Origin of the sequence: Sphingomonas plantiphila (assembly GCF_046000505.1) — a bacterium.
Taxonomy (GTDB): domain Bacteria; phylum Pseudomonadota; class Alphaproteobacteria; order Sphingomonadales; family Sphingomonadaceae; genus Sphingomonas; species Sphingomonas plantiphila.
In genome coordinates, this window is the sequence record NZ_JBELQC010000001.1 from 1120468 (window position 1) to 1178138 (window position 57671).

A 57671-nucleotide genomic window follows, 5' to 3' on the forward strand; every position below is an offset into this window, starting at 1 on the left:
TCGTCGTGTTCGGCGATCTGCGTCCGATCCACCGCGAGGCGCGCATCCTGGCGAACCGGCTGGGCCTCCAGTTCTTCGCGTTCGAGGAAGGGTATCTGCGTCCCAATCACGTGACGCTGGAGCGGGGCGGGGTGAACGGTCACTCCTCGTTTCCGCGCTCGCTGCGCGCGGCGCACATGCTTGCCGCATCGACGCTCGGGCGGGAGGAAGAAATCCCGGTCGAAAACTCCTTCCCCCGGCGGGCGAGGCAGTCGGCGCTCTATTATGCGGCTACCCAGTGTGCCGCGGCCTTTTTTCCGGAATATCGCACTCATCGGCACGCGTCGCCGGTTCGCGAAGGCAAAGCATGGCTGCGACGTCTCTGGCGGCGCCGGCGGGAGCGGCGGGACAGCCTGGACGCGATGCTGTCGCTGGCGGGGCGCCCCTTCTTCCTGTTTCCGCTGCAGCTGGAGGGGGACGCACAGATCCGCTTCCATTCACCCTTCGAATCGATGCGCGATGCGCTCGAACGCGTTCTCACCTCGTTCCGTACCGCACCCGAGGGGGTGTCGTTGCTGGTCAAGCAGCATCCGCTCGATCCCGATGTCGACAACTGGCGCCGGATCGTTTCCGACGCCGTCGCAGAACTCGGCCTGACGGGTCGGGTCGTCTTCGTCGAACGCTATGACCTTGCCCCGTTGCTTGAGGTTGCACGCGGCATCGTCACGGTGAACAGCAGCGTGGGGCCGCTCGCGCTGGCGGCTGGGGTGCCGGTCAACACGATGGGGACCGCGATCTACGACATGCCCGGCGTGACCGCGGACATGCCGCTGGACGATTTCTGGCATGCGCCACCACCCGTCGATCCCGACAATTTCGCGCTGTTTTGCCGCGCGTTGCGCGCCAAATGCCTGGTCAATGGTGGCTTTCATGGCGGCGCGGCGCTCGACCTGCTGGTCAGGTCGTCGGTCGCGCGGCTGATGGGCGGATGAACGTGCCCGTCGCCCTGGCCCGGCCACGCGAGGATGCGGTAGCCGACCGGTGGATCACGCTGGACGTGAGCCGATTGCTGTCGCGCGCCCGGCATCGCACGCCGACGGGTATCGATCGCGTCGAGCTGGCCTATGCCCGGGCGCTGCTGGACGCGAAGGACCGCCGCGTGCGATTCGCGGCATGGGTACCGGGGCTGGGGCTGCTCGCCTATCGGCGCAGCGCGCTGAGGCGCTACATCGCTGCGCTCGAGCGGCGGTGGGGTACGGGCGGGACGGCGGGGTATCCTGCCGCCATGCGTGCCTGGTCGGGAGTCATGCCGATCCCCGCGCGCGCCGATGGGCTGCATCTGATCGTGTCGCATCAGCACCTCGACCGGCTGCATCGCAGGGGGCGTCGCGCCGAGCGGCTGTGCGTCTATCTGCACGACGCGATCCCCAGCGAGTATCCCGAATATGCGCGGCCAGGCGGCGCGGAGCGGCATCGGCGCCGCTTGCGCAACAGCGTCGCGATCGCCGACGCGATCCTCGTCAATTCACATAGCACCGCCCGCTCGGTCGAAACCTATATGGCCGAGATCGGTCGCCGCCCGGAGATGCTGGTCGCGCCGCTCGGGATCGAATCCGCATTCGTGGCGGACCGCGGCGCGGACGCAGGCGACGCTGAGCCGCCCTATTTCGTGTGTGTGGGCACGATCGAGCCGCGCAAGAATCACCTGCTCCTGCTTCAGCTGTGGCGGGCGCTGGCCGAGCGTTTGGGTGATGCGACGCCGCGGCTGATTCTCGCCGGGCGCCGTGGGTGGGAGAATGAGAATATCGTCGATCTGCTCGAACGCTGCCCCGCACTGCAGGGCAAGGTGACAGAGGCGGGACGGATCGGCGATCGCGCACTGGCGCGGCTGCTGGCAGATGCGCGCGCGGTGCTGATGCCGAGCTTTGCCGAGGGGTTCGGTCTGCCGGTCGCCGAAGCGCTCGCGGCGGGCGTTCCCGTGATCGCCAGCGACATTCCCGTGTTGCGCGAGACGGGGGGCGAGGTTCCCGACTATATCGACCCGCTCGACGGCCCGGGCTGGAGCCGCGCCGTGCTCGACTACGCAGAGCCGCAATCGCCGATGCGCGCCGCGCAGATCGCGCGCATGCGGGGCTGGCGCGCGCCGACATGGGACGCGCATTTCCGCAACGTCCTGTCATTTCTGGACGCACTGTGAGCGCCGCGCCGCGCCACCCATCGCTGCGCAGCGCGCTGCGCGTGCAGGGCAATGTCATCGGCGCGCTGATCCTGCGCGAACTGCACACGCGCTTCGGGCGCGAGAATATCGGGTATCTGTGGCTGTTCGCCGAGCCGATGCTGCTCGCCGTGGCGGTGGCGCTGCTCCACAGCAATCACGAGCTGCCGATCGCCGGGGGGATCCGGCCGATCCCATTCGCCATTGCCGGCTATGGGCTGTTCATCATGTTCCGGTCGGTGGTCTCGCGCGCGGAGACGGTTCTGGAGGCGAACAGGCCGCTGCTGCATCACCGACCGGTGACGATCACCGACATGCTGATCGCACGCATGGCGCTGGAGGCGGTCAGCACCATCGTGATGCTAGCGCTGTTGCTCGGGGCGGCCTGGCTGCTCGGCTATGCCGATCCGATTGCCCGCCCGGAAGCGTTCGCCGGAGCGGTCGCATTGATGTGCTGGTTCTCGTTCGGCCTGTCGATGATCGTCACCACCGCCTCGCACCAGTCGCCGATGGTGGGTCGGCTCGTTCACCCGCTGCTCTATCTCTCGATGCCCTTGTCGGGCGCGTTCTTCGCCTTGTCGTGGTTTCCAGAAAGCGTCCGCGACCTGCTCGTGTGGGTGCCGACGGTGCATATCTTCGAGCTGCTCAAGGAGGGGCAGTTCGTTCCGTTCGAATCGCGCTGGATCGACCTGCCCTATGTCGTCGGCTGGTGTGGCGTTCTTACGCTGGTCGGCCTGTTCGGGCTTGCGCATTTGCGCGCGCGAATCGAACTCTCCTGATATCGGATGACCATGTCGCTTACTCCAGACGCACCTGAACGGACGATCGAGGATCGCGGCGCGGACCGCTCGGTCTCGCTGCTCGACCGCGCGCGCCGGCATCCCTTCATCCTCACCGTCCTGGTGCCGACGGTGATCGTCGCGCTGTATTTGTTTCTGATCGCGAGCCCGCAATATCGCTCCGAAGCGCAATTCGTCGTCCGCGGCCTCGACACCCAATCTGCGCCGACCGGCGGCGTGGGCCAGTTGCTCGGCATCTCCGCATCGCTTTCGCCGGGGCAACAGGAAGCGCAGAGCATTCGCGAGTATCTGCGCTCGCACGACGCGATCCGCGCCCTGCGCGGCGACGGCATCGATCTCGTCGCGCTCTATCGCAAGCCCGGTACCGATATGTTGTCGCGGCTGTGGTCAACGGCACCGCGCGCCGAGACGTTGCTCGATTTCTATCGCGATCACGTCGATGTCATCTACGACCCGGACGACAACATTACGCGGCTGTCGGTACGCGCGTTCGCTCCGATCGACGCGCAGCGCATCACGCGCGCGCTGCTTCGGCTGGGGGAAGAGCGGGTCAACGCCTATAATGCGCGGCTGTTCGATGCCTCGCTCCGGCTGGCCTCGGCCGAGGCGGGTCGCGCCGAGGAAGGGCTGGCGTCGATCCAGCGCGAGCTGGGGGGCTTTCGCGAGCGCGAGCGCGACATCGATCCCGCCGCCACCGGCGCGGGCGGCACCCGCCAGATCGAGGAACAGCAGGCGCGGCTGGACCGCCTTGCCGCCATGCTCGCGGACATGCGCAGCAAGTTGCGTGGCGACAGCCCCCAGGTGCGCGCGATGGAAACCCAGGTAGCGACCGCGGCGGCCTCACTGACCGCGGCACGGGCGCGGCAGACGGGCCAGCCGCAGGCGGTATCCGGCCGCCTTGGCGAATATGAGGAACTGCGCCTGCAACAGGATTTCGCGGCCAAGCGCTACGAGGCGGCGCGCGCGCGGCTGGAAGAGGCGCGCACCCGCGCTGCCGACGAGCGCCTGTACATCGTCGCGGTCGTCGAGCCCAACCTGCCCGAGAAGCCCGCGCTGCCCAAGCCGTTTCGCACCACCCTGCTCGTCTTTGTCGGCCTCTGCGTCGCCTATGGGATCGGCTGGATGCTGATCGCCGGTGTGCGCGAACATCAAAGCTGAGCGTGGCGCCGGGTGGCTCAGAAATGCTGTTCCATCGCCGCGTCGATCGTGTCGTAGAAGGTCAGGCGACCATCGACGAGCGTCGCGCCGGTGTCGCAATAGGCGCGCAGCACATGCGGATCGTGGGAGACCATGATCAGCGTCCCCCGTTCGCGCCGCTCCATCAGCGCGGCGTGGCAACGCGCACGAAACCGCTCGTCCCCCGCGGCGGTGATCTCGTCGACCAGGTAGCAGTCGAAATCGACCGCCAGCGATGCGGCGAAGGCCAGCCGCGCGTTCATGCCGGCCGAATAGGTGCGGATCGGCATGTCGAGATAGGCGCCGAGCTCGGCGAACTCCTCGACAAAGGCGAGTACGCGATCGACCGGACGACCATAGACCCGCGCGATGAAGCGGACATTGTCGGCGCCGGTCAGGCTGCTCTGAAAGCTGCTGGCATAGCCGAGCGGCCAGGACACCGACATCGCGCGATCGACGGTTCCCGAACTCGGCCGCTCGACCCCGGCGATCAGCCGCAACAGCGTCGACTTGCCCGCACCGTTATGCCCGCAAATGCCCAGCGCCTGGCCCGGCCCGATCTCGAAACTGGTCTCGTCGAGCACGCGCCGATACCCGCCACCACGCGTTCGATACTGTTTGCTGACGCGGTCGAAGCGAATCATCGGCGCAGATTAGGCGCTGCGCGCGGCGGTGCACAGTGCTGAACGACGGCCGCGTGCGGCGCATCGCGGTGGATGCCAGAAACATCGAATGGCGTGATGGAACCGGGATTGCCCGCTACCGTGCAGGCCTGGCGGCCGCGCTCTCCCGCCTGCCGGTGGAACTCCGTCTGCTGGGCGATGGCACGGACGCCGACGCCCGCCCGGCATGGCGCGACCTTTCCCGCAGTCTGCGCGCGCATCATCCTGCGATATCGGATCGGCGGGGATGGCACCTCCCCGACCTCTACCGGCTCGCCCAGCGGCGCTTCAGCCTGACCGGGTCGCTGCTCGAACTCACGCTGCCGGAGCCGCCGGCGATCGTGCACTGGTCGCACCCGCTGCCGATCCATGTGCGCGGCGCGGCCAACATCTACACGGTGCACGACCTGATCCCCATCACGGCTCCGCATCTCACCGGGATGTCGCGGAGGCGGCACGTGCGGCTGTTGCGCAACCTTGCTCGCGCCGCCGCCCATTTCGTGACCGTTTCCGAGACGGTGGGGCACGAATTGCGCGACCATTTCGGGATTGCGGATGCGCAGACGAGCTGTTGCTACCAGGCTGTCGATCCCGGCCAGCCCGGAGCACTTCCCGCCGGCTTAACCCAAGGCGGGTATCTTCTCGCGCTCGGCCGGGTGGAATCGCGCAAGAATATCGAACGGCTGCTCCGTGCGCATCGCCGCGCCGCGGTGGGACTCCCGCTCGTCATCGCAGGGCCGGACGGGCACTGGGCGAGCCCGTCGGAATGCGCGCGCGTGCATGCATTGCTGAAGGCGCCGGACGTCATGCGGCTGGCCTGGCAGCACGATGCGACGGTCGCGGCGCTCGTCGGCGGCGCGCGCGCAGTGCTGATGCCGTCGCTGGCCGAAGGCTTCGGACTCCCCGTGATCGAGGCGATGGCGATGTCGGTCCCGACACTGGCGGCATCAACCGGCGCGGGCGCCGAAATCGCCGGCGATGCCGCGCTGCAGGTCGACCCGAATGACGTCGATGCGATTGCCGACGCGATCCGGCGCCTCACGCGCGATGCGGACCTGCGGACCCGGCTGATCCGGCGCGGCACGGCGCGGGCGGAATTATTCAGCGCGAATTGCTTCACCGCGCGGCTGGCGGCGCTTTACGAACGCTTTTGGTGAGTTATGAAGAGGTTGGGGGCAAGTTCACCATGCGCGTAATGATCGACGGGTTCAACTTGGCGCTGCCCCGCGGGACCGGGGTCGCGACCTATGGTTACCAACTCGCGCGCGCGCTCCGTGCGATGGAGGTCCCGGTCGGCGGGCTTTATGGCCTGCGTGCACCCTTCAATCCGCGGTTGCGCGATGTGATGTTCTATGAGGCGTTGGGCGGGGAGCATGAGACGCGCACGCCTGGTCGCTGGTCGCTGAGCTGGTATCGCGAGACGACTCTGATGTTGCGCGGCCGTCGTGCGCGCGCGATCCCGACCGACGGGCGCGTCGTCGCGCGTCAGTTCGCGCATCGCCTTCCCGACTTCGACGGTCTCTATACCGCGCCGGACATTTTCGACCTGGCGGGGCGCAATTTCGCCCGGCTCGGGCTGTTCTCCAACGTGCATTCGCCGTCCCCGGTCGACATCATGCACTGGACCTATCCGCTGCCCGTCAATCTGGTGGGCGCCGCCAATATCCAGACCATGCACGACCTGGTCCCGCTCAAGCTGCCCTATGCGAGCGCCGACCGGAAGCGCTATTACTACAAGCTGATGCGCGCGGTCGCGCGACGGGCGGAGCGGATCGTCACCGTTTCCGAATCCAGCCGCCGCGACATCGTCGAGTTCTTTCCCTTCGCCGAATCCAAGGTCGTCAACACCTACCAGGCGGTGCAGGTGCCCGACGCGGTGCTGGAGGAAAGTGACGAGGACGTGGCCGCCGCGGTTCGCAGCATCTTCAACCTGCCGCACAAGGGCTATTTCCTGTTCTTCGGCGCGATCGAGCCGAAGAAGAACGTCAATCGCCTGATCGAGGCCTATCTCGCGCTCGGCACCAAGACGCCGCTGGTGATCGTCGGGCGCCGGACCTGGGGCGCGGATGAGGAACTGCGTCTGTTGCAGCGCGATGAGGTCCAGCCGCTCAAGGCGACGTTCAAGAATATTCGCAGAATCGATTATCTGCCGCGCAGCCTGCTGATGCGGCTGATCCGCGGGGCGAAGGCGGTGACCTTCCCGTCGATCTACGAGGGGTTCGGTCTTCCGGTGCTTGAAGCGATGATGCTGGGAACGCCCGTGCTCACTTCCGATGTCAGTTCGCTGCCCGAAGTCGGTGGCGATGCGGCGGTGTATGTCGATCCCTATGATCCGCGCTCGATCCGCGAAGGGCTCGCCAGGCTCGACACGGATGCCGCGTTGCGCGCGACGCTCAGCGCCGCCGGGCGTGAGCAGGCGAAGCGCTTTTCCCCGGCGCGCTATCAGGAGCGCCTGACGCGACTCTATGAAGGGTTGATGGAAGAGCGCGCGCGGCGTGGTGGTGCGACTGCGCGCGACCCGCAGGGCGCCGCCCACCGTGGAGCCGTCGATGCCGCGGCCTGATCTTCGCTGGCTGCTCCCGGCGCTGTTGCCGGTCTCCGCCTGTTCGACCTTGCCCGCCGGCGCGCCGACCGTCTCGCAGGTGGTGGGGCCGGCATCCGCGTCCGGCATCGCCGTGGTCGATATCGCGGATATGCCCCCCGACACACAGCCCGGCACGGTCGCACCCGACCGCTCCTGGCCGATCGCGGACGCGGCGCCGTGGAGCGGCGAGATCGGGGTTGGCGATACGCTGACGGTTACCGTGTTCGAAGTCGGCTATTCGCTGTTCGCGCCGTCAGGCGGATCAGAGGCGCGCGATGCGGCGGTACCCGCCGCCAATGCGCGGGTCCTCCCGAAGATGGAGGTGGGCGAATCGGGGGAAGTCGCGATACCCTATCTCGGTACGCTGCGCGTCGCGGGCCGGTCGGCGGCGGCGGTCAGCAGCGAGATCGGCAAACGGCTTCGCGGCATGTCGCAAAGCGCGCAGGTGGTCGTTTCGGTCGATCGCGGTCCGGCGCGCAGCGTCGTGACGAGCGGGGACGTGCGCAATCCGGGGCGCCATCCGCTGACGCTGGCGGGCGAACGGCTGCTGGACATGATCGCGCAGGCGGGCGGCCCGGCCAATCGTCCGGCGGACACGCGCGTTCGGCTGGTGCGCGCCGGGCAGGTGGCGGAAATCCGTCTCGACCGGCTGCGCGTCGACAGCGCCGCCAATGTCCGGCTCGCCCCGGGCGATCACGTCCAGTTGATCCGCAGCGTGCGCTCGCTGACGGTGCTCGGCTCGGCGCGCAATGTGTCTGAAGTGCCGTTCGAGAGCGACGATCTCAGCCTCGCCGAAGCGATCGCGCGCTCCGGCGGGCTGGTCGATGAGCGCGCCGACGCGACCGGCGTGTTCGTCTTCCGGTACGAAGAAGGCGTCGACGGGGCGGGGCCGCGGCCGGTGATCTATCGGCTGAACCTGCTCGATCCGCGCAGCTATTTCCTGTCGCAGAAATTCCGGATGCGGGAGAAGGACGTGCTGCTCGTCGCGAATGCCCGGTCGGTTCAGTTCGGAAAGCTGGTGCAGATGCTCAACACGCTGGTGACGCCTGCGATCACGATCGACTTGCTGACGCGATGACGCCGGTCGCGCATCCAGACAGCGCAGACCATGCCGCGCCGCCGACCGACGCAATCGCATGCCTTGTCGGCATCGCGCCATGGAAGCGGCGCCGGATGCGTACGATGCTGCGCAATTCCCATGGACCGGCCTTCGCCGCCGATCCTGCGCGTGCGGTGGCGCTGGCACGGGCACGAGGCGGCGCGATCGGATGCTGGGCAACGCGCACCCCGCCGGGGCTCGAACGCGCCGCGCGCGATGCCGGAATTCCGGTGTGGTGGATCGAGGACGGGTTCCTGCGCTCGGCGGGGTTGGGCGCCGCGCTCGTTCAGCCCTGTTCGGTGACGCTGGACCGCCAGCGCCCGCACTATGACCCGGGCGGCGCGAGCGATCTCGAGGACATGCTACAGAGCGCGGAGTTCGATCCGGAAACGCTGGAGCGGGCGGCTGAACTGATCGCGCTGCTGCGGTCGGCGAGGCTGACCAAATATAATCTCGCCGGCGCACCGGTAGACCTCCCGCACGGACGGCGGATCGTGCTGGTGCTCGGCCAAGTCGAACAGGACCACTCGGTGCTGCGTGGCGGTGCGGGCGTGAACGGGATGATCGATCTGCTGGCGCGCGCGCGCGCGGCCGAGCCGGACGCGTTTCTCGTCTACAAACCGCATCCCGACATCGCCTCGGGCCTGCGGTCGGGCGGGCAGGGTGAGCGCGAGGCACTGGCGTTCGCGGACCTGGTCGCGCCGGATGCCGACCTGATTGACCTGCTCGACCGGGCCGATGCGGTGCATGTCCTCACCTCGCTCGCCGGCTTCGAGGCGCTGGTGCGCGGGCGGCGCGTCGTCGTGCACGGCCAGCCATTTTATGCCGGATGGGGCCTGACCGAGGATCGCGCCCCGATCGCGCGCAGGACGCGGCGCCGGTCGCTGTGCGAATTGGTTGCGGCGGCGCTGATCGTCTATCCGATCTATGCGAGTGCGCGAAGCGGTGAGCGGTGTTCGGTCGAAACGCTCGCGAATGAACTTGCCGGCCATGAAAAGGCACGTGGCCCGGCGCCGCTGCGCGCGATGGCGGGACGACTTGCGGGATGGTTCGGGACGGCAGCAGCCGTCGCACGGAGGGGGGTGAGGACAGGATGAGCACGACACCGATCTACGACATCTGGCGGCTGCTCCAGTATCCGCGGACGTTCAACGAGGCCGAAATCCGGACCCTGTGCCGCACGGCCTATTGCGGCGACCACACGACGCTGTGCCGCGTCCTCGGGCGCTACAAGATGTTCGTCGATACCCAGGATATCGGGATCAGCAGCCACCTGATGCTGGATGGCTTCTGGGAAATGTGGGTGACCGAGGCGATGCTGCGCACCGTGCGCCGCGGCGCCACCGTCATCGATGTCGGCGCCAATCTCGGTTACTATTCGCTGCTGCTCGCGGATCTGACCGGAGCTGAGGGACGGGTGCTGTCGTTCGAGCCCAATCCGGCGCTGGCCGGGCGTACGCAGCGCAGCGTCGAGATGAACGGCTATGCCGGCTTTGCGACGGTCCATAATTGCGCGCTCGGCAGCGAGGAAGGCTATGTGACGATGGAAGTCACGACGCACCAGCCGGGCGGCGGGCGGGTGCGCGCCCATGCCGGGGAAAGCATCTCGAACGCGGTGCCGCTGCGTCGGCTCGACAGCTTCCCCGACGCGCTCAACGCCGAATTCATCAAGATCGACGTCGAGGGGTTCGAACAACAGGTGTGGCGCGGCATGACCGGCATCCTTGCCGGGGGCCAGCCGCTGACGATCTTCATGGAATTCACCGTGTCACGCTACCCCGATCCGAGAGGGTTTCTGGACGAAATCATCGCGGAAGGGTTCAGCCTGGAAATCATCGATTACACCGCCGGCATCCGGCCGATCTCGATCGACGAGATCTTCGCCCAGCCGCACAATATCGATCATATGCTGTGTTTCAGGCGGTGAGCGGCAGGACGATGATTGCGCGAGTAGCGCGCAATACAGTGGCGACTCCGGCGCGAAAATCCCGGCGTCGTCCGTGACCGTCGTAACTTGGTAAAGGCCCAGTCTCGACGACAATCATCGCCGCCTAGGGCGATCAATGTTGTGCGCTTTATTTAGGCGCCTTAAGCACTTCAGACCGTCGCACTCGGAGCGATGCCAGTACTGTGGGGAATATGCCGGATTTCACTGGAACGCCGAACGACGACACCTTCGTCGGAACCGAACTGGGCGAGGCGATCCGCGGCGCGGGGGGGAACGACCGGCTCGACGGTGCGGGGGGTGACGACACGATCGAGGGTGGCGCCGGGAACGACATTCTATCGGGCGGAGATGGCGACGACACCATTTACGGGGGCGATCAGTTCGCCACCATCTTTGCGCAGGACGATGACCAGATCGACGGGGGTGCCGGCGACGACCGACTGTATGGCGGTGGCGGGAACGATGTGATTCGCGGCGGCAGCGGCCAAGACTATATTATCGGGGGGAGCGGGAACGACACCATCTATGGCGGTGACGATGCCGACGAAATCTGGGTAGGCGGAAGCACCGGAGCGGGTCTCCCCACGGCTCATGTCTGGGGCGATGGCGGCAATGACACGATCAATTTCGAATCTGCCAATGGAAGTATAAGCGGCGGTGAAGGGAACGACACGATCCGCGTTTCGCTCGGCACCGTATCGGTGAGCGGTGGAGCCGGTGCCGACTCGATCTATGTCGGGGCAGTCAGCTGGGCGCAGAGTGACGGGATCCAGACGGTGAGCGGCGGTGCAGGTGCCGACCTCTTCTTCTTCCGGCCCTCAAGCCGGGGCGACTCCCGCGACATCGTGACCGATTTCAACGCTGCGGAGGGCGACCGCATCTCCCTTGGTGCCGAGGGCGGGCGTACGGGCATTTATTGGGAGAGAGGGAATTTGCCGTTCCTCTTTTCCGGCCAATTGTCCGTAACGAGCCTGAGCTATGGCATGGCATTGCCTTCCGCCGACGCGAACCTGGGTGACGCGAGTTTTGCGCAGATTTTCTATATCCATAGCGGCGGGAACACCTTCGTCCTGGTGGATTCGAATGCGAACCGGTCGTTCGATGACCGGGATGTCGTCATCCAGTTGTCGGGAACGATTTCGCTTTCCGTCGGCAGCTTCGAGAGCGGGACATTCGTCGCGCAGGTCGGCACCGCCGCCGATGACATCATCACCGGTACCAGTCAGGGCGACCTGCTGTACGGACTCGGCGGGAACGACGTGATCCATGGTCTGGGCGGCTTCAATTCGCTGTACGGCGGTGACGGAGACGACACGATCTATGGCGGTGAATGGTCCGACAACATCTTCGGCGGCGATGGAAACGACATCATCTACGGGGGCGGTAGCGGGGGTGGCATCGGGCGCGGCGATCAGGTCGATGCCGGTGCCGGCGACGATCAGGTCTATCTCGAAGATTACAGTTATGGCGGTCTTCAGGTGGTGGCCGGAGCAGGCAACGATATCGTGGTCGGCGGGGATTATATCGAAGGCAATGACGGGGACGATTATCTCGACGGCCGGGACGGGCAGAATGCCATATGGGGCGGCGCGGGCAACGACATTCTCATCGGCAGCGGGTACGAGAATCATCTCGAGGGAGGCAGCGGAGATGACCGGATCGTGTTCACCGCGGCCGGGTTCAATCGGGCAAATGGCGGCGAAGGAAATGACTGGCTCGACTATTCGCGTCTGACGTCGGCGGTCTCGGCCGATCTGGGTCAGGGAAGCGGAAACGCGACCGCCTATATTCTTCAGATCGAAAATCTGGTGGGCACAGCGTTTAATGACATCCTGATCGGGGATAGCGCGGCGAATATCATCGAGGGAGGAGATGGCGACGATACCATCAATGGTGGTGGGGGAATCGACACGGGAAGTTACGCCAGTGCTTCCGTCTCGGTTACCGTGGATCTTGCAACCACAGCGGCGCAGAATACGGGCGCCGGAAGCGACATATTGACGAGCATCGAAAACCTGACCGGCTCGGCGTTTGACGACTTACTGTTCGGCAATGACGGGGCAAACCTTCTCGATGGTGGCGCGGGCGCTGACCGTCTGAGTGGTCGCTTGGGCGACGACACCTATCGTGTCGATACACAGGACGATGTGGTTTTCGAATCCGCAGGCGAAGGCACCGACACGGTGATCGCGACGGGGAGCTATTATCTCTACGCCAATATCGAGAATCTGACCCTGACCGGCGACGGCAATCTGTTCGGTGTGGGCAACGAGCTGGCGAACACGATCACCGGCAACAGCGGCTCCAACCTGCTGATCGGCGGGGCGGGGAACGACGTGATCCGTGGCGGCGCGGGAGTGGATTCGCTATTTGGCGAGAGCGGCGCGGACCAGCTCTTCGGTGATGCGGGGATCGACTATCTGGTCGGCGGGATCGGCAACGATACGCTGGACGGCGGGGCTGATGCCGATGCACTGTATGGCGAAGATGGCGACGATGTGCTGATCGGCGGCAGCGGCTTTCACACGGACATCCTGGTCGGGGGTGCGGGCAACGACACGTTGCGCGGCGACAGCGGACTTGGCGACTATGACCTGATGGACGGGGGTGCGGGCAACGACAGCTATTATGTCGACAAGCCCGACGACCTGACGTTCGAGGCCGCCAATGGCGGCACCGACACCGTGTACGCCACGATCAGCGGCGCGGGCTACTATCTCTACGCCAATGTCGAGAACCTGGTGCTCGGTGGAGACACTCCGTTCGGGGTCGGCAACGACCTCGCGAACCGCATTACCGGCAGCGCGGCATCGAACTGGCTGCTGGGTGGCGCGGGGAATGACGTGCTCAATGGCGCAGGCGGCAATGACGTGCTGTTCGGCGAGGCGGGTGCGGACATCTTCGTGTTTCAGGCCGGTACCGGCGGCGATGTGATCGGCGACTTCGTGGCCGGGACGGACCGGATCGACCTCTCGGCGTTCGGGTTCACCAGCTTCGCGCAGGTGCAGGCGCTGATCGGCGAGAATGGCGGAACGAGCTTCATCGCGCTCGGCGGTGCTGACTTTGTCGTCCTGAACGGGGTCGCGCGGGCGGCGCTGTCGGCGGGAGATTTTATCCTGAATGCGTCGGCAGCGGCAATGGATCGCGACGATGGAATCGGCCCGAACGGCGACGACTGTCTCGCGATCGAGCCCCTTCGCTTCGATGCGATGGGCGAACACCGCGTGCGCGGCGATCTGCATCACGCGATAACGATGGCGGACTGGATGTGAGGCAGCGCCAGCCCATGACGCCGCGCGCGACATGGCGTGTTCATGCCGGGTGGATTAAACCCGCGGCCAGGATCGTCACATCGGGAGAATGGGCATGGCCGCGATCGCTTGGTTGGCAATGGCGCTGATGGGTAGCGGATCGCCCGCGGCGCTTTCGTGCACCGTCGAGGGGAGCCTGAAAGCGGGGCTCGAACCGCAGGCGATCTGTCGGCGTTTCGCCGAAGCCATGTCCGCAGCGGGGCGCGCATATGTCCTGAAGCCGGCAGGATCGATGCGCGACGGCGTGCGGGTCGCGATCCGGTTCGAGCGCGGCGATACCGTGTCCGCTACCGCGACGATTTTTAGGGGCGGACGCGCACACCCCCTCGAAACCAGACTGATTTCATCGTCAGACCGGCCGTTGGGGCTTGACTCCATCGGCTTGCTGGCGCGGGATGTGGCGCAGGCGGTGGCGAAGTCTGACTGATTCCGCAGCGCGAATTCTTGCACTATTTTCAATGCGATCGGACTTTGACGAGGGAGGGATCGAATGCCCGCAGTGTCTATGGCCTTGGACGGACTGTCGTCCGGCGACTTCCGGATGGTGGCGCCGACGCTGGATAACGGGATGGACTTCGCCCGTATCAGCGATCTGACCCAGCATGCGGAAATTTCGGTCTGCATGTGCGAGGGATGCACCAAGGCGCGATCCGACGAGGATGGCACCGATTCGCCGCAGGGGCCCGAACCCTTCGATGCCCCCGGGACGGTCGCAACCACCGTGTCCGTCGTGTTCGGCGGATCGGTCGCGGACAGTCTGACGCCGGGCGACCACGACTGGTTCCGGGTCAATTTGACGGCAGGGCAGAGCTATACCTTCTGGACGTCGGGGACCGGTGGGTCGGGTGAGCCGGACACCTTCCTCTCCCTGCGAAATTCGAACGGCACCGCGATCATCACCGACGACGATGGTGGCCAGGGGACGCTGTCGCTCATCAGCTTCACCGCCACCACGACGGGGACCTATTATCTCGATGTCGGCGGCTTTGGCGACGGCGAGACCGGCGACTACAGCCTGTTCGCGAGCAACGGACTGTGGAATCCGGCCGATGCGGTGCGCGACAATGCGTCGACCGGCGCCAGCGTGGCGGTTGGCGGCTCCACCACGGTCACGCTGAACGGGCTGGGCGACCATGACTGGTATGCCGTGACGCTGACCGCGGGTCAGCGCTATGTGTTCGAGACTTCGGGTGCGACGGCGGTCGATACGTTCCTGACGATCCGCGATGCGAGCGGCGCGGGGCTGGGCGAGAATGACGACGGCGCCTCGGGCACTTTCTCGCGGCTCGTCTTCACCCCGACGACGAGCGGCACCTATTATCTCGATGTGAGCGGCTGGCGCGAAAGCGCGCAAGGCAGCTTCACACTTTCCGTCGGAGAGGCGCCTCCGCTGACGGCGTGGACCAACGATCAGATCGCGGATCAGCTGACGACGGGGTACTGGACGACCCCGCATCACTTCAACGTTGCGCCGGGCGGGACGCTGACCGTGGATCTCAGCGCCCTGACCAGCGAAGGACAGTTCCTGGCGCGCTCGGCCCTGGCGATGTGGACCGATTTCACCGGTATCAACTTCACCGAACAGACGGGCAGCGCGCAGATCACCTTCGACGACAATCAGGACGGGGCATTCGCCAACGCATCCTATACGGCGGCCGGGGTTACGACGAGCGCCAACGTCAATGTCGGCACCGGCTGGCTCACCAACTACGGCACGACGCTGAACAGCTATTCCTTCCAGACCTATGTGCACGAGATCGGCCACGCGCTCGGGCTGGGGCATGGCGGCAACTATAACAGCACCGCCGACTATCCGACCGACGCCAGCTATCTCAACGATGCCTGGGTCACGACGGTCATGTCCTATTTCGACGTGAACGAGAACACCTACTTCGCCAATCTCGGATTCACGCGGCAATATACGGTCACGCCGATGGCGGCGGACGGAATCGCGGTCGCCGACCTGTACGGAGCGGTCACGACCACGCGGACCGGCAACACCACCTATGGGTTCAACAACAATTCGGGCCGTGATATCTACAATGCGCAGCTCTATGCGAACGTGTCCTATACGATCATCGACAATGGCGGCATCGACACCCTCAACTATTCCGGCTTCTCCGCGGACCAGCTGATCAACCTCAATCAGGAGGCGTTCTCGAACATCGGCGGGCGGGTCGGCAACGTCGTCATCGCGCGCGGCACCGTGATCGAGAATGCGACCGGCGGCAGCGGCGCGGACACGATCGTCGGCAACGCGGCCAACAACGTCCTGAACGGTGGCGCCGGGGCCGATCGGCTGTATGGCGGACAGGGCGACGACCAATTCTATGTCGATGTGCAGAGCGATGTCGTGTTCGAGTTCGCCGGCCAAGGCACCGACACGGTGTTCGCGGGCGCCAGCTATTATCTCTACGCCAATATCGAGAATCTGACGCTGACCGGCGACGGCAATCTGTTCGGCGTGGGCAACGACCTGGCGAACACGATCCTCGGTAATGTCGGCTCCAACCTGCTGATCGGCGGGGCGGGGAACGACGTGATCCGGGGCAGCGACGGGGTGGATTCGCTGTTCGGGGAGAGCGGGGCGGACCAGCTCTTCGGCGACGCGGGGATCGACTATCTGGTCGGCGGGATCGGCAATGATACGCTCGACGGCGGGGCCGATGCGGATTCGCTCTATGGCGAGGATGGCGACGACGTGCTGATCGGCGGCACCAGCTTCCACACCGACATTCTGGTCGGCGGTGCGGGCAACGACACGCTGCGCGGTAACAGCGGGCTTGGCGACTACGACCTGATGGACGGCGGCGCGGGGAACGACAGCTATTATGTCGACACGCCCGACGACCTGACGTTCGAGGCGGCGAATGGCGGCGTCGACACCGTATACGCCACGATCAACGGCGCGGGTTACTATCTCTACGCCAATGTCGAGAACCTGGTGCTTGGCGGCAATACGCCGTTCGGCGTCGGCAACGACCTGGCGAACCGCATCACGGGCAGCGCGGCATCGAACTGGCTGCTCGGCGGCGCGGGGAACGACGTGCTCAACGGCGCGGGCGGCAACGACGTGCTGTTCGGCGAGGCGGGCGCGGACATCTTCGTGTTCCAGGCCGGTACCGGCGGCGATGTGATCGGCGATTTCGTCGCCGGGACCGACCGAATCGACCTTTCGGCGTTCGGCCTGACATGGCAGACCGTGGCCAATTCCATGCATGAGAATGGCGGCACCACCGCGATCGACCTGGGGAATGGCGACTATATCGTCCTCAACGGCGTCGCACGGTCCGCGCTCGACCAGGATGATTTCATCCTGAGCGGCGGCTCCGCGGCGGATCCGATGGACGATCTTTCCGCGACCGCAGGGACGGACGATCCGCAGTTCGGGTGGAACGACAATCTTGCGGTACGCGAGCACGCCCAGTTCGCATGGAACCTCGTGGCCTGAGCCCGTCTCTGTCGTCGGCGCGCGGGATCGAATGGCCCCTGTGTCGGGTTAGTGGAAGTCGGGTGCCGACGCATGACGGGAGATTCCATGGCCAGCAACACCGGCGCCGCGACGACCGAACCCCGCGCGGCGACACTGCTTGAGCAATCCGGACAATATTTCGATATCTGGAATCTGCTGAAGCCGCCGCGCCACCTGAACGAGGCAGCGGTGCGCGCATTGTGCCGCAACGCGTTTCTGGGCGGCGACTGGTCGGTCTGTCGCGTGCTTGGCCGGTACCGCATGTTCGTCGATACGCAGGATGTCGGCCTGTCCACCTTCTTGCTGCTCGACGGCTATTGGGAGATGTGGACGACCGAGGCGATGCTCCGCTTCATCCGCCCGGGGATGACCGCGGTCGATATCGGCGCCAATCTCGGCTATTTTTCGCTGCTGATGGGCGATCTCGTCGGGCCGACCGGGCGGGTGGTGGCGTTCGAACCAAATCCGCGGATGGCTGCCCGGGCACGACAGAGTGCACATGTGAACGGCTTTGCGGGGATCACGCAGATCCATGAAGTCGCCTTGAGCGACCATGGCGGCGAAACCGTGATGTTCGTGCCGCCGACAGAGCCCAAGAATGCGCATTTCAGCCAGGCGACGGGTCGGGACGGCGAGATGCGCGTGCGCGTCCAGCGTGCCGACGCCTTCGACGCCATCCTCGACGCCGACTTCATCAAGATCGATACCGAAGGGGCGGAGGAGGCGGTGTGGCGCGGCATGGAAGGGATTCTGCGCCGCAATCGTCCGCTGACGATCTTTCTGGAATTCACGCCGGCGCGCTATCCCGACCCCGCTGCGTTTCTCGATACGATATTGGCGAGCGGGTTCGCGCTGAACCGGATCGACTATTTCGATGCGACCACCGTCCCCGCAGTATCGCGCGCCGATGTCCTTGATGCGCCGCCCCATGAGGATCAGATGCTGGTCCTGGTCCGCTGACGCCCGTTCCGTTAGCCCGCCGCGGGTCGGGTCCAAGGCGCCTTAAAATTCGAACTCATCCTCCGGCGCGCCTTCGCGACGGCGGCGCTCGCGTGGCGGCGGCGGTTCGTCCTCGAATTCCTCCTCGCGCGGTACATCGCGGCGCGGGCGGGTCATTTCGATGCTGCCGTCGCGGTTGACGCGGACGCCCATCTCGCGTCCCCCGAAACTGCCCTCGAACTCGATCGGCTCGTCGACGAAGTCGTCGGGTTCCTCGACCGGGAAGTCGGCGACATTGTCGATTACCGGCTCGGGCTTTGGCCGGGCGGTAACGCCAAGCGCCTGGCTCATAAAATCGCGCCATACCCGCGCGGGGATGCCGCCGCCGGCAAGGCCGCTGTTCGGGCTGTTGTCGTCATTGCCCAGCCACACGCCCGTCACGATGCCGTCGGCATAGCCCATGAACAGCGCGTCGCGGTTGTCCTGCGTCGTTCCGGTCTTGCCGAACGTATCCACCGACAGCGCCGCGCTTCGCCCCGTTCCGCCGTCGACCGTCGCCGCGAGCAGGTCGCGCATCCCCTCCAGTTCGCGCCGCGACAGCGGCCGGGTCGCTCCTGTGAAGCGCGAGACCCAGCCAGGCTCGTCCGCATCGGACAGGCCGCGCGGGCGCACCGGTGTCGAGCCGCTGGCGATCGCGGCATAGGCGGCGGTAAGTTCGATCAGCGACACGCTCGAGGTGCCGAGCGCGATCGAGGCGTCGTTGGGGATGGGCGAGGTGATGCCGAGGTCGCGCGCGGCGCGGATCACCGCGGCGACGCCGACCTGCTGCGTCAGCCGCGCGGCGGCGACGTTGCTGGAGCGTGCGAACGCCTCGCGCAGCGTGATGATGCCGCGATATTGCCCGTTGCTGTTCTTGGGGCTCCACTTGCCGATCGTCACCGGTTCGTCGCGCACGGTGGAATCCGGGGTCATTCCCGCCCGCAGCGCGGCGAGATAGACGAACAGCTTGAAGGTCGATCCCGGTTGCCGCTGCGCCTGAGTCGCGCGGTTGAACGGCGATTGTGCATAGCTCTTGCCGCCAACCATCGCGATCACTCGCCCGTCGGGGCGCATCGCGACGATCGCGACCTGCGCCTTGCGCAGCCCGGCATTGCGCACCGCACGCTCGGCGGCGCGCTGCATCTTCGTCTCCAGCGTGGTGCTGACGGTCTGGTTGGTGGCGATCTCGCCCGATCGATCGCGCGCCTCGGGCAGCACCCAGTCGGCGAAATAGGTGCCGCTGGGCAGCGTCTTGACCTTTGCCAGGCGCAGCCGGGCGGGTTGCACCGCCTTGCCTTCCGCCTCGGTGAGGAAGCCGGCATCGACCATCGTGCCGACCACCACCGCCTGCCGCTCGCGCGCACCCTTGAGGTTCGACGACGGCGCCAGGCGCGAGGGCGCCTTGACCAGTCCCGCCAGCATCGCCGCCTGCGCAGTGGTCAGCTCTGCGGCGGGGCGGCTGAAATAATGGCGCGCGGCGGCGTCGAGACCGTACTGGTTGTCGCCGAAATAGACGTTGGAGAGATAGCGCGAGAGGATCTCGTCCTTGGTCAGCCAGGCTTCGAGCCAGAAGGAGATCAGCACCTCCTGAAACTTGCGTCCGAAGGTGCGATCGGAACTCAGAAAGGCGTTCTTGGCGAGTTGCTGGGTGATCGTGCTGCCGCCCTGACGGCTGTTGTCGGTGAACATGTTGTTGACGAAGGCGCGCAGGATGCCGCGTGGATCGACCCCCCAATGCGAGCGGAAGCGGCGATCCTCGACCGCGACGAATGCGTCGACGACATGGTCGGGCAGCTTGGTCGCATCCACCGGCTTGCCCACCTCTGCGCCGGTGCGCGCGATCGGCGTCCCCTCTGCCGAGAGCAGCGTGATCGAGGGCGGGACCGGCGGCTCGAGCGACTTGCTGAGCGGCGCGGTGAACACCAGCCAGGCGACCGCGGCGATGAACAGCAGGATGAGGGCGCCCAGAATGCGCGGGATCCAGCGCCATTTGCGGCCTCGGACGATGACCGGAAGATTGACGGTATAGTCGCCCAGCGGCGGCTGCACGCCCCCCGTTGCGCCCGGGCCGGGTGGGGGCGGGACCGCGGCGCGGGGGTCCGCGATCTCGGGATAGAGGGTGTCGTAACGCATCGAACCGGACACTGTATTACGACGCTAGAACAGTATGGGCAAGCGCCCGCCGGTCCGCGTGCGACGGATCGGCGGGCGCACTGCTCATTTCGCCGCAGTCGGCTTGGGCGCGGCGGCCGCCAGCCCCGGGACATTGTCCGCGCCCTCGAGCACCTCGAGGCTGGAGCCGGCGAAATCGTCTCCGATCGGCTCGGCCTTGCCGCCGAGGCATTTGGACAGGAAGCCCTCGCTGATCGCGAAGAAGGACAAGCGGTTCTCCGGACGGACGAAGCCATGCCCCTCGTCGGGATAGTTGATGTAGGTCACCGGCAGCTTGCGCGCCTGCATCGCCGCGACGATCTGGTCACTCTCGGCCTTCACCACGCGCGGATCGTTGCCGCCCTGCCCGATCAGCAGCGGCTTCTTGATCGCATCGACGCGGCTGATCGGCGACTGCGCCATCATGCGTTTCACATCCTCGGCTTTGGCTGGGTCGCCGATATGCTTGTAGAAGGTCCCCTCGAGGATCGGTCGCCAATAGGGCGGGAAGCTCTCCATCAGCGTCTTGAGGTTCGAAGGGCCGACGATGTCGACGCCGCATGCGAAGGTGTCCGGCGTAAAGGTCAGGCCGACCAGCGTGGCATAGCCGCCATAGGACCCGCCCATGATTGCGACCTTGTCCTTCGACGTCACGCCGCGCGCGATCGACCAGTCGACCGCGTCGATCAGGTCCTGGTGCATCTTGCCCGACCATTCACCGATCGCGGCGTTCACGAAGCCCTTTCCGAAGCCGGTCGAGCCGCGATAGTTGACGCTGAGCACCGCATAGCCGCGGTTCGCAAGCCATTGATGCGCGCTGTTATAGCCATAGTCGTCGCGCGCCCAAGGGCCGCCATGGACGAACAGCACCATCGGCACCGGCTTGTCCGACTTGCCGTCCTTGTCCGCATCGGCGCCGGCGGGAAGCGTGAGATAGCTCACCAGCGTCTTGCCGTCTCCGGTCGGTATCTCCACCGGCCACATCGGCTGGAGCGCATAGGCCGACAGGTCGGGGCGCGTCTCGTACAGCTTGGTGAGCGACTTGCCCTTGCGGTCGTAGATATAGGCGGTGGCGGGCTGTTCGGCGGCGCTGGCGGCGACGATCAGCTTCGCGCCGTCGGCGGTCGACGACAGGATCGACACTTCCCCGGGCAGTTTCGATTTGAGGAAGTCGAAATCGGCCTTGGCCTCGGCATTGAGCGGGGTCCATTCGTTCTTGAGATAGTTCACCGCATAGGCGATCGGCTCGTAGCTCTCGGGATCGGTGAGCAGGCCCTGGATGTCCGCCCGGTCGCTCGCGGCGATCACCTCGGTCTTCAGGCTTGCGGCGTCCATCTTGACCAGCGCCGCCTTGTCGCGGCCGCGGCTGTCGACCCAGTAGAGCGTCGTGCCGTCCTTGTTGAAGCCGATCGGCGCGGTGTTGAAGAAATCCTCGTTCGCGACGGAGAGGACTTCGGTCCATTTGCCGTCGGCGCCCAGCCGGAAATAGGTGCTGCCGCCGCCCGGCACCTGCTTGAAGGCAAAGCGGGGCTTCAGCTGATTGTCGGTGACCCATCCGCCATAGCCGGGATTTTCCATCACCAGCTTGCTCGCGCCGGTCTTGTAGTCGACCTCGTACAGGTCGAAGAATTGCGGGTTGCGATCGTTGAGGCCAATCAGCACGACATCGGGGCGCAGCTTGCTCACCCCCTGGATCTCGGCACGCACCTTGTCGCCCGCCTTGGTCAGCGCAATATCCTTGAGCGTCGCGACATCGACCGAATGGACGCGGAAATTCTCGTTCCCGCCGCTGTCCTGCAGATAGATGATGTGCGCGCTGTCCGGCGCCCAGAAATAATTCTGGAGCCCGCGCTTGCTCTCCTTGGTCACCGCCTTGGCAGCGCCGAGATTGCCGATCGGTGCGACCCACACGTTCATCACGCCATTAAGGGGCGCGAGCCAGCTGACATGCTTGCCGTCCGGGCTGATCTGCCCGCCCGCCCGGCTGGGGTTGCCGAAGATCTTGTCGCGCGGAATCAGCGTATCGGCGCCCGCACGCGGCGCGGGGCCGGCGATGGCGGCGGTTCCGGCAGCGGCGAGCAGCGCGCCCCCGCAGAGCAGTGCGATCGTGAGTCGTTTCATGGCTTTCCCTCCATTGTTCCGACCAAGATAGCGCCCCGGTGTATTATTTCAATAATACGCTACCCGACCACCGGCACGAAAGCGAGGTGATGATAGTCATAGCTGAAATCGGCGAGCGGCGAGAGCGCCTTCATCGACACCCCGGTCACCTTGCCGTCCTTGACCGCGAAGCTGACCACCGCATCCTCGCCCTTGCCCGGCGTCATACGGGTACGGAAGGCGTCCGGGCCCCAGAGTTCGAGCGCGCTGGCGAATTGCGGATGCGGCGCGAAGTCGATGTGCAGGCCCTTGCCGCGCTGACTGACGACGATGTCGCCGTACCAGGCGTCGCGATAGCGCCCGGCATAGGCGGCGAGCGGCAGGCTCGGCCCACCCTCCGGCCGCTTGGCGTCCCCGTCGCCCATTGCCGCCGCCATGCTTTCTGCCGCGAGCTTGGTCCGCGCGACATAGCTGCCGACCCAGTCATAGGCGGGGGCGCCGAGCAGATGGTCGAGGATCGCATTGCGGATGCCGCCCGACACGCTGTCTTCGGTATTGCTGAACACCGCGACGCCGAGCCCGGCCGAGGGGATCAGCGCGGTCTGCGTCACCTGACCCGACAGCCCGCCCGAATGGCTGATCAGGCGGCGCGCACGGAAATCCTGCACGAACCAGCCAAGCGCATAGCCCGACATCACCGGCCGCGCGGGGTTGAGATCGGTCGCGCCGTCGCTCGACGAGACCACGACCTGCGGCGTCCACATCTCGGCCGCCATTTCCTTGCTCCACAGCCGCTTGCCGCCGGGCAGTTCGCCGAGACCGAGCTGGACCTGCAGCCATTTGGCGATGTCGGTGATGCTGGCGTTGATGCCCGCACCCGGATCGACCACCGGCGATTCGTCGGCTTCGATCACCCGCATCGGCCCGATGCCGCGCACCGGGGGGCCGAGCCGCGCATGCCGGCCCGCGACGTTGCTGGTCCGGAGCAGGTCGAGCGAAGGTACCGCGTCGGCCATGCCCAGCGGTTCGAGCAGGCGCGTGCGGATGAAGTCGCGCCAGCTCTGGCCCGAGACCTTTTCGATGAGTGCGCCAGCGACGATGTAGAGGATATTGTCATAGTCGTAGCCGCCCCGAAACGGCCGGACCGGCTGCAGGAACTGCAGCGCGCGGATCGCATCCTGCGCGGTGCGGTTCGAGCGCGGGAAATAGAGCAGGTCGCCCGCGCCGAGCGGGAGTCCCGAGCGATGGACGAGCAGGTCGCGGACGTTGAACAGCGTCGTGACCGCAGGGTCGGCCATTTTGAAGTCGGGCATGTGCTGTGTCAGCCGGTCGTCCCAGCCGATCTTGCCCTCCTCGACCAGCATGGCCAGCGCGGCGGCGGTAAACGCCTTGCTGTTCGACGCGATGCCGAACCGGGTGTGGACATCCACCGGATCGGGACGGCCCATGGTGCGCACGCCAAAGCCCTTGAGCCATACCGGCTGGTCCTTGCGCACGATCGCCACGGCGATGCCCGGCGTCTCGAACGCGCGCATGAAATTCGCGACGATGCTGTCGACCGCCGTATCGAGCGCGGCGGGGGCGGCCTGCCGTGCGGATGCCGGAAGCGCGAGCGTTGCCGCGCCGCCGATGCCAAGCGCCAGCGCCGTCCGTCGATCGACCGTCAATCCCGCCATTTCGTCAATCCCAAGCTGCGAGCCCCGCCCGCGCGGCGGGGTCTGCGACCCGCAATGTTATCGCGGGCGCCGGGACCGACCTTGCCGCCCGACGAACCCAGGCACAAGCCCGTCCGGATCATCGTTGAACGGGCGGGACGACCGGAACTGTCGGATCCAACCTATGGACTCGCGCGCTCCGAGGTCCGTCCGTCCTCAATCGTAGATCGGGCGCAGCTCGTGATCGAGATGGTACCGGGTCAGCGCCATCGAGGCGAGCAGGTCCGGCGAGCCGTCATATTCGATCGACATCCAGCCCTTGAACCCATGGTCCTTGAGCGCGTGGTAGAGTCCCTTGAGGTCGAGGTCGCCAAGCCCCGGTTCCCAGAACCAGCGCGTGCCGTCGTCGGCGATCTCCGGGTCGCGGGCATAGCGGACGCTGTCGGGTTGGTTGGACGAAGCGGTATCCTTCAGGTGGAAGGTGCTGATGCGATCGTGATAGTCGTTGTAAAAGGTCAGCAGGTCTTCGCCCATGATCGAAATCTGCGCGGTGTCGATGCAATAGTGGACCAGGCGCGGATCGGTCGATTCGATCAGCTCGCGGTGGTTTTCGATATTGATCGCGCAGAAGAACTCGTTGTGCAGGCCGACCTTGACGCCGTGGTCGGTGGCATAGCGGCCGATTTCGTTCATCGCTTTCGCGCATTGCTGCACCTCTTCGCGGGTGAGCGGGCCGACACCGCAGTAATTCTGGGTCGGGCAGGTGTTCATATACTGGCCACCGAACCTGACGATCGTGTCCACAGCCTCGCGACCCGACCGCACCACTTCTTCGAAATGCCCGGCGTCGTGCGAGGCATGGGCGCCGTGGAACATGCCGATGACCTCGACGCCGCGGTCCCGGGCGAAGGCGGTGAAGTTTTCGGGCGAACCGAACAGCGGCAGAATATCGGCCAGGTCCCATGGCGCGATCTCGATGCCGGGAAAGCCGAGCGCCGACTGATATTTCAGGATCGTGTCCCAGTCCGAATAATAGGCGCTGTTGGTCTTGTCCTCGTAATAGAAGTCGCGGAAGTTCTCGATCTGGCGATAGGGGATCGCCTTCCAGTGACACATGTTGGCGTAGCGGATGTTCGGCATCGCTGGAGTCTCCGTCCGACTTAATTCTGCAATTGATCGAGAAGGCTGCGGATCCGCAGCAGAGCGCGGAAGGGATCGCGCGTCTGGCGAGCGCTGAAGACGATCGGGCCGTCATAGCCCTGACGATCGAGCAGCGCTGCGATGCTGGTCAGATCGACCGAGCCGGTGCCCGGATCGCGAAACACCTGGGTCGCGCGATGTTCGGGGAATTCGGGATTGGCGGTCTTCCACGTTTCCTTGTCATCGACGAAGCGCGTGTCGGTCAGGTGTACGCAGCCGATCCGATCGCGATGGGCCGTTACGAAGTCTGCCGGATCGATCCCGGCGATCGTCAGGGTCGCCGCGTCGATGTCGAGCTTGACGCTATCGGGCAGCGCGTCGAGCAGCGGCAGGATTTCCTCGCCGCGAAACAGGCTCCAATATTCGTTGCGCAGGACGAGCGTGAGACCCGACGCCTGCGCCTTTTCCGCCAGGCCGCGCAGGGCATCGGTCTGGCGTTCGGTGAAGGACGCGCGCTTCGCCTCGAAATCGGGATGATAATGCGCGGTGCGCCCATAATAGGGCGAGGGGCTGATCGCGAAATAGTCAGCACCCAGGTCGGCGGCATGCGCCAGCGCTTCGCCCGCGAAATGCCCGCTCGCGCCGAAGAAGAAATCGAGGTTGTCGTTGCGCATGAACAGGTTCGGGTCGAAGGTCACGCCAGCGACGCGGTCGATGCCATGCCGCGCCAGTTCGGCGCGATAGCCGGCGGCCGACTCATATTTCGTCTCGACGCAATAGCGGTTCATCGGCACGCCGCTGCGCCCGCCGAACTGCCACACCGGTTCATACGGGATTTCAATCGCGCGAAACCCACTCGCGCTGATCAGGCAGTAGAGTTCTTCCCAGAAATATCGGCTTTCGAACCGGTTGCGGTTCGGCTCCTGATAGTGGCGGTTGATCAGGTCGAGGCTGATCGAGATCTGGTCGCTGTTCATCACGCAATCCATTTGTCTGAAGCGCCGCCGACGATGGCGGCTGGCAGCGGGGCCGAGCTTTAGTCGGCGAGCATTCGCCGCGACTGGGCGAGCGACTGATCCATCGGCATCGTCGGGAAATATTCGAGGCCGATCGCGCCCGCATAGCCAAGGTCGCGCAGCGTCTGCCTGACCTGGTCCCAATCGACGCTCCCCGTGCCGGGTTCGTTGCGGTCGGGCATGTCGGCGACCTGCACATGGGCGACGAGATGCATGCGCCCGGCCAGTACTTGCGCCATATCCTCACCCATCACGGCGCTGTGCCAGACATCGTAGAGCAGGCGCAGGTTGGGGCTGTCGACCGCCTCGACCAGATCGAGGCCGAGTTTGGTGCTGACGAGGTACATGGTGGCGAACAGCCGGGTGTTGAGTGGTTCGAGCAGCAGCATGACGCCCGCCGCTTCGGCTGCGTCAGCAGCGGCGCGTAGCGCGGCGACGGCGTTGGCGAAATGCTCCTCCTCGCTCATCCCCTCGACGCGAAAGCCCGACGCGACGATCAGGTTCGGCTTGCCGAGCACGGCCGTCGCGGCGATCGTCTCGCGCACCGCGGTGACCAACTCGTCACGCTCCGCGGGATCGACGATTGAGCGGCGCGGATCGACGCACAGGCTGGTCAGGCGCATGCCGGTGTCGGCGAGCGCGGTGGCCAGCGCATCGACCGGCTTGTCGCGCCAAAGATGGAATTCGGCCAGCTCGAAGCCCGCCGCCTTGGCCGCGCGCAAGCGCGCGTCGAGGTCACCGGCATCGGCGAACTGCCATTCGATACAACTGGATAATGGGTATGCCGCAGACAAAGGAATCTCTCCTGTTCTACGGCCCCGTGGTGCGATCGCACTCGTATGCCTGGCGGGTTCGAGCCCGCTATTTTGTTGGCGTCGGATACGGCTCATCGCCGCAAAAATCAAGGCTTCAGCTTGAACACGCGCTCGGCGTTGCGGTGGAAGAACAAGGCGGCGTCGGCGCGGGACATCGGTATTGCGGCTGCCTTAGCAACCGCGTCGTCCTCATCCTCGAACGGATAGTCGACGGCGAAGAGCACGCGGTCCGCGCCCAGAATCTCCTGACAGCTGCGGACCGCGGGCGACCAGTTGGTGCCGCTCGTGGTGATCCAGAAATTTTCGCGAAAGACCGTCGCCGGACTGCGCTTGAGCGGGCCGAGACCGCCGCCGTGCATCACGCGATACCGGTTGTCGATCCGATCGAGGTAGAAAGGAATCGCCTCGCCATTATGGCCGATCACGATGCGCAGCCGGGGAAAGGCGTCGAACACCCCGGCCATGATCAGTCGCAGGACGTGCAGCGACGTTTCGGCCGCATAGCCCCAAACCGCGCCCTCGAGTCCGCGCGCCGCATAGGCGGGTAACGCAGGCGGCGCGGGATCGCGCGGGTGAATGTAGATCGGCACGTCGAGCGCCTGTGCGGCTTCGAAAATCGGCCAATAGTCGCGCTCGTCGAGATAACGGCCCTTGGTATGCGAGTTCACGACCGCGCCCTTGAGGCCGGCGCGCACCGTGCGCTCGAGTTCCTGGGCCGCCCGTGCAGGAGCCTGAGGCGCGATGGCGGCCAGCGGGGCGAACTTGTCGGGCCAGCGGCGCATCCAGCTCAGCGCGCGGTCGTTGATCGACCGGGCGAGTTCGGTCCCCTGCGCCGGGTCGAAGATCTGGACGCCCGGCGAATTCACCATGATGACCTGCATGTCGACGCCCGAGCGGGCCATGTCCTTGAGACGAACCTCCGGATCGAGCAGGCGTGGCCAGCGCGGATATTTGCCGCCGCCGATCATCGCCTTCAGCCCCGGCTCCTCGTCGCCGCGTGTTGCCATGTACGCGTCGATCGCATCGATCAGCTCCGGCGTCGAAAAGCCCTCTTCGGTCGCGATGCGGCGCATGCTTCGGCGCGGCGCGGCCGTTGCGGGCAGCGTGGCCGTGGCGGCGGTCGCAGCGATCAGCGTGCGGCGTGACAGGTTCATTGGAGGCTCTCCCTGCGAGAAACGCGAAGCATCATGGCGTGAGGCACGCGCGCGAACCGCGCGGTCCATCGGGCCGGGGCTCGGCAAAAAGTCCGGAGATGGAGCTTGGAAGGTCGCGATCGTTGCGCATGATCGGGCCGCCAAACGCCCGGCACAGATCGGCAACTTCACAGCCTGCAGCCATTTCCTCACCTAATTAGAATATATGTTCTTATATTCTGATAGGCCGAGTTGGCAGGGATGACAATGGGATCGGGCAGGCGCCCCGCTCAGCCCTCGTACTGGAGGTAGGCGAGCGCCATGACCGACAGTTCGGACTTCACCGTGTCCCAGATCTTGTCGTCGGCCGATTCGGCGGTGGAGCCGAGACCGAATTGCCGCGCGGCGGTGGCGAACACGATCCGGAAGACCGCGTGGGCGCGACGTTCGGCATCCTTGGCGCGAATCTCGTCGCGGAAGGTGAGGATCGCTTTGGCCGAGAGATCCGCCGACTTTTGCGCGGTCTCGCGGCCTGGTGCGGAGACCGCGGGATCGAGCGATGCGCGCTGCATGATCGTGCGCAGCACCTGCGCATGCGTCGCCAGGAAGCCGCTATAGCCGTCGACATAGCGCGGCAGGAAATCGGCGAGCGAACTCGATTCGGCGAGAATGCCCTCGATCAGCTCGCGTTCCTTCTCGACGATGTTCTGAAGTTCTTCCGCGATCACGGCGTGGAGCAAGCGATCCTTGCTTTCGAACCGCAGGTAGATCGAGCCGATCGATACCGAGCCGCGCTCGCTCACGTCCTGAAGGGTGAAGTCCTCGCTGCCCCGCTCGAGCATCAGCGCCTTCGTCGCATCCAGCATTCGGCGAAACGAAGCGAGGCTGCGTCCCTGTCGCGGTGCGCGGCTGATCGCACTGTCGGCGAGCGTCTGGGTCGGGGATTCAGCGGGGCTTGACATGTGCCCCATAAGAAATATCAAAATAGGAACGTCAATTCTAATTTCTAAAAGCGCGAACATTCTGATTCGCGAGGAGGGGTAATGCGGTTCTCGGTGTTTCTAAACGCGCGCTCGATGCGACCGGAGGACGACCGGCAGTTGATGCACGACCTGGAGACCCATGCGATCCGGGCGCGGGACAAAGGGTTTTCCGCGATCTTCATGCCGGACCATCACTTCAACGGGTACATGCCGCTGGCGAGCGACAGCTTCATCTTCGCGGCCTATCTCGCGGCGAAGCTGCCCGAGATGCATTTCGGCTTTTCGGTAGTGTCGGTGCCGCTGCATCATCCGGTGCGCTTCGTCGAGCGGATCAACCTTCTCGATCAGATCACCGACGGCAAGTTGCTGGTCGGGGTGGGGAGCGGCACGACGCCCGAGGAGATGATCGGGTTCGGCGTGAACTACAAGGATGCCGGTGCCGTCTCGGAACGCAACCTCGAACTGGCCGAGCAGCTGTGGGCCAAGGCCATGGAAGATCCGGCGATCGAGATCGACAATGGCCCGCATCAGGGGCGGGTGCTCCAGCGGATCGCGCCGGCGGCGTACACGCCGGGTCATGCCCGCCTGATGCCCGTGGCGATGAAGGAAAGCAGTGCCCGCCGCGCCGCGACGCATGGCTGGCCGGCGTTCATCCCGGCCTTCACCCCGCCGAAGATCGGCGGCACCGAGCCCTATGTCCATGTGAAGAAGTATTTCGACACCTACCGCGCGATGCTGGACGAATCGGGGCATGGCGCGGACACGATCGCGTCGGCGCTCGACTGGACGACGCACACCTATCAGGCCGTGCATGTCGCCGAAACCGACGAGCAGGCTCGTGACGAGTTGATGGTGATCCTGCGCTCGTACCAGGACGCGATCGAGCGCGAAGCGGAGTTCAATGCGCGCGCTGAATCCGACGACGCCAATCGCAAGACGGATCGCACGCCGAATGCGCTCACCGATGACTGGATCGGTACCTGGTGCCTCTATGGTTCACCGGAGACCGTGATCGAGCATCTGAAACCCTATGAGGAACTGGGCATCGGCAACATCCTGTGCGGCACCCTGACCGGGCCGCTGACGGAAGAGCGGCTTCGCCTGGGCAACCAGACGCTCGACCTGCTGTCGCAAAAGGTCATGCCCGCATTCGGTGGCGGTCGCGCGTGACGCGGATCGTCGGCATCGGCGGCACGTTGCGGGCGGGGTCGTCGAGCGAGCGGCTCGCGCGCGCCGTCCTGGAGTGCTGCGGCGCGCAGGGCGCCGACACGATGATGTTCGACGGGCCGTTCCTGGCACAGCTGCCGCATTACGATCCGGGCGCGCCGACGCGGTGCGAGGCGGAGCAGGCCCTTGTCGACGCAGTGCGGGGTGCTGACGCGATCGTCGTCGCGTCGCCCGGCTATCACGGCGGCATTTCCGGGCTCGTCAAGAATGCGATCGATTTGCTGGAGGAGACGGCGCGCGACGATCGCCCCTATTTCGACGGGCGGCCGGTCGGGCTCATCGTCTCGGCCGCGGGCTGGCAGGCCACGGGCGTCACGCTGGCGGCGCTGCGCGGCGTGACCCATGCGATGCGCGGATGGCCGACGCCGCTGGGCATCGCGATCAACTCGGTCGAGCAGCGTCCATTCGATTCCGATGGGGCGCTGGTCGATGCGGCGGTCGCGGCTCAGATCGAGGCGCTTTCCGAGCAATTATTGCGCCCGCTGGGCCTTTCCAGGGCCGCTTGACTCAGGATTAAACAAAACTAAAATACTGGTTCTATTTAGTAGACGCGGGGAGGTACCCGCGCTCAAAATTGGGAGGGGTTAGTGGGTATGTTCACGCTCAAGTCGTGCCTGTTGGTCGGCACTGCAGTTCTCGCCGTTACGCCAGCGATGGCGCAGACCACGCCGCCGGCATCCACGTCCGACGTCGAAGAGATCGTCGTCACCGCACAGAACCGCGCCGAAAGCGTGCAGGATGTTCCGATCGCCATCAACGTCGTCTCGGGCGAGGCTTTGCAGGACGCGGGCGTGACCGATCTGCGCGAGCTCGACCGCGTGGCATCGGGCGTCCAGATCACGCAGGACCAGCAGAACACCTATGTCGCGGTGCGCGGCATCGGTACGGCCAGCAACAACGAAACGCAGGACACGTCGGTCACCATCAACATCGATGGCGAGTATATCAACCGCACTACGGTCCTGAATGCGGCGGTGTTCGACCTCGAGCGCGTGGAAGTGCTGCGCGGGCCGCAGGGAACGCTCTACGGGCGCAATGCGACCGCGGGCGCCGTCAATTTCATCACGCGAAAGCCTGGCGACACGTTCAGTGTCAACGGATCCGCGAGCTACGGCAATTACGATCAGATCATTCTGAATGCCGGCGTCGATCTGCCCATTTCCGATGGCTTCGCGATCCGCGCGTCGGGCATCTATTCGAACCGCGGACAGGGCTACACCTTCCACCCGAACATGGCCGGGCTGCGCGCGGGCAATCCGCTCGCCGGCAAGCCGTACCAGCCGAACTATGCGGACCGAAGCGGGACCCAGGACCTCAAGGCCGGTCGCCTGTCGGTCCGGCTCGAGCCGACCAGCAACCTGCGCATCGATGCCGCGGTCGAATATGCCGACAGCTATGCGCTTCTCGAAAACTATGCCTTTGTCGATCTGACCACGGCGGCGAACGCGCCGACCGCGGGCTGCGGCGGGCTGGGTTATGTCGAGGTCGCGCCGTTGCAGCCGGGCACGCAGTGCATCCCGCTCAACACCAACTTCCTCGCGAACATCGACCGCAGCAGCTACAATGGCCCGACCACCGGCGTGGGCTATCAGTCGATGGAGTCGTTCGCGGCGCGTGGCCGCATCGCCTATAATCTCGGCGACGCGACGGTGACCTATATCGGCGGCTATCGTCACACCGATTCGATCGAGCGTCCGACGCTGCCGCCCGCCTATGTCTTCCTCGACTTCGGATCGACGGTCGAAACGCAGAGCCACGAACTGCGCCTGAACGGCGAAGCCGGGAACATCCTCTATCAGGTCGGCGCCTTCTATTATCGCGAGGAGCTGAACCAGGAGAAGGGGCTGCACAATCCGTTCATCGGCCCGAACGGCAGCTACATCACCTATTTCCGCCGGTCGCCAGTGACGAGCAAGAGCTGGTCGGTGTTCGGTCAGGTCGATGTGCCGATCACGCCCGAGCTGACCGCGCAGGGCGGCATTCGCTACACCAAGGGCGATCGCGAAGCGATCTACGAGAACTACAACTTCGTCTTCAACGCCGGACCTAACCCGCTGACCACGCCGGCGCCGGTCACGCTGAACCTGGACCAGTCGGAGGACAATATCAGCTGGCTGGCGGGGCTGAACTACAAGCCGAACTCCGATACGCTGGTCTATGCAAAGGTCAGCACGGGCTTCAAGGGCGGCGGTTTCGACGCGGTCGGCACCTATGGGCCGGAGAAGAACACCGCCTACGAGGCCGGGATGAAGCTCGACTTCGGCGAGCGCAATCAGCACCGGTTCAACATGTCCGGCTTCTATTACGACTATGCCGGCCTGCAGAATGCCGTGCTGCTCGACAACACCAAGGGTGGCCAGATCTTCAACGCCGGCAAGGCGACGATCTGGGGCGTCGAGGCGGAATGGGACATCGAGCTCAACCAGTGGAACCGCTTCTACGGCAGCTTCAACTATCTCAATGCCAAGTTCGACGACCTGGCGGCCGCCTATGCGGTGATCTGCGTCCCTGCCAGCGGCTGCGTCGCTCCGAACGATGCCAGTGTCGGCGATCTCGATCCGGTCACCCCGGGCGTGCAGGCGCCCAACCTTGCCGGCAACACGCCGCCGATGTCGCCGGAAGTCGTGATCTCGGTCGGGTACGACCATATCTTCAGCCTGGGTTCGGCGGGCACGCTCACGGCAAGCGCCTTCTCGCGCTTCAAGAGCAAGTATTTCCTGACCATCTTCAACGAGCGCGACCTGTCGCAAAAGGCGTTCACCCAGACCGATCTGTCGCTGACCTATCGCCCGGAAAACCGGAAATTCTCGGTCGCAGGCTTTGTGCAGAATCTGGAGAATGAACGGCCGATGGCGTTCGGGGCGTTCGTCGCCGCAGGGCCGGATCGCGTGCTGAACGTCGGCTACTCGCGCCCGCGCACCTATGGCGTGCGGGTCGGGTTCGACTTCTGATCGACCGACTGACGGGGCGGCCCTGACGGGTCGCCCCGCTTTCTTTTGGGGAACGGCAGGCGGGCTAGCACCCTCCTGCATTCCGGATTGCGAGGGAGCCGATCATGGCTGAAACCGTCGCCGGGGCGGCAGGCGTCCGACTTTCGCTTACCGAGCGGCTGAGCTATGGCTTTGGCGATTTCGGGTACAGCCTGGCCTATAACATGGCGGGCGCGTTCCTGCTGTTCTACTATACCAATGTCGCGATGCTGCCGGCCGCGGCCGTCGGCACCATCTTCCTCGCGGCGCGATTGCTCGACGCGGTGGTCGACATTCTGGTGGGCATCGCAGTCGACAAGACGCGGACCCGCTGGGGGCGGACGCGGCCCTATTTCCTGTTCACCGCGATTCCCTATGCGCTGGTCCTCGTCCTTGTCTTCTCGGTGCCGGACTGGTCCGAAAATGCCAAGCTCATCTACGCGTTCCTGACGTTCAAGGCGCTCGGCATCCTGATGTCGCTGGGGTCGATCCCCTATACCGCGCTGATGCCGATGATGACGACCGACACCAGCCAGCGGCTCAAGCTCGGCGGGATGCGCTCGATCGGAACGTCGGTGTCGGTGATCCTGGGCACGGCGGCGACGATGCCGCTGGTCGGGCTGTTCGGCGGCGGCAATCAGCAGCGCGGCTTTCAGGCGACGGCGATCCTGTTTGCAGGGCTGTCGCTGATCGCGCTGTTCATGCTGTTCCGCAATTGCAAGGAACGGTTCGACGACGGCAGCTCGCCGCGCTTCGCCGTGCTGCCGGCGATCGGCGAGATGCTGCGCAATCGCGCCTGGCTGATCTGCTTTGCCTTCACCCTGCTCTATTTCGTGCGGTTCGGGACGATGATCTCGCTCACCGCATTCTTCGCGATCGACGTGCTGGGGCATCCGTGGATGATCTCGATCCTGCTGCCCGCAATCTCTGGCACATTGCTGATCGCCGCGTTCATCGCCCCGCCGATCCTGTCGCGCACCGGCATTCGCAAGGGCTGTTTCGGGGCGATCGTGCTGGCCATCGCGCTGTTCGCGGCGCTGCCGCTGGCCGAGGCGCAGCCGCCGCTGTTCCTGGCGCTGTATATTGCCGCGTCGGTCGCGACATCGGTGACGATCACCGGCATCTTCACCATGGCGGCGGAAGCGGTCGACTATCACGAAGCGCTGTTCGGCACGCGCAACGAGGGGCTGCTCTCGTCCGGAATCAGCCTGGCGACCAAGATCGGCATGGCGGTGGGCACGGCGGCGATCGCCTATTCGCTGGCGGCGGCGGGCTATGTGCCGACCGCGGTGAGCGAGACCGCACGCCAGACGATCCGCTGGTCCTATTATGGCTGGCCGATCGCCCTGCTCGCACTTCAGGCGATCGTGGTGTTGGGCTGGCCGATGCATGCGCGCCACACGGCGCGGCCTGACGCATCCGCCGAGCCTGCTGCCGCCTGAACGCGGCGCTTACGCACCTTTATTGGGAGATTCGAATGCAGATCAAAGCAATCGCGTTGGCGGTAGCCCTGTCCGGCAGCGCGGGCATGGCAGCGGCCCAGACCGTGCCGGTCGCCGACATTCCGGTGACGGTCGATAACGTTCCCTATGCGCCGCCCGAGACGGTGCAGCGCGTGGCGACGCCGAACAATCCCAAGGAAGAGCGGCTGAAGGTGCTGATCATCAGCGGCCAGAACAGCTATGAGCATGACTGGACCGGGGTGAACAACCGGTTGCGGACGCAGCTGAAGGACACCGGACGGTTCGACGTGCGCGTGACGGAGGATTTCGACGACGGCACGCTCGCCATGCTCAAGAAATATGACGTCGTCATCCTCAACTATTCCAGCCGCTGGAACTATGGGGACAAGGAACAGCATGTCTGGTCCGACGCGGCGTTCAAGGCGCTGTACGACTATGTCGCGCAGGGCGGAGGGCTGGTCGCCTATCATTCCTCCTTCACCTGGGGCCGCGACATTCCCGAATATCGGCGCCTGCTCGGCGCGGTGATGGTGCCGGGGGTCAGCCGCCGGTCGCCGCCCGACGCATTCACGATCGAGATCGTCGATCGCGAGCATCCGATCACGCAGGGACTGCGCCGCTACCACTGGAACTTCATGGAGGACAAATACACCAACATGGTGTTCGATCCGGACGCGAAGGTGCAGGTGCTGGCCACCGCGATCGACGACCCGGCGGATTATGATCCGGAGCGCGCGGGGCCCAAATACGACCCCAAGGCCTATGCGCCCGAGCAGCTCAAGAAGATGGGCGGGATGGGGAAGCCAAACCCGCAAATCTGGGTGCAGAATTACGGCAAGGGGCGGGTTTTCTCGATCACGCTGGGGCATGGACCCGATACGATCCAATATGACGGGTTCAAGACGCTGTTCGCGCGCGGCACCGAATGGGCAGCGACCGGCAAGGTGACGATTGCGCCCTATGACAAGGCGGCGGGGTTCGCGGTCGGAAAATAGGCCCCGCGCAGCTGGCCCGCGCGGGGAAAGGGGGAGGGGGCGGACAGCGGTCCGCCCCTTTTTCGTGGCGATCACTAGAGGATGGGAGGTCGCCGTAGCAGGGCGTGCTTGCACCCCGCCCCACGTCGATCAGCGCGCCTGGCGCTGCGCGAGCGCAAACCCGACAAATGCGGCGAGGGCCGCGAGGACGGCGTTCTGCGGCAGCGCGGCGGTTTCGCCGCGGGCGAGATGGACCGCAGCTGCGCACGCCTGATTGACGATCAGGTAGATCGCCGCGCCGCGCGCAACGCGGTGCCAGCGCGCAGCGATCGCGCCGAGCAGCAGCGCAAGCGCGGCGACGAGTTCGGTCACGCCGACCAGCCGGCCAGCCGCGACCGGGAGGACGAGCGTCCACGCATGATGTTGCGCAAGCACCGACAGGGAAGCGAAGGTCTTGAAATAGCCGAAGAACGCGAAGGCGAGGGCCAGCAACAGCGCGACGATCCGTGCGATGCCGTGTGCGGAACGTGCCATTGCCGGCGACCCCCTCATGTCAAATCCGGCCTTGACGCGACCGAGTGTTTATAGAATGAATGTTCTAATTCGGATGAATGGCGAGCGCAAGTGCGGGAGCCACCGACAGGCGGGATACGCCGTCGCCGATGAAGCGAGAGGGTCTATGGGTACGATCAAGCGGGGCGTGAGCCTCTACAGCTATCAGAACGAGACGTTTCAGGGCAAAATGTCCCTGGAAGATTGCATCCGGACCAGCGCCGAGATGGGCGCGCGCGGGATCGAGGTGATCGGCGAGCAGACCTTCTGGGGCTGGCCCGAAGTCGGCGTCGAGGATGCGAAGATCCACGAGTGGCACCAGCTGATCGCCAAATATGACTGCGTGCCCGTCAGCCATGACTTCATGCTCGACTACAAGCGCTACAAGGGCCGCGAGATGCCGTTCGACGAGCAGGTCGCGAGCGTGCGCAACGACGTCGACTTCGGCGCGCGGCTGGGGACGAAATATATCCGCGCGCTGGTTTCGATCGCGCCCGAAGTGCTGGTCGCCGCCGCCCCCTATGCCGAGGAAAAGGGCATCAAGATCCTGATCGAGGTGCATGCGCCGCTGCACTTCGATCACCCGTGGATCGTCCGTCACGCCGAAGCCTTCGAAAAGAGCGGTTCGGACGCGCTCGGCTTCCTGCCCGACATGGGGATGTTCCTGCACGCTTATCCGCCGGTAATGGTCGAGAAGTTCAAGCGCCTGGGCGTGCCGACGAACATCGCCGACTATATCGTCAAGGCCTATGCGGATCGCGTGCTCAGCGAATATGTGATCCTGAATGTCCAGGAAATGGGCGGCACCGGCCCGTCGATCGCGATGGCCGAAGTGCTGCGCCACAATGCCGCGTTCGAGCCCAAGCGGATGCTCGACTACATGGCGCGCATCCACAACATCCACGGCAAATTCTATCAGATGACCGCAGACTATGTCGAGCCGTCGATCCCCTATGACAAGATCGTCGAGGTGCTGAACCAGGGCGGTTACGACGGCTATATCTGCTCGGAATATGAGGGCAATCGCTGGATCGAGGACGCCGAGGAACCCGACAGCGTCGAGCAGGTGCGTCGCCAGCAGGTGATGTTGGCGAAGCTGATCGGCGAACCGGCGCCGGCGGCGCTGGCCGCGTAAGGGAGAGCGGGACCATGATGGACAACAAGATGATCTGCACCGAGCAGTTCGAGAATTTCGTCGAGGACGGCGCGGTCAAGGGCTTCGCCTTCCTCGGCCGCCTGCCCTATTATCGCGGCCTAGGGCTCTCGATGGTCGAGGACATCCAGGTCAGCGTGGACGGCGAGAAGATCGCGCGCGAGGACGTGCGCTTCTCGGTGCGCGGCAAGATCTACACGCTCGACGAGATGGAAACCGTCTATGACGATCGCTGGAATTTCGGCGAGAAGGCGCGGATCATCGCGCTGAAGCCGGGCGGTCTGGCGCCGGGCAACCACCGGATCGAGTTCGCGGTGCGGATGCGGGTATCCTACCTGCCGTTCGTCCCGACGACCAAGGACAGCAAGGACCTGGCGCTCGCCGCCTGAACCAGACGGGCGGCGCCGGGCGACAATGCCCCGCCGCCCGTCAGCTGCGCGTCCGCGCGCGGCGCAACGGATTGCGTTGATGACAGATCTGACTCTCGACCAGGCCGCCTCGCTGACCGCGGGCGGCGCAATGTGGTCGTCCGTGGCGATTGCCCAGGCGGGGATCCCGTCCTTTACGATGAGCGACGGCCCGATGGGCATCGCCAGCGGCAAGGTGGACGAACGCGACATCGCGCGCCTCTCGCCCTGCGCCACCGCGCTGGGCGCAAGCTGGGACGTGGATCTGGCGCAGCGGATCGGCGTGCTGGTCGGGCAGGAAGCGGTCGGCCGCGGCGTCGACGCGGTGCTCGCCCCCAACATCAACCTTGCGCGCAGCCCGCTGGCGGGACGTGCGTTCGAATATTTCTCCGAAGACCCGCTGCTCGCCGGCATCATGGGCGCGGCCTGGATCACGGGCCTGCAATCGACCGGCACCGCGTCGGTGGCCAAGCATCTGGTGTGCAACGACAGCGAGACCGATCGTGACACGGTCGACGTCCGGGTCGATGAGCGGACGCTGCGCGAAGTCTATCTGCTGCCGTTCGAGTTCGCCGCGCAGGCGGGATGCGCCGGGATGCTAGCGGCCTATAACCGGGTCAACGGGCTGCACTGCGCCGAGCAGCATCATGTGCTCACGACCGTGGTCAAGGGCGATTGGGATTATCGCGGCGCGATCATGAGCGACTGGTTCGGCACCCATTCGACCGAACCGACGCTGAATGCGGGGCTCGACCTCGAGATGCCGGGGCCGGCGCGATTCCTGGGCCTCAAGGCGGCCGCAGCGGTGGCGTCGGGCAAGGTGACGCGCGCGCGCATCGATGACGCGGCAACACGCGTCGCCGGTCTGGCGCGCCGCGCGACGGGGGCCAAGGCGAGCCCGCTGAGCGCGCACCAGATCGACGCGCTGCTGGTCGAGGCAGCGGCGGCGGGGTTCGTTCTGCTGCGCAACGCGGGGGATCTGCTTCCGCTGTCGCCGGAGACGATCGACACGCTGGCGGTGATCGGCCCCAACGCCGCTGCCCCGTGTTTCCAGGGGGGAACCTTCGCCAAGATTTCAGTGTCGCCCGACCTTGCCTCGCCCGTAGATGCGATCCGCGGACGCTTCGGCGCGCAGTGCGACATTCTGTTCGAGCCCGGCGTCGATCCCGCGCCGCGCCTGCCCGCCATGCCGGTGCGCCCCGCGCGCGATCTGGGCGATGGCTGTACGCATGGCATGACGGTCGACTATTTCGTCAGCGGCGACTGCACCGGCACCCCGTTGTCGAGCGAGACGCGCGACGCCAACTCGCTGGTCTGGTTCGTCGGGGTGCATGAGCAAGCGCGGTTCGCCGAAGGCGGATCGATCCGCGCGAGCGGCGTGTACCTCCCCGATCGCGACGGCATCCACCGCTTCCATCTCGGCGCCACCGGTGTCTCGCGCATGTGCGTCGACGGCGTCGAGATCGTCGCGACGACCCATTGCCCGCCGGGCGATGTCATGGGGGTGCTCAAGGCCGGTGACTCGATGGTCGCCGAGGTCGATCTGAGCGCGGGCAAGCCGGTGGACGTCGTGGTCGAATTCAGCTTCGATCCCGCACGCGTTCACGGCCTGTGGTACGGCATCCGTGCGCCGGGCAGCCGCGAGGAACTGCTCGCCGCCGCCGAAGCCGCCGCGCGCCGCGCCGATGCGGTGGTGCTGATGGTCGGCGAAACCTCGGATTCGAGCGTCGAGAGCAAGGATCGGCCCGATACGCTGCTTGCCGCCGATCAGGTCGAACTGATCGCGCGCGTCACCGCCGCGAACCCGCGCACCGTCATCGTCGCCAATGTCGGCCACGCGTTCGACACGTCATGGGAGGATCGCGCCGCCGCACTGATCAGCGCCTGGTATCCCGGCGAAGGGTTCGCGCAGGCGATTGCCGAAGTGCTGGCGGGCGACCGCGAGCCGGGCGGACGCATGCCGGTCACGATCGCGAAGGATGAAGACGATTATCCCGGCTATGCGCTCAAGCCCGATGCGGCTGGTCAGCTGCGCTACGCCGACGGAGTCCGCTTCGGGTATCGCGGGTTGATCGCGGCGGGCAAGCCGGCGCGGCACCCATTGGGGGCGGGGTTCGGCTATGCGCGTTTCGAGTGGCAGGACGCCGCGGTCGAGGGCGATGCAGTCGCGGTTACCGTTCGAAACGTTGCGGCGCGCGCGGGGAGCGAGGTCGTCCAGGTCTATCGCGACGAACCCGAAGCGACGCTGGTCGGCTTCGCCAAGGTCCAACTCGCGCCGGGCGAGCGTGCGCGGGTGCGCGTACCCCTGACGCGCCGCCGCTTCATGCGTTGGGGCGAACAGGGTTGGACTCCGCTCGGCGACAGGGTCGCGGTGCGTGTCGCGCGTCATGCCGAGGACGCGGGAACGGCGCTCGCCGTCGATGTGGCCGCGTTGCCAACCACCGGATTGTGACGAGGAGACCGGGCGTGCGGTTGCGGATGGGGATGATCGGCGGCGGACCGGGGGCGTTTATCGGTCCGATCCACCGCATCGCAGCGGAGCTGGATCGCGAGATCGAGCTGGTCGCGGGCGTGTTCAGCAGCGATCCCGGCCGCTCGCGCGCGGCAGCGGCCGACTATCGCATCGATCCCGAGCGCGCCTATCCCGACCTCGACACGATGTTCGCGGGCGAGGCTGCGCGCGCGGATGGGATCGATTTCGTATCGATCGTCAGCCCCAACCATCATCATCTTACGGCCGCGCGCGCCGCGCTCGCCGCCGGGGTGGCGGTGATGAGCGACAAGCCGATGACAGCATCGCTCGCCGAAGCGCGCGAACTTGCCGACCTCGTCGCCCAGGCCGGGCGGCCCTATGCGCTCACGTACACTTATTCGGGCTATCCGCTGGTGCGCGAGGCGCGCGCGCGGGTCGCGGCGGGCGCGATCGGCACCGTCCGCAAGGTCGTGGTCGAATATCCGCAGGGCTGGCTCGCCGGCCCCGCCGAAGGGAAGCAGGCGGAATGGCGTGTTGATCCGGCGCGATCGGGCGCGGGCGGATGCATCGGCGATATCGGGGTCCACGCCTTTCAGCTCGCCGAATTCGTGACCGGGCTGCGCGTCACGCGCCTGCTCGCCGACCTTGCGGCCGTGGTCCCGGGCCGAGCGCTCGACGATGACTGTTCGGTCCTGCTGCGCTTCGACAATGGCGCGCGCGGCGTGCTGCTCGCCTCGCAGATCGAGGTGGGCGAGCTCAACGGGCTGCGCATCCGCGTCTATGGCGACAAGGGCGGGCTGGTGTGGCGGCAGGAAACGCCCAACGAACTCACCCTGCACGGCATCGACGGGCGGACCGAGATCGTCCGCGCGGGCGATGCCTCGCTCGGCGCCGATGCCCGCGCGCGGACGCGCACGCCGGGCGGGCATCCGGAAGGGTATCTTGAGGCATTCGCCAACCTGTACCGCGACTTTGCTGGCCTGCTCCGGGGTGAGGCGGGGCCGCTGCTGCCGGATGCCGCCGAGGGGCTGCGCGGCATGGCATTCATCGAAACGGCGGTGGCTGCAAGCCGCGACGACGCAGGTTGGGTCGATCTGACGATTTGAGGAGAGAGCGATGAAGACGTTGAAGGGGCCGGGCATTTTCCTCGCCCAATTCGCTGGCGATAGCGCGCCGTTCAATTCGCTCGACAGCCTCTCAGCCTGGGTCGCCTCGCTCGGCTACAAGGGCATCCAGATTCCGAGCTGGGACAAGCGCCTGTTCGACCTCGATCGCGCGGCGGAAAGCCAGGATTATTGCGACGAGGTGGCTGGTATCGCCGCGTCGCACGGCCTCGCGATCACCGAGCTGTCGACGCATTTGCAGGGCCAGCTGTTGGCGGTTCACCCCGCCTATGACGCGCAGTTCGACGGCTTCGCCGCCGAACATGTGCGCGGCAACCCAGCCGCGCGGCAGGCCTGGGCGGTCGATCAGGTGAAGAAGGCGGCAACCGCCAGCCGGCGACTTGGGCTGAATGCACATGCCAGCTTCTCCGGCGCGCTGGCCTGGCCCTATATGTATCCTTGGCCGCAGCGCCCGGCGGGTCTGGTCGAGGATGCGTTCGACGAACTTGCGAAGCGCTGGCGCCCGATCCTCGACCATTTCGACGGCGAGGGCGTCGATATCGGCTTCGAGATTCACCCGGGCGAGGATTTGCACGATGGCGTGACGTTCGAGATGTTTCTCGAGCGCGTCGACAACCATCCGCGCGCGAACATCCTCTACGATCCCAGCCATTTCGTGCTGCAGCAGCTCGATTATCTGGCGTTCATCGACATCTATCACGAGCGCATCAAATGCTTCCACGTCAAGGATGCCGAGTTCCGCCCCAATGGCCGATCGGGAGTCTATGGCGGGTACCAGGGCTGGGTCGACCGGCCCGGCCGGTTCCGCTCGCTCGGCGACGGGCAGGTCGATTTCGGCGGCATCTTCTCCAAGATGGCGGCGAACGACTTTGCCGGCTGGGCGGTGCTCGAATGGGAATGCGCGCTCAAGCATCCCGAACAGGGGGCGGCGGAGGGGGCGCCGTTCATCGACCGGCACATCATCCGCGTGACCGAACATGCGTTCGACGATTTCGCCGCGGGCGGGGCGGATCGCGACCTCAACAAGCGCATCATGGGCATCGCCTGATGGCCAGCGCGGCGAGCGGGGAGCTGCCGCGCCTGGCCTGGCCGGCGCGGTTCGGCTTCATGGCCTGCGCCATGCCGGAGCTGATCAAGAGCTTCGCCTGGGACGCGTTCGTCCTGTTCTATTATGCCCAGGTGGTCGGGCTGGACGGGTTCCGGCTCGGCCTCGCGCTCGCGCTCATCCTCGTGTTCGACGCGGTGGCCGACCCCTATATCGGCGCGCTGTCCGACCGCATGGATCGCGCGCCGCTGGGGCGGCGGCACACGCTGATGGCGGCGGCGGTGCTGCCGTTCGCGATCGGCATCGCGATGGTATTCCGCGTGCCGGCCGATCTGGGGCAATGGCAGATGTTCGCTTGGCTGCTCGGCTTTGGATTGCTGGCGCGGGTCGGCATCTCCTTCTGGACGGTGCCCGCCTATGCGATGGGCGGCGAACTGACGCGCGACAGCGGCGAGCGCAACATCGTCGCGGTGATGCGAAACATGGGCAATCAGCTGGCGATCCTGACCGTTCCCTGGGTTGCCTTTGCCTATTTCTTCGTACCGGGAGGCGGGTTCAGCAAGCCGCAGCTCAACCCTGCGCCCTATCCGGGTTTCGGCCTGTTCGTGGCGGCGATCGGCGCTGGGCTGATGATCGTCGGCCTGCTCGCGACGCGCGCGCGGATGCGGCAGGTGGAGGCGCTCGACCGCGCGGTCGCCGCGGAGGCGCCCGAGACGCTGCCGCAGCTGTTCCGGCGCCTGGTCGCGGCGATCCGGCTGACGCCCAATGTCGGGCGGCTGTTGCTCGTCGCGCTGCTGGTGCTGTTCGTCAATTCGGTGGTCAATCAGCTGACACTGCATCTCGCCACCTATTTCTGGCAATTGGACGGCAGCTGGACGCCGCGCCTGCTGATCGCTGGGGTGTGCGGGTCGCTGTTTGCGATGTTCGTCGCGCCGGCCTGGATGAAATGGATCGGCACGCGGGCGGCGATGATCTCCGGCCTTGCCGCATTCTTCCTGCTTCAGGCGGGGGCGGTGCTGCTGCCGCTGCTGGGGCTGGCGCCGTTGCCCGCGACGGCGGCGATCGGGGCGTTCGTGGTGGCGTTCCGCGTGCTCGGCGGGGTTGCCTATGGCCTGTATGTCGTGCCGTTCAACACCGTCACCTATGACATTGGCGACGAGCATGAGGCGAATACCGGCAAGCCGCAACAGGGGCTCGTTGCCAGCTTCATGTTCATCGGGCTTCAGGTCGGTAGCGGTCTGGTCGCCCTGTTCGCGGGGTCGTTCCTCGGGATCATCGACTTCCCCGTCGGACTCCCCGTCGATCAGATGCCGCAGGACAAGGTGCGTGCGCTTGCCTGGTTCGTCACCGGGCTGATCCTGATCGCGGGGCTGGCGATGGCGTGGCTCGTCGGCCGGTTCGATGTGTCGGCGGAAAAGCAGGCGCGGATCCGGGCCGAGCTCGCCCGGCTTCGCGCTGGGGACGCTCAGTCGGCGGAGGCGAAGCCCGCCCCTGCGCCGTAAAAGCGGATCGTGCCATCGGTGTCGGCTGCACTGACGCCGATGCACAGCTGCAGCCCGAACCGCAGCGGCAGCGCCGGTTCGAACGGCAACGTGGTCAGGCGGCGATCGGACAGCGGATAATAATCGCGCCATTGCTCGGGCGGATCGAACGGCGCCGCCTCGCTCGGCGGTTCCGCCAGCCGTTCGGTGAGCGGCAGGCGCTCCATCCCGCCATGCTGCAGCACCATCCAGTGGATGCGCGCGCCGTCCAGCACCTCCCACATTACCGACAGTTCGGCGAGCGCCATCGCCGTTCCGCCACGCCTGACTGGCGTTGGCAGGGGGAAGTGGAACCAGGCGTCCTTGCCCGCGCGCAGGCGGAAGCTGGAGAAGAACCCGCGATGCCATCCGAACCCATCGGACCAGTCCGCGCCATCAACCGGCGCGAAATAGTCGGTACCTCGCTCCTGCGGCACGACCGCGGCGGAGGGCACCCAGATGCGGTCGACGATCATCACGCCCATGTCGGCGCATTCTCCTCGAGCCACTTGATCGAACAGCCTGCGCTCGGTCGCTGCGGCTGGGGCGGCTGCCCGCCGGCCAGCAGTACGTCCGCGGCGCCGCGCAGGTCCGCGCCGGTCACCGGGAGATCCGTCCGCAGCGGCGGCAGTCCCGGCACGGGGGGACGGTCGATCCTGGGTCGGCTCGCGTCGAACTGTCCGGCATAGAAGAGCCGCAGGTCGCCATCGAACAGGAAGAAATCGGGCGTGCAGATCGCTTCATAGGCGATCGCCACACGCTGGTCCGAATCGTGGAGATAGGGGAAGGTGAAGCCGCGATCGGCAGCGAATGCCACCATATGCTCGAAATCGTCCTCGGGGAATTCGACGATATCGTTCGACGAGATCGCCACCACGCCGATGCCGCGCTTCTGATACTCCTCCGCGAACGCGACGAAGCCATCGATCACATGCAGCACGAACGGGCAGTGGTTGCAGATGAACGCGACGACCAGACCCTGCGGACCCGCGACATCCGCCAGCGTGCGCACGGTGCCGGTCGTGTCGGTGAGTGCGAAGTCGGGTGCGGGCGTGCCCAATGGCATCATGCGCGACATGCGAAGCATCCAACTCTCCCGCTAGAAATAGAATATGCATTCTGATAACAGCCGAGTTCGAGGTCGGCAAGGATCGGCGGGGAGAGGGAAAACCATGTCCCAAGCGGGATGGACCAGACGCGAATTGGGTGGTGCGGTGGCACTGCTGGCGGCCGTAGTCGGGATGCCCGCAGCCGTATCGATGCTGTCACGGCAGACCGATGACGACGCACCGACCGACCGCCAGCGAAAAATGATGCGCGCGGTCAGCCAGCTCGTCGTTCCGCGCACCGGCACCCCCGGGGCCGGCGATGTCGGGGTCGGCGATTTCGTGATCCTCGCGCTCGAGCACGGGCTGGACGGGACGCGCCGGCCAGCTGCGTCCGATGCATTGCCGCCGCTCGCAATGGGGCACATGCGCCCGGACGGCAGCTTGCGCTTCGTCGCCTGGCTGGAGGCGGAACTCGACCGCGCGGCAAATGGCGACTGGATCGGCAAGCCCGAAGCGCGCCGCGCGGCATTGCTGACCAAGCTCGACGCCGACGCCTATGCGGCGCAGGGCGACCATCCATGGAAAAAGGTGAAGGGATTGATCCTGACCGGATATTACACCTCCGAGACCGGTGGCGCGCGCGAGCTGAACTATGAGCTGACGCCGGGCCTCTTCGATCCCGCAGTGGCGATCAAGCCGGGCGCGCGCGCCTATTCGAGCGACTGGACCGCGGTGGATTTCGGCTGATGGCGCAGGACATGCAATTCGATGCGATCGTCGTCGGTTCGGGGATCACCGGGGGCTGGGCGGCAAAGGAGCTGACCGAGGCGGGCCTCAAGGTGCTGATGCTCGAACGCGGGCGGATGATCGAGCACCAGACCGGCTATGTGAACGAGACCAAGGCCCCGTGGGACATGCCGTTCCGCGGGATCGGCGATGCCGAGAAATATGCCCGCGAATATCCGGTGCAGATGCTCAACCGGCATTTCACCGAATTCACCGAGCCGCATTTCGTCAGCGATGCGGAGAATCCCTACACGACCGGTGACGGGACGGATTTCACCTGGTTCCGCAGCTATCAGCTCGGTGGGCGCTCGCTGACCTGGGGGCGGCAATCCTATCGCTGGTCGGACTATGACTTCGGCGCGAATGCGCGCGACGGCCACGGCACCGACTGGCCGATCCGCTATGCCGATGTCGCGCCGTGGTATGACAAGGTTGAGGAGTTCATCGGCGTGTCGGGCGCTGCCGAGGGCCTGCCGCAATTGCCCGACGGGAAGTTCCAGCCGCCCATGGCGCTCAACGTGGTCGAGCAGGCCGTGCGCGAGCGGATCTCGGCGCGCTGGCCCGAGCGGCGGCTGACGATCGGGCGCACCGCCAATTTGACGCAAGCGAAGGACGGACGTGGCGAATGCCAGCGCCGGTCGATCTGCGCGCGCGGCTGTTCCTATGGAGCGTACTTTTCGACCCAGTCGAGCACGCTCCCCGCAGCGCAGAAGACCGGCAATCTGACGCTGGTGACCGATGCGGTGGTGGAAAAGGTCGATTACGATCCCGCGACGCGCCGCGTGACCGGCGTGCGCTGGGTCGATACCAAGACCAAGGCGCGCACCAGCGCGACCGCGCGGATGGTGTTCCTCAATGCCGGCGCGTTCAACTCGGTCCATCTGCTGCTCAACTCCGCCAGCGACGCGATGCCGAACGGGCTTGCCAACACGAGCGGCGTGCTGGGCACGCACATTATGGATCATGCCAGCACGCTGGCGGCGATCGCGCTGATGCCGGGGTTCGAGCAATGGACGACGTTCGGCAACCGGCCGACCGGGATCGTCATCCCCCGCTTTCGCAACATGGATGCGATGGATGGCGCCGGGCACAGCCGCGGTTTCTCCTATCAGGGCGGCGCGCTGCAATCGGGCTGGACGCGCGGCAAGCGCGAGGCGGGCATCGGCGCTGCGTACAAGGAAGCGTTGCAGCCGCCGGGCCCGTGGCGGATGGTGCTGGTCGCCTTTGCCGATTGCGTGCCGCGCGCGAGCAACCGGCTCACGCTCGACCGCAGTCGTACCGACGCCAATGGCCTGCCGGTGCTCAAGGTCGATTTCGCCTTTGGTGCCGAGGAACATGCCGCGCTCGCGCAGGCCAAGGCGGATGCCGCCGAGATGATGACCCAGGCCGGGGGGCAGGTCATCATGGGGTTCGACCGGCCCAATCCGGGCGGCAGCGCGATCCACGAGATGGGCGGCGCGCGCATGGGCAATGATCCGGCGACATCGGTGCTGAACAAGTGGAGCCAGGCGCACGACATCGCCAATCTCTTCGTGACCGATGGCGCGCAGATGAGCTCGACCGCGTGCCAGAACCCCTCGCTCACCTATATGGCGCTCACCGCACGTGCGTCGGCGCATGCAGTAGGGCTGCTGAAGGAAGGGATGCTCTGAACCGGCGAAAGCCCGCTCAGCCCGCTGGCTTGAGCATTCCGATGCTGTCGAGCCAGCGGTAGAATTGCTCGATCCACCCCGCTGACGCGGTGCCGGGGCGGCCCAGGCCGAAACCGTGGCCGCCATTGGCGAGCAGGTGAAACTCGATCGGGCGGCCAGCCTTGCGATAGGATTCGACCAGCGGGAAGCCATCGACATCGCGGAGCAGGAAATCATCCGCCGCGATCGTCACGAACATCGGCGGCGCGTTGGCCGGTACGGCCATCGCAGCCATGTTTGGATAGATCGGTGCGGCAAAGGCGGGCATCGTCGCGCCGCCCTGCGCCACCACCGATCGCGTGAGGAACCCGCCCGCGGAAAAGCCCATGAACCCGACGCGATCGGGATCGACGCCATAGCGCGCGGCATTGGCGCGGACATGCGCGAGCGCGGCGAGGCCGTCCGCCAGCGCTTCGGGCGGCGTGTCCTTGGGGTTGGCGAAGCTTACTTTCTCGCCGCCGATCATCCGGTTGAACTCGGCGTCCCACACCGCATTGTCGCGCGGTGTCGGCAGGACGCGATATTTGAGGACGAAGGCGGCGATGCCGTGATTGGCGAGCCAGCGCGCGACCTGCCACCCTTCGGCATCGATCGACAGTCCCAGGAAGCCACCGCCGGGCGCGACGATGACCGCCGCGCCGGTCGCAGGGCCGGCCGGAAGAACCGGGGTGAGCGTCGGATGCGAGACATTGCGCACGCCGATCGTACCGTTCTGCAGCATCCATTGCTCGCGGTCCGGGCCCTGTTTCGGCGCGGTGGCGAGCGGTTCGGCACCAGGCTGTCGCGGCGCTTCGATCACGACGTGGACAAATCGCGGCGGTTGCTGCGCGAGCGATCCGGGGGCCGACATCAGGGTCGTCAGCAGCGCGGCAATCGCACAGCTGCGCCGGAAGCCGATCATGCCGCTGCCTGGGTCATCGTCCCGGGGCGACTCCGGCCGACCAGGAACAGCACCGCGACCGCGCCGATCACGCCGGTAATGCCGGCAGCGAGAAACGCGCCCTGCATGGTGCCGAGCTGCCCGCGAACCGCGCTGACGATCAGCGGCGAGACGAATTGCCCGAAGAAGAAGCAGGCGGTCCATAGCCCCATGCCGCGGCCGCGATGTGCATAGGGCAACTGCCCCTGCGCCCAGTAGATCAGCGTGACGACGCCCATCCCGGCACCGGTCTGTTGCACCGCCGTGCCGAACACCATCATGCGCCAGTCGCCGGCGAGGCCGATCAGCGCGAGACCGATCCCGAGCACCGCGAGGAACGCCGACAATTGCCCGCGCGAACTGACGCCGGTGCGGCCCAGCACCCAGTAAATCAGCGCGCCGAGCAGCACGCACAGGCTGGGCAGCGCGGTGATCCGGCCGATCTTGCCTGGATCGCTGACGCCCAGCTCCTGCCAGACCAGCCCGCCATTGATGATGAACACATAATAGAGGATCGACGAAAACAGCGTGACGCCGCCGATCGTCGCGAACACCCGCCACGGCGTGTTGCCGGCCGTGGCCGACTCGCCTGCCGCTGCTGCCGGCTGTTCGGCGCGCGGCTCGTACATGTAGCGCAGCATCGCCAGGAAGATCGGGAACGCGACGAGGTACAGTAGGAAAATGCCGTTCCAGCGCCACGCAGTCAGCGTCCCGGCGAAGAAGATCATCAGCGATGAGAGGCCCGGGCCGATCAGCCCCTGAAGCGTCAGCCAGTTGCGCCGACCGCGATCGTCCCAGTAATCGGCGATCAACGTGTTGAGCGTGGTGAGGATCGCCGCTTCGCTGAGGCCGAGCAGCAGGCGTGAAGCATAGATGGCGTCGAGCGATTCGAGCAGGAAGGGGATCGCGCCGAACACGCCGTAGAACAGCGTCGAGACCAGCAGCAGCTTGCGCCGGCCGAACCGGTCGACCAGCATCCCGATGAACAGCGCGACCAAGGCGATCGTCAGCCCGGGGGCGGACACCATTGCGGGCACTTTCCAGCCCGCATTGGGATCGGCGCTGAAATGCTGGATCATCGCCGGGACGGCGGGGAACATCGAGACGATCGCCATGATCGGCAGGAAGCCCGCGACGATGACAGTCACCCCCTGCGGCACACCCGGCGTGCGTGATTTTAGTGAAGCGTCCAACGCACCTGTCTCCCACGATCGCGGCTCTGTGAGGTGTTGGGCCCAGCCGCTTGCCTTGACGATAGGAGAAGATTCCGAATAATAGAAGCATCATTTTAATTAAGGCTCGCGCATCGCTCGTCGCGCATTGCCGACGCGGAATTGGGGGACGGATGGCGGAGACGGCCAAGGCGCCAGCAGGCGCGGGCGCGAGCGAGGCATTGACCAGTCGCCAGAAGACCGTCGCCTTCGTCACGGTGCTGATCGCGCTGGTGCTGGAAGTCGCCGACTCCACCATCGTCAATACCGCGCTGCCGGAAATTCGCCGCGTGCTCGATGCGTCGCCTGCCGCAATGCAATGGATCGTGGCCGGCTATCTGCTGGTGCTCGGCTCGCTGCTTCTGCTCGGCGGCCGGCTCGGCGATGCGTTCGGCTATCGTCGCATGTTCCTCATCGGGGTCGGCGCGTTCGTCGCGACATCGACGCTGTGCGGCCTCGCGCAGACGCCCGAGCAGCTCGTGATCGCGCGCTTGCTGCAAGGCGCGGCGGGGGCGATGATGGGCCCGCAGGTGATGGCCATCGTCCAAGTGCTGTTCACGCCGCTGGAGCGGGTCGCGCGGCTTGCCTGGTTCGGCGTGGTCGGCGGGCTCGCCGCGATCCTCGGGCCGATCCTGGGCGGCCTGCTGATCGAAGTCGACCTGTTCGGTCTGGGCTGGCGGCTCATCTTCCTGATCAACCTGCCGATCGGCCTGTTCGCCTTGTGGCTCGGCATCCGCACGATCCCGCACACGCGCGGCGCGCACGGGCTGCGGATCGACATGCCCGGCGCAGCGCTGTTCGCGATCGGTTTCGCCGGCGTCCTGCTCGCGCTGATCGACGGGTCGGAACATGGCTGGCCGGCATGGACACTGGTGAGCGGGCTGGCAGGATTGGCGGCGATCTATGCCGGCTGGCTTCGTGCGCGGGCGCGACGGCGCCAAGACCTGCCGGCGATGATCGAGCCGATGCTGTTCCAGCTGCGCACGTTCCGCTGGGGTTTGCTCGCGATCCTCGCCTTTGCCTCCGCTGCGACGGGGTTTCTGCTGGTGCTGGCGATCTCGCTTCAGCAGGGGCTGGGCAAGTCGCCGTTGCAGACTGCGCTGATCCATGTGCCCTTCAGCTTGGGTGTGATGGCGGGCATCAGCCTGATCGGGAAGCGCTATCTGCCGCGGTTCGGCCGCTGGCTGCTGGTGTGTGGCGCGGGAGTGCTGGCGAGCGGCGGGGCCCTGTCGCTGGCGCTCGTCGCATCGGGTGACGGGGGGAGCCCGCTTCTGCTCGGCCTGCTGTCGCTCGCGGGCATCGGCATGGGCATGGTCGCCGGCCCGCTGCCGCCGGTGGTCGTCGCCGATGTCGACCGCGTCCATGCCGGCACCGCGAGCGCGACGCTGCGCACCGCGCAACAGCTCGGCGGCGCGCTGGGGGTTGCGGTGATCGGCGCGGCCTTCTTCCTGGCCGCGACGGATGAGGGGGCAGGACGGCTGGCCGGGCTGGCGCCGGCGAGCGCGGTGTTCGTTACCCTGCTGCTGGGATCGGCAATCGCCGCGCTGCGGCTGCCGGCCGACATCTTCGGCACGCGCTCGCCGGGTCCGCGTTGACGCGCGCATCGCTCTTATTTAGAGTAATCATTCTAATATTGAATCGGGAGAGGCGTGTTGGACGGTAAGCGCTGTCTGATCGTTGGCGGTGGCATCGGTGGCCTGACGGCGGCCGTCGCGCTCGCGCGCAACGGTCAGCGCGTAACCGTCATCGAGCGCGATCCGCGCTGGTCGATCTATGGCGTCGGGATCATTCAGCAGGCCAATGTCGTGCGCGCGATGGCGCAACTGGGCCTGGCCGATGCCTATCTCGAAGCCGGTGTGCCGTTCGATCAGGTGACGATCCATGCGCCGGGCGGTGCGCTCATCGCGCGGGTGCCGTCCCCCCGGCTGGCGGAAGGCTATCCGCCCAATGTCGGGATGAGCAGGCGCAGATTGCACGACGTGCTGCTCGATCGCGCGATCGCGCTCGGTGTCGAGATCCGCATGGGCACCACCGTCGCTGCACTGACGCAGGATGACGACGGTGTCGATATCGAGTTCGATGACGGGACGGACGACCGGTTCGATTTCGTCGTCGGCGCGGACGGCATCTATTCGAACCTGCGCGCGCGGCTGTTTCCCGAAGCGCCGCAACCGTGCTTCGCCGGTCAGTCGGTATGGCGCTACAACCTGCCGCGTCCCGACGATCTCGATTCGCTCCGCGTCTTCAACGGGCCCACGGGCATCGGACTGGTGCCGATGAGTGCGGACACGATGTACATGTTCGTGACCACGCCTGAGCCGGGCAACCCGCACTATCCCCGCAAGGGCCTTGCCGCAGCGATGCGCGGCAAGCTCCAGAGCGCGGCGCCGGACATTCAGGCCCTTGGCGAACGGATCGTGGATGATGTAGAGGTCGTCTATCGCCCGCTCGAGCATCTGTTCGTGGATGGACCCTGGCATGTCGGCCGGGTGGTGCTGATCGGCGACGCGGTTCATGCGACGACGCCGCATCTGGGGCAGGGGGCCGGCCTCGCGATCGAGGATGCCGTTGTCCTGGCCGAAGAAGTCGCGCGACACGCCGTGCCGGAAGCTGCCTTTGCCGCCTATCGCGAGCGGCGCGTCGAACGCTGCCGCTTCGTCTGCGAACTTTCGCTGTCGATCTGCCGCGGCCAGATCGGCGAGGGCGACCCCATCGATAATTCTGATGCGACGGCGGCGATGTTCGCCCGCACCGCCGAACCGATTTGAAGGAAGACAAGATGAGCCGAGTGACCGAGATCCGTTTTGTGGGTTATGGCGTCGAGGATTTCGATGCCGAACGCGCCTTCTACGCCGACGACTGGGGCCTGGTCGAAGTCGCGGCCGATGCCGACACCGCCTGGTTCAAGACGCACGGCCATGACGAGCACCACGTCGTCCGCCTGCACCGCTCGTCCAGCAACTGCGTCGAGGTGATCGCGCTCGCTGCCGACAGCCGTGCCGATGTCGATGCACTGCAGGTGCGGGTGGCCGGGGCCGGCTGCAAACTAATCCATGAAGCACGCGAATTGACCGGGCCGGGCGGGGGCTATGGTTTCCGCTTTTTCTCGCCGGATGGTCTGCCGTTCGAGGTTTCGTGCGACGTAGCGCGCGGCGACCGGCGCGACATGCAGCGCTGGGAAGGCATGCCGGTCAAGATCAGCCATATCGTGCTGCATTCGCCGGATCATCAGGCGGCGGTGAAGTTCTTCGTCGACGTGCTGGGGTTCAGGGTCAGTGACTGGCTCGGCGATTTCATGTGCTTCCTGCGCTGCAATTCGGCGCATCACCGCCTCGCCATCCTGCCCGGACCGCCCTGTCTCAACCATGTCGCCTATGACATGCTGACCGTGGACGACATGTTCCGTGGCGCCAGCCGTTTGAAGAAGCGCGGCACCGATATCCGCTGGGGTCCGGGCCGGCACACTGCCGGCAACAACACCTTCAGCTACTTCACGACACCGGGCGGTTTCGCGGTCGAATATACGTCCGAACTCGACGAGGTCGACTTCGACGCGCATGTCGATCAGGTTCACGTGCCCGGTCCGCAGGTGATGGACCAGTGGGGGACGGGCGTCGGCGGTCCGCAGACGATGCCACACCCGCACGCCGATCCGTGCCTGTTCAGGCCGGCCGAACTGTAATGCGGGCAGCGGTCGCGATCGGCGTGGGGCTGTCGGGCGCGGCCACGATGCCGACATCCTCCGCCATTCTCCACCCCATGTTCTGAAGGACAGAAGTTTCGTGGCGCTGTTTGAATATTTCCCCAACTATATCTGGAACCTGTCGGTCGCGATCGCGATGGAGAGCGGCGGGCAGATCGGCGAGATCGTCGATATGTGCCAGCCGATCCGGGACGCGGCAGCCAATGGCGCGGATGCCGGCACGCCGCAGTTCATGAAGGCGTGGGCCGCGATGGGCGAGAAGCTGCTCGAACTCGCCGGGGAGGACGAGGCGAAGGGGCGCAGCTTCTCGGCATCGAACAAGCTGGAGCGTGCGTCGCTTTACCTGTTCACCGCCGAGCGGATGCAGGGGCATGGCGCGCCAGGGCGAGAGGCGACATACGCCAAGGCACGTGAAGCGTTCGATCGCTCGACCGCCCTCGGGCAGCTCAACCGTGAGCGTGTCGAGATCCCGCTCGAAAGCGGCACCATGCCCGCGCTGTTCACCCGCGCGCCGGGGGAGGGGAAGAAGCCGGTCGTCGTCTTCTGCAACGGCCTCGATAGCTGCAAGGAGCTGCTCTACTGGACGCGGCTGCCCTCGGAGCTCGCGCGGCGCGGCATCTCGACGCTGTGCGTCGATCAGCCCGGCTCGGGTGAGGCACTGCGGCTGCAGAGCCTCCCCGTCGATCCGCACAGCGAAAGCTGGGCAAGCAAGGCGGTCGACTGGCTGGAGCGGCAGAGCGAAGTCGATCCCGAACGCATCGGGATGACCGGAATTTCGCTCGGTGGGCATTTCGCGCCGCGCGCGGTGGCGTACGAGCCGCGCTTCGCCAGCGGCGCGGTGTGGGGTGCGAACCACAATTGGCGCGAGGTGCAGGACAAGCGCATGGCGCGCGAGGGCGAGAACCCGGTCCCGCATTACTGGGCGCATGTCCATTGGGCGTTCGGCGCGAAGGATCAGGACGACTTCCTGGACAAGTCCGCGGCGATGAACTTGAACGGTCATATGGACCGGATCGAGGTGCCGTTCCTCGTCACCCATGGCGCGAACGATCGCCAGATCAGCGTCGCCTATGCCGACGACCTTTACGACCAGCTGGTCAATTCGCCCCGGCGCGAAAAGGTGATCTTCACCGCGCGTGAAGGGGGCGTCGAGCATGTCGGCGCGGACAACATGGCCTATGGCCGCGATCTCATCTCGGACTGGTTCGCCGAAACGCTGGGAGGTGCCACCGCATGAGCCGCCGTTTCGTCGATCTGTCGATCACGCTCTGCAACGACGTGGTGAGCGATCCGCCCTTCCTGAAGCCCGAGATCACCTATCAGACGCACATGGACACAGCGCCTGAACTCGACATCTTCTTCCCGGGCGTGACGGCGAAGGATACGCCGGACGAAGCCGGCTTCGCGGCGTCCGAATGGGTGAAGCTGACGACGCATAGCGGCACGCATCTCGACGCGCCCTATCATTTCCACCCGACGATGAACGGTGGCGAGCGGTCGATCACGATCGATGAGGTGCCGCTGGACTGGTGCTTCCGCCCGGGCGTGAAGCTCGACTTCCGGCACTTCGCCGACGGCTATGTCGTCACCGCCGCCGATGTCGAGGCCGAACTCGCGCGGATCGGGCACGACCTGCAACCACTCGATATCGTGCTGGTCAACACCGCGGCCGGCAAGGCGCTCGGCCAACCGGACTACGTCAATGTCGGCTGCGGCATGGGCTACGAAGCGACGATGTACCTGACCTCGCGCGGCGTGCGGGTGACCGGCACCGATGCATGGAGCTGGGATGCGCCATTCGCGCATACCGCCGAGAAGGTCAGGGAAACCGGCGACACCTCGCTGATCTGGGAAGGGCATAAGGCCGGGCGCGACATCGGCTATTGCCACCTCGAAAAACTGCACAATCTCGAAGTGCTGCCGGGCAACGGCTTCACCGTCAGCTGCTTCCCGCACAAGATCAAGGGCGCCTCGGCCGGCTGGACCCGCGCCGTGGCGATTTTCGAGGAATGAGGCTCGGGACGCTCAAGCGCGGCGGGCGCGACGGCACGCTGGTGGCGGTGAGCGCCGACGGCGCGCGCGTCTCGCCGGTGCCCGGCTGGCCGACCCTCCAGACAGTGCTCGATCACTGGGATCTGGCGCTGCCGGCGCTGCACGCCGCCGCCGCTGCTGCCGAGCCGGGCGAGGCGGTCGACCCCGCATCCTTCGCCGCGCCGCTGCCGCGCGCGTGGCAATGGCTCGACGGGTCGGCCTTTCCGACGCATGGCGAGCTGATGCAGCAGGCGTTCCACCTGCCGCCGATCGAGAGTGACAAGCCGCTGATGTATCAGGGGCTGTCGCACCAGTTTCTTGGACCGACCGACGACGTGCCACTGCCCAGGGAAACGGACGGCATCGATTTCGAGGGCGAGTTTGGGGTCATCACCGGCGATGTGCCGATGGGGTGCAGTGCCGCCGACGCGCTGCAGCACATCCGCCTGATCGTACTCATCAACGATTGGTCGTTGCGCGCCATCGCGCCGGTCGAGATGAAGACCGGGTTCGGCTGGGTGCAGGCCAAGCCTGCCTGCAGCATGGCCCCCTTCGCACTGACGCCCGATCAGCTGGGCGATGCCTGGCGCGACGGCCGGGTCTGCCTGCCGCTGACGGTGGAGGTGAACGGCCAATGGTTCGGCAACCCCAATGGCGACACCATGGCCTATGGTTTCCACGAGCTGATCGCGCATGCCGCCTATAGTCGTTCGCTGCCCGCCGGCACGATCATCGGATCGGGCACCGTGTCCAATCCCGATCACGCGAGCGTAGGATCCACCTGCATTTCCGAACGCCGCGCGATCGAGATGATCGAACATGGCGCGCCGCGGACCCCGTTCCTGACGTTCGGGAATCGAGTGAAGATGCACGCCGGATCGGCGGCGTCGAACTTCGGCGTCATCGATCAGCAGATTATCGGATCGGAAGCGGAAACGATGTGAAACACGGCCGCGGCGAACAAGCGGCGAGGTCACGAAGGAGAGGTAGAGAACCATGTCGATCGATCATCACGCCCGACTTGATGTCCACGACCTGCTCGCGCGATTCTGTCACGCCATCGATCGTGGCGATACGCGCGCCTGGCTGGAGCTGTTCACGGGGGACGGCACCTTCGAATGCGGCGAGGGCGGCACGTTTGCCGGCAGGGCCGAGCTCACCGATCTGCTATCGAAAATCCGCGAATGCGTCGGCGATTGCAGCCGGCACCTCATCACCGCCGTCGTCATCAATCGCGGCGCGACCTGGCGGGATCTGCACGTCGAGGCCTATGGCCCGGTCATGGACCTGCGCAACGGCGGCATGATCACCGAATTCTACGACTATGAATTCCATCTCCGGCTCGCGGGACAATGGCGGGTCCGCGCAGTCAGCGCCCGCCACATCGGCTCTACCGCGCCCTTGCTGCAGGTCAACGATGCCAAAGGGGTCAACACGGCCGCGCATAGGTTGAACTGACGATCAACGACGTTCGTCACCGAACCGATGCGGGCCGTTCGTGCGGCATTTGATCGTCACGCATTTGCCTGGCGGGGTGCGCGCAGTGCCAGCGAGATCATGAGGCCGATTGCGCCCGCGGCAATGCCGATGATCCCGGCGGTCAGGAACGCGCCTTTCATCGATCCGGTGAACTGATCGAGGACGTGAACGAGCCTGGGAGATTGCGACTGCGCAAGGAAGAAGGCGGCGGTCCAGATGCCCATTCCGCGGCCGCGATGTCCGAAGTCGTACTTCGATTGGGTCCAGGCCAGCAACGTCGGCACCGCCATGCCTGCCGCCATCTGCTGGACGGCGACCGCCGCTGCCATCATGGTCGGCGTCGTGGCCAGGCCGATTGACGCCAGCCCTGTTCCCAACAGCGCGAAGAACACGCCAAGCTGGAGCGGGTAGCTGCGGTTCGCCAGCACGCGGAAAATCACCGCGCCGACAAGAAAGAAAAACGTCGGCACGAAGATCAGCTGCGCATATCGATCCGGTTCGGCCACGCCGACTTCGGCGAACGCAAGCGCGCCGTTGATGATGAACACATAATAGAGCATCGCGGCGAAAAAGGTGACGAGGCCAGTCACAACTGCGCTCCGCCACGGAAAGGCGCCCTGTGGTACCTTTTGTTCGGTCGACCGTTCTTCGTGCGCTGCTTTCTTCGGTTCGAACAAC

At 65.9% G+C, this 57671-nt stretch carries 48 protein-coding genes (2 of these 48 only partly in view); 33 read left to right on the forward strand and 15 right to left on the reverse strand.

Annotated elements, in window-relative coordinates:
* The 4 genes in view from ABS767_RS05455 to ABS767_RS05470 are tightly spaced (at most 6 nt apart) and all read left to right on the forward strand, a layout consistent with a single transcriptional unit that may run on beyond the window.
* A protein-coding gene (locus ABS767_RS05455) for a capsule biosynthesis protein (RefSeq protein ID WP_408077342.1) crosses the window boundary here: on the forward strand, positions 1–971 show its 3' portion. It extends 304 nt beyond the left edge of the window; only the last 971 of its 1275 coding nucleotides appear in the window; the start codon falls outside the window, past its left edge; the stop codon is at positions 969–971.
* Positions 968–2176 carry a glycosyltransferase family 4 protein gene (locus ABS767_RS05460; RefSeq protein ID WP_408077343.1) on the forward strand — a complete coding sequence of 403 codons (1209 nt, stop codon included), beginning with the start codon at positions 968–970 and terminating at the stop codon, positions 2174–2176. The genes ABS767_RS05455 and ABS767_RS05460 overlap by 4 nt, the downstream gene beginning before the upstream one ends.
* Positions 2173–2973: an ABC transporter permease gene (locus ABS767_RS05465; RefSeq protein WP_408077344.1), complete on the forward strand. Its 801-nt coding sequence runs from the start codon at positions 2173–2175 to the stop codon at positions 2971–2973. The genes ABS767_RS05460 and ABS767_RS05465 overlap by 4 nt, the downstream gene beginning before the upstream one ends.
* A gap of 6 nt (positions 2974–2979) precedes the next feature.
* Complete coding sequence (locus ABS767_RS05470; protein WP_408077345.1) at positions 2980–4152, forward strand: lipopolysaccharide biosynthesis protein; 1173 nt, start codon at positions 2980–2982, stop codon at positions 4150–4152.
* A gap of 17 nt (positions 4153–4169) precedes the next feature.
* On the opposite strand, the gene ABS767_RS05475 is transcribed toward ABS767_RS05470, so the two are convergent.
* A complete protein-coding gene (locus ABS767_RS05475; protein WP_408077346.1) occupies positions 4170–4814 on the reverse strand; it encodes an ABC transporter ATP-binding protein in 645 nt (214 codons plus the stop codon).
* A 35-nt stretch (positions 4815–4849) separates the two neighbouring features.
* Between ABS767_RS05475 and ABS767_RS05480 the strand changes: the two genes are divergently transcribed.
* The 9 genes from ABS767_RS05480 to ABS767_RS05520 all read left to right on the forward strand — a co-directional run bounded on the left by ABS767_RS05480 (position 4850) and on the right by ABS767_RS05520 (position 18206).
* Positions 4850–5989, forward strand: a complete 1140-nt coding sequence (locus tag ABS767_RS05480) for a glycosyltransferase family 4 protein (protein WP_408077347.1) — start codon at positions 4850–4852, stop codon at positions 5987–5989.
* 29 nt (positions 5990–6018) lie between these two features.
* On the forward strand, positions 6019–7395 hold the full coding sequence (locus ABS767_RS05485) for a glycosyltransferase family 4 protein (RefSeq protein WP_408077348.1): 1377 nt from the start codon (positions 6019–6021) through the stop codon (positions 7393–7395).
* The gene (locus tag ABS767_RS05490) at positions 7382–8494 is read left to right on the forward strand and encodes a polysaccharide biosynthesis/export family protein (protein ID WP_408077349.1); all 1113 of its coding nucleotides are present in this window, start codon (positions 7382–7384) and stop codon (positions 8492–8494) included. Before ABS767_RS05485 ends, ABS767_RS05490 begins: the two co-directional genes overlap by 14 nt.
* Positions 8491–9612, forward strand: coding sequence for a capsular polysaccharide export protein, LipB/KpsS family (locus ABS767_RS05495; protein ID WP_408077350.1), 1122 nt, complete (start codon positions 8491–8493; stop codon positions 9610–9612). The genes ABS767_RS05490 and ABS767_RS05495 overlap by 4 nt, the downstream gene beginning before the upstream one ends.
* Positions 9609–10442: an FkbM family methyltransferase gene (locus ABS767_RS05500; protein ID WP_408077351.1), complete on the forward strand. Its 834-nt coding sequence runs from the start codon at positions 9609–9611 to the stop codon at positions 10440–10442. The genes ABS767_RS05495 and ABS767_RS05500 overlap by 4 nt, the downstream gene beginning before the upstream one ends.
* A gap of 212 nt (positions 10443–10654) precedes the next feature.
* Positions 10655–13735 carry a hypothetical protein gene (locus tag ABS767_RS05505; RefSeq protein WP_408077352.1) on the forward strand — a complete coding sequence of 1027 codons (3081 nt, stop codon included), beginning with the start codon at positions 10655–10657 and terminating at the stop codon, positions 13733–13735.
* Positions 13736–13829: 94 nt separating this feature from the next.
* Entirely contained in the window at positions 13830–14201 is a 372-nt protein-coding gene (locus ABS767_RS05510; RefSeq protein WP_408077353.1) for a hypothetical protein, read from the forward strand.
* A 63-nt stretch (positions 14202–14264) separates the two neighbouring features.
* Positions 14265–17225, forward strand: a complete 2961-nt coding sequence (locus ABS767_RS05515) for a M10 family metallopeptidase C-terminal domain-containing protein (RefSeq protein ID WP_408077354.1) — start codon at positions 14265–14267, stop codon at positions 17223–17225.
* 87 nt (positions 17226–17312) lie between these two features.
* Complete coding sequence (locus tag ABS767_RS05520) at positions 17313–18206, forward strand: FkbM family methyltransferase (RefSeq protein WP_408077355.1); 894 nt, start codon at positions 17313–17315, stop codon at positions 18204–18206.
* 42 nt (positions 18207–18248) lie between these two features.
* Here ABS767_RS05520 and ABS767_RS05525 read toward each other — a convergent pair whose 3' ends face one another.
* From ABS767_RS05525 to ABS767_RS05560, 8 genes are all read right to left on the reverse strand, one after another.
* A complete protein-coding gene (locus tag ABS767_RS05525; RefSeq protein WP_408077356.1) occupies positions 18249–20357 on the reverse strand; it encodes a transglycosylase domain-containing protein in 2109 nt (702 codons plus the stop codon).
* An 84-nt stretch (positions 20358–20441) separates the two neighbouring features.
* Positions 20442–22496: a S9 family peptidase gene (locus ABS767_RS05530; protein ID WP_408077357.1), complete on the reverse strand. Its 2055-nt coding sequence runs from the start codon at positions 22494–22496 to the stop codon at positions 20442–20444.
* Between the two features lie 59 nt (positions 22497–22555).
* Entirely contained in the window at positions 22556–24151 is a 1596-nt protein-coding gene (locus ABS767_RS05535) for a serine hydrolase (protein WP_408077358.1), read from the reverse strand.
* Between the two features lie 195 nt (positions 24152–24346).
* On the reverse strand, positions 24347–25270 hold the full coding sequence (locus tag ABS767_RS05540) for a sugar phosphate isomerase/epimerase family protein (RefSeq protein WP_408077359.1): 924 nt from the start codon (positions 25268–25270) through the stop codon (positions 24347–24349).
* A gap of 20 nt (positions 25271–25290) precedes the next feature.
* On the reverse strand, positions 25291–26247 hold the full coding sequence (locus tag ABS767_RS05545) for a sugar phosphate isomerase/epimerase family protein (protein WP_408077360.1): 957 nt from the start codon (positions 26245–26247) through the stop codon (positions 25291–25293).
* 59 nt (positions 26248–26306) lie between these two features.
* A complete protein-coding gene (locus tag ABS767_RS05550) occupies positions 26307–27080 on the reverse strand; it encodes a TIM barrel protein (RefSeq protein WP_408077361.1) in 774 nt (257 codons plus the stop codon).
* A gap of 107 nt (positions 27081–27187) precedes the next feature.
* Positions 27188–28255, reverse strand: coding sequence for an amidohydrolase family protein (locus tag ABS767_RS05555; protein ID WP_408077362.1), 1068 nt, complete (start codon positions 28253–28255; stop codon positions 27188–27190).
* 269 nt (positions 28256–28524) lie between these two features.
* Positions 28525–29196 carry a TetR/AcrR family transcriptional regulator gene (locus ABS767_RS05560; protein WP_408077363.1) on the reverse strand — a complete coding sequence of 224 codons (672 nt, stop codon included), beginning with the start codon at positions 29194–29196 and terminating at the stop codon, positions 28525–28527.
* An 81-nt stretch (positions 29197–29277) separates the two neighbouring features.
* Here ABS767_RS05560 and ABS767_RS05565 point away from each other — a divergent pair, with 81 nt between their 5' ends.
* From ABS767_RS05565 to ABS767_RS05585, 5 genes are all read left to right on the forward strand, one after another.
* Positions 29278–30387, forward strand: a complete 1110-nt coding sequence (locus ABS767_RS05565) for an LLM class flavin-dependent oxidoreductase (protein ID WP_408077364.1) — start codon at positions 29278–29280, stop codon at positions 30385–30387.
* Positions 30384–30950, forward strand: coding sequence for an NADPH-dependent FMN reductase (locus ABS767_RS05570; protein WP_408077365.1), 567 nt, complete (start codon positions 30384–30386; stop codon positions 30948–30950). The genes ABS767_RS05565 and ABS767_RS05570 overlap by 4 nt, the downstream gene beginning before the upstream one ends.
* 87 nt (positions 30951–31037) lie before the next feature.
* Positions 31038–33395: a TonB-dependent receptor gene (locus tag ABS767_RS05575; protein ID WP_408078656.1), complete on the forward strand. Its 2358-nt coding sequence runs from the start codon at positions 31038–31040 to the stop codon at positions 33393–33395.
* 104 nt (positions 33396–33499) lie between these two features.
* Positions 33500–34855, forward strand: coding sequence for an MFS transporter (locus ABS767_RS05580; protein WP_408077366.1), 1356 nt, complete (start codon positions 33500–33502; stop codon positions 34853–34855).
* Between the two features lie 35 nt (positions 34856–34890).
* Positions 34891–35871, forward strand: coding sequence for a ThuA domain-containing protein (locus ABS767_RS05585; protein ID WP_408077367.1), 981 nt, complete (start codon positions 34891–34893; stop codon positions 35869–35871).
* A gap of 129 nt (positions 35872–36000) precedes the next feature.
* Here ABS767_RS05585 and ABS767_RS05590 read toward each other — a convergent pair whose 3' ends face one another.
* The gene (locus ABS767_RS05590) at positions 36001–36384 is read right to left on the reverse strand and encodes a DoxX family protein (RefSeq protein WP_408077368.1); all 384 of its coding nucleotides are present in this window, start codon (positions 36382–36384) and stop codon (positions 36001–36003) included.
* Positions 36385–36529: 145 nt separating this feature from the next.
* On the opposite strand from ABS767_RS05590, the gene ABS767_RS05595 reads away from it, so the two are divergent.
* The 6 genes from ABS767_RS05595 (at position 36530) to ABS767_RS05620 (ending at position 44106) form a co-directional block, all read left to right on the forward strand.
* On the forward strand, positions 36530–37537 hold the full coding sequence (locus ABS767_RS05595) for a sugar phosphate isomerase/epimerase family protein (RefSeq protein ID WP_408077369.1): 1008 nt from the start codon (positions 36530–36532) through the stop codon (positions 37535–37537).
* Between the two features lie 14 nt (positions 37538–37551).
* Positions 37552–37944, forward strand: a complete 393-nt coding sequence (locus ABS767_RS05600) for a C-glycoside deglycosidase beta subunit domain-containing protein (protein WP_408077370.1) — start codon at positions 37552–37554, stop codon at positions 37942–37944.
* A 79-nt stretch (positions 37945–38023) separates the two neighbouring features.
* Positions 38024–40414 (forward strand): glycoside hydrolase family 3 protein, encoded by a 2391-nt coding sequence (locus ABS767_RS05605; protein WP_408077371.1) that lies wholly within the window; start codon positions 38024–38026, stop codon positions 40412–40414.
* 26 nt (positions 40415–40440) lie between these two features.
* Positions 40441–41541, forward strand: coding sequence for a Gfo/Idh/MocA family protein (locus ABS767_RS05610; RefSeq protein ID WP_408078657.1), 1101 nt, complete (start codon positions 40441–40443; stop codon positions 41539–41541).
* A 10-nt stretch (positions 41542–41551) separates the two neighbouring features.
* Positions 41552–42607 (forward strand): sugar phosphate isomerase/epimerase family protein, encoded by a 1056-nt coding sequence (locus ABS767_RS05615; RefSeq protein WP_408077372.1) that lies wholly within the window; start codon positions 41552–41554, stop codon positions 42605–42607.
* A complete protein-coding gene (locus ABS767_RS05620) occupies positions 42607–44106 on the forward strand; it encodes an MFS transporter (RefSeq protein WP_408077373.1) in 1500 nt (499 codons plus the stop codon). Before ABS767_RS05615 ends, ABS767_RS05620 begins: the two co-directional genes overlap by 1 nt.
* Here ABS767_RS05620 and ABS767_RS05625 read toward each other — a convergent pair.
* Entirely contained in the window at positions 44070–44609 is a 540-nt protein-coding gene (locus ABS767_RS05625) for a hypothetical protein (RefSeq protein WP_408077374.1), read from the reverse strand. The two genes, ABS767_RS05620 and ABS767_RS05625, sit on opposite strands and share 37 nt — an antisense overlap.
* Positions 44600–45211 carry a thioredoxin family protein gene (locus ABS767_RS05630; protein ID WP_408077375.1) on the reverse strand — a complete coding sequence of 204 codons (612 nt, stop codon included), beginning with the start codon at positions 45209–45211 and terminating at the stop codon, positions 44600–44602. The genes ABS767_RS05625 and ABS767_RS05630 overlap by 10 nt, the downstream gene beginning before the upstream one ends.
* A gap of 85 nt (positions 45212–45296) precedes the next feature.
* Here ABS767_RS05630 and ABS767_RS05635 point away from each other — a divergent pair, with 85 nt between their 5' ends.
* A complete protein-coding gene (locus ABS767_RS05635; protein WP_408077376.1) occupies positions 45297–45920 on the forward strand; it encodes a gluconate 2-dehydrogenase subunit 3 family protein in 624 nt (207 codons plus the stop codon).
* Complete coding sequence (locus ABS767_RS05640) at positions 45920–47611, forward strand: GMC oxidoreductase (protein ID WP_408077377.1); 1692 nt, start codon at positions 45920–45922, stop codon at positions 47609–47611. Before ABS767_RS05635 ends, ABS767_RS05640 begins: the two co-directional genes overlap by 1 nt.
* A gap of 16 nt (positions 47612–47627) precedes the next feature.
* Here the strand turns inward: ABS767_RS05640 and ABS767_RS05645 are convergent, their stop codons facing one another.
* Both ABS767_RS05645 and ABS767_RS05650 read right to left on the reverse strand, forming a co-directional pair.
* Entirely contained in the window at positions 47628–48551 is a 924-nt protein-coding gene (locus ABS767_RS05645) for an alpha/beta hydrolase (protein ID WP_408077378.1), read from the reverse strand.
* A complete protein-coding gene (locus tag ABS767_RS05650) occupies positions 48548–49717 on the reverse strand; it encodes an MFS transporter (protein WP_408077379.1) in 1170 nt (389 codons plus the stop codon). The genes ABS767_RS05645 and ABS767_RS05650 overlap by 4 nt, the downstream gene beginning before the upstream one ends.
* Positions 49718–49914: 197 nt before the next feature.
* Here ABS767_RS05650 and ABS767_RS05655 point away from each other — a divergent pair, with 197 nt between their 5' ends.
* The 7 genes from ABS767_RS05655 (at position 49915) to ABS767_RS05685 (ending at position 56972) form a co-directional block, all read left to right on the forward strand.
* A complete protein-coding gene (locus ABS767_RS05655) occupies positions 49915–51375 on the forward strand; it encodes an MFS transporter (RefSeq protein WP_408077380.1) in 1461 nt (486 codons plus the stop codon).
* Between the two features lie 54 nt (positions 51376–51429).
* Positions 51430–52548, forward strand: a complete 1119-nt coding sequence (locus ABS767_RS05660) for an FAD-dependent oxidoreductase (RefSeq protein WP_408077381.1) — start codon at positions 51430–51432, stop codon at positions 52546–52548.
* Positions 52549–52559: 11 nt separating this feature from the next.
* Entirely contained in the window at positions 52560–53462 is a 903-nt protein-coding gene (locus tag ABS767_RS05665) for a VOC family protein (protein WP_408077382.1), read from the forward strand.
* Between the two features lie 100 nt (positions 53463–53562).
* Positions 53563–54720: an alpha/beta hydrolase family protein gene (locus ABS767_RS05670; RefSeq protein WP_408077383.1), complete on the forward strand. Its 1158-nt coding sequence runs from the start codon at positions 53563–53565 to the stop codon at positions 54718–54720.
* Entirely contained in the window at positions 54717–55496 is a 780-nt protein-coding gene (locus ABS767_RS05675) for a cyclase family protein (RefSeq protein ID WP_408077384.1), read from the forward strand. The genes ABS767_RS05670 and ABS767_RS05675 overlap by 4 nt, the downstream gene beginning before the upstream one ends.
* Positions 55493–56458: a fumarylacetoacetate hydrolase family protein gene (locus ABS767_RS05680; protein ID WP_408077385.1), complete on the forward strand. Its 966-nt coding sequence runs from the start codon at positions 55493–55495 to the stop codon at positions 56456–56458. The genes ABS767_RS05675 and ABS767_RS05680 overlap by 4 nt, the downstream gene beginning before the upstream one ends.
* A gap of 52 nt (positions 56459–56510) precedes the next feature.
* Complete coding sequence (locus ABS767_RS05685; protein WP_408077386.1) at positions 56511–56972, forward strand: nuclear transport factor 2 family protein; 462 nt, start codon at positions 56511–56513, stop codon at positions 56970–56972.
* Positions 56973–57028: 56 nt separating this feature from the next.
* Here ABS767_RS05685 and ABS767_RS05690 read toward each other — a convergent pair whose 3' ends face one another.
* A protein-coding gene (locus ABS767_RS05690; protein ID WP_408077387.1) for an MFS transporter crosses the window boundary here: on the reverse strand, positions 57029–57671 show its 3' portion. Its footprint extends 569 nt past the window's final position; only the last 643 of its 1212 coding nucleotides appear in the window; the start codon falls outside the window, past its right edge; the stop codon is at positions 57029–57031.

Coding starts and splice junctions, on each gene's coding strand:
- ABS767_RS05460 (WP_408077343.1), top strand. CDS start 968: ATGAACGTGCCCGTCGCCCTGGCCCGGCCACGCGAGGATGCGGTAGCC.
- ABS767_RS05470 (WP_408077345.1), top strand. CDS start 2,980: ATGACCATGTCGCTTACTCCAGACGCACCTGAACGGACGATCGAGGAT.
- ABS767_RS05475 (WP_408077346.1), bottom strand. CDS start 4,814: ATGATTCGCTTCGACCGCGTCAGCAAACAGTATCGAACGCGTGGTGGC.
- ABS767_RS05485 (WP_408077348.1), top strand. CDS start 6,019: ATGCGCGTAATGATCGACGGGTTCAACTTGGCGCTGCCCCGCGGGACC.
- ABS767_RS05490 (WP_408077349.1), top strand. CDS start 7,382: ATGCCGCGGCCTGATCTTCGCTGGCTGCTCCCGGCGCTGTTGCCGGTC.
- ABS767_RS05495 (WP_408077350.1), top strand. CDS start 8,491: ATGACGCCGGTCGCGCATCCAGACAGCGCAGACCATGCCGCGCCGCCG.
- ABS767_RS05500 (WP_408077351.1), top strand. CDS start 9,609: ATGAGCACGACACCGATCTACGACATCTGGCGGCTGCTCCAGTATCCG.
- ABS767_RS05505 (WP_408077352.1), top strand. CDS start 10,655: ATGCCGGATTTCACTGGAACGCCGAACGACGACACCTTCGTCGGAACC.
- ABS767_RS05510 (WP_408077353.1), top strand. CDS start 13,830: ATGGCCGCGATCGCTTGGTTGGCAATGGCGCTGATGGGTAGCGGATCG.
- ABS767_RS05515 (WP_408077354.1), top strand. CDS start 14,265: ATGCCCGCAGTGTCTATGGCCTTGGACGGACTGTCGTCCGGCGACTTC.
- ABS767_RS05520 (WP_408077355.1), top strand. CDS start 17,313: ATGGCCAGCAACACCGGCGCCGCGACGACCGAACCCCGCGCGGCGACA.
- ABS767_RS05525 (WP_408077356.1), bottom strand. CDS start 20,357: ATGCGTTACGACACCCTCTATCCCGAGATCGCGGACCCCCGCGCCGCG.
- ABS767_RS05530 (WP_408077357.1), bottom strand. CDS start 22,496: ATGAAACGACTCACGATCGCACTGCTCTGCGGGGGCGCGCTGCTCGCC.
- ABS767_RS05535 (WP_408077358.1), bottom strand. CDS start 24,151: ATGGCGGGATTGACGGTCGATCGACGGACGGCGCTGGCGCTTGGCATC.
- ABS767_RS05540 (WP_408077359.1), bottom strand. CDS start 25,270: ATGCCGAACATCCGCTACGCCAACATGTGTCACTGGAAGGCGATCCCC.
- ABS767_RS05545 (WP_408077360.1), bottom strand. CDS start 26,247: ATGAACAGCGACCAGATCTCGATCAGCCTCGACCTGATCAACCGCCAC.
- ABS767_RS05555 (WP_408077362.1), bottom strand. CDS start 28,255: ATGAACCTGTCACGCCGCACGCTGATCGCTGCGACCGCCGCCACGGCC.
- ABS767_RS05560 (WP_408077363.1), bottom strand. CDS start 29,196: ATGTCAAGCCCCGCTGAATCCCCGACCCAGACGCTCGCCGACAGTGCG.
- ABS767_RS05565 (WP_408077364.1), top strand. CDS start 29,278: ATGCGGTTCTCGGTGTTTCTAAACGCGCGCTCGATGCGACCGGAGGAC.
- ABS767_RS05575 (WP_408078656.1), top strand. CDS start 31,038: ATGTTCACGCTCAAGTCGTGCCTGTTGGTCGGCACTGCAGTTCTCGCC.
- ABS767_RS05580 (WP_408077366.1), top strand. CDS start 33,500: ATGGCTGAAACCGTCGCCGGGGCGGCAGGCGTCCGACTTTCGCTTACC.
- ABS767_RS05585 (WP_408077367.1), top strand. CDS start 34,891: ATGCAGATCAAAGCAATCGCGTTGGCGGTAGCCCTGTCCGGCAGCGCG.
- ABS767_RS05590 (WP_408077368.1), bottom strand. CDS start 36,384: ATGGCACGTTCCGCACACGGCATCGCACGGATCGTCGCGCTGTTGCTG.
- ABS767_RS05595 (WP_408077369.1), top strand. CDS start 36,530: ATGGGTACGATCAAGCGGGGCGTGAGCCTCTACAGCTATCAGAACGAG.
- ABS767_RS05600 (WP_408077370.1), top strand. CDS start 37,552: ATGATGGACAACAAGATGATCTGCACCGAGCAGTTCGAGAATTTCGTC.
- ABS767_RS05605 (WP_408077371.1), top strand. CDS start 38,024: ATGACAGATCTGACTCTCGACCAGGCCGCCTCGCTGACCGCGGGCGGC.
- ABS767_RS05610 (WP_408078657.1), top strand. CDS start 40,441: ATGGGGATGATCGGCGGCGGACCGGGGGCGTTTATCGGTCCGATCCAC.
- ABS767_RS05615 (WP_408077372.1), top strand. CDS start 41,552: ATGAAGACGTTGAAGGGGCCGGGCATTTTCCTCGCCCAATTCGCTGGC.
- ABS767_RS05620 (WP_408077373.1), top strand. CDS start 42,607: ATGGCCAGCGCGGCGAGCGGGGAGCTGCCGCGCCTGGCCTGGCCGGCG.
- ABS767_RS05625 (WP_408077374.1), bottom strand. CDS start 44,609: ATGGGCGTGATGATCGTCGACCGCATCTGGGTGCCCTCCGCCGCGGTC.
- ABS767_RS05630 (WP_408077375.1), bottom strand. CDS start 45,211: ATGCTTCGCATGTCGCGCATGATGCCATTGGGCACGCCCGCACCCGAC.
- ABS767_RS05635 (WP_408077376.1), top strand. CDS start 45,297: ATGTCCCAAGCGGGATGGACCAGACGCGAATTGGGTGGTGCGGTGGCA.
- ABS767_RS05640 (WP_408077377.1), top strand. CDS start 45,920: ATGGCGCAGGACATGCAATTCGATGCGATCGTCGTCGGTTCGGGGATC.
- ABS767_RS05645 (WP_408077378.1), bottom strand. CDS start 48,551: ATGATCGGCTTCCGGCGCAGCTGTGCGATTGCCGCGCTGCTGACGACC.
- ABS767_RS05655 (WP_408077380.1), top strand. CDS start 49,915: ATGGCGGAGACGGCCAAGGCGCCAGCAGGCGCGGGCGCGAGCGAGGCA.
- ABS767_RS05665 (WP_408077382.1), top strand. CDS start 52,560: ATGAGCCGAGTGACCGAGATCCGTTTTGTGGGTTATGGCGTCGAGGAT.
- ABS767_RS05675 (WP_408077384.1), top strand. CDS start 54,717: ATGAGCCGCCGTTTCGTCGATCTGTCGATCACGCTCTGCAACGACGTG.
- ABS767_RS05680 (WP_408077385.1), top strand. CDS start 55,493: ATGAGGCTCGGGACGCTCAAGCGCGGCGGGCGCGACGGCACGCTGGTG.
- ABS767_RS05685 (WP_408077386.1), top strand. CDS start 56,511: ATGTCGATCGATCATCACGCCCGACTTGATGTCCACGACCTGCTCGCG.